The 57671-nt window shown below is 28.8% G+C and carries 65 protein-coding genes (1 of these 65 running past the window's edge); 16 read left to right on the plus strand and 49 right to left on the minus strand.

The features are described 5' to 3' along the window. Positions 1-669 (minus strand): YhfC family glutamic-type intramembrane protease (locus tag WAO56_RS05460; protein WP_422143589.1); only part of this gene is annotated, 669 nt, incomplete at its 3' end. 159 nt (positions 670-828) lie between these two features. On the opposite strand from WAO56_RS05460, the gene WAO56_RS05465 reads away from it, so the two are divergent. The 3 genes from WAO56_RS05465 to WAO56_RS05475 are packed head-to-tail and all read left to right on the plus strand — an operon-like array spanning position 829 to position 2595. Next, the gene (locus tag WAO56_RS05465; protein WP_422143590.1) at positions 829-1164 is read left to right on the plus strand and encodes a PadR family transcriptional regulator; all 336 of its coding nucleotides are present in this window, start codon (positions 829-831) and stop codon (positions 1162-1164) included. Further along, positions 1164-1889 carry a permease prefix domain 1-containing protein gene (locus tag WAO56_RS05470; RefSeq protein ID WP_422143591.1) on the plus strand — a complete coding sequence of 242 codons (726 nt, stop codon included), beginning with the start codon at positions 1164-1166 and terminating at the stop codon, positions 1887-1889. The genes WAO56_RS05465 and WAO56_RS05470 overlap by 1 nt, the downstream gene beginning before the upstream one ends. Positions 1890-1947: 58 nt before the next feature. Further along, a complete protein-coding gene (locus tag WAO56_RS05475) occupies positions 1948-2595 on the plus strand; it encodes an HAD family hydrolase (protein ID WP_422143592.1) in 648 nt (215 codons plus the stop codon). 190 nt (positions 2596-2785) lie between these two features. On the opposite strand, the gene WAO56_RS05480 is transcribed toward WAO56_RS05475, so the two are convergent. The 8 genes from WAO56_RS05480 to WAO56_RS05515 form a co-directional block, all read right to left on the minus strand. Beyond that, positions 2786-3094 (minus strand): DUF4357 domain-containing protein, encoded by a 309-nt coding sequence (locus WAO56_RS05480; protein WP_422143593.1) that lies wholly within the window; start codon positions 3092-3094, stop codon positions 2786-2788. A gap of 131 nt (positions 3095-3225) precedes the next feature. Continuing rightward, the gene (locus tag WAO56_RS05485; RefSeq protein ID WP_422143594.1) at positions 3226-3678 is read right to left on the minus strand and encodes a flavodoxin domain-containing protein; all 453 of its coding nucleotides are present in this window, start codon (positions 3676-3678) and stop codon (positions 3226-3228) included. Positions 3679-3710: 32 nt separating this feature from the next. Further along, positions 3711-3854 (minus strand): hypothetical protein, encoded by a 144-nt coding sequence (locus tag WAO56_RS05490; RefSeq protein ID WP_422143595.1) that lies wholly within the window; start codon positions 3852-3854, stop codon positions 3711-3713. Positions 3855-3965: 111 nt separating this feature from the next. Continuing rightward, positions 3966-4703 (minus strand): sugar isomerase domain-containing protein, encoded by a 738-nt coding sequence (locus tag WAO56_RS05495; RefSeq protein ID WP_422143596.1) that lies wholly within the window; start codon positions 4701-4703, stop codon positions 3966-3968. A 9-nt stretch (positions 4704-4712) separates the two neighbouring features. After that, on the minus strand, positions 4713-5957 hold the full coding sequence (locus WAO56_RS05500; protein ID WP_422143597.1) for a PTS ascorbate transporter subunit IIC: 1245 nt from the start codon (positions 5955-5957) through the stop codon (positions 4713-4715). Between the two features lies 1 nt (position 5958). Next, positions 5959-6243, minus strand: a complete 285-nt coding sequence (locus tag WAO56_RS05505; protein WP_422143598.1) for a PTS sugar transporter subunit IIB — start codon at positions 6241-6243, stop codon at positions 5959-5961. A 12-nt stretch (positions 6244-6255) separates the two neighbouring features. Beyond that, complete coding sequence (locus tag WAO56_RS05510) at positions 6256-6696, minus strand: PTS sugar transporter subunit IIA (protein ID WP_422143599.1); 441 nt, start codon at positions 6694-6696, stop codon at positions 6256-6258. Next, positions 6689-8584 carry a BglG family transcription antiterminator gene (locus WAO56_RS05515; RefSeq protein WP_422143600.1) on the minus strand — a complete coding sequence of 632 codons (1896 nt, stop codon included), beginning with the start codon at positions 8582-8584 and terminating at the stop codon, positions 6689-6691. Before WAO56_RS05515 ends, WAO56_RS05510 begins: the two co-directional genes overlap by 8 nt. Before the next feature lie 245 nt (positions 8585-8829). On the opposite strand from WAO56_RS05515, the gene WAO56_RS05520 reads away from it, so the two are divergent. After that, positions 8830-10437 carry a DUF975 family protein gene (locus WAO56_RS05520; protein ID WP_422143601.1) on the plus strand — a complete coding sequence of 536 codons (1608 nt, stop codon included), beginning with the start codon at positions 8830-8832 and terminating at the stop codon, positions 10435-10437. 3 nt (positions 10438-10440) lie between these two features. Here WAO56_RS05520 and WAO56_RS05525 read toward each other — a convergent pair whose 3' ends face one another. Then, entirely contained in the window at positions 10441-11292 is an 852-nt protein-coding gene (locus WAO56_RS05525; RefSeq protein WP_422143602.1) for an SIR2 family NAD-dependent protein deacylase, read from the minus strand. A gap of 16 nt (positions 11293-11308) precedes the next feature. After that, positions 11309-12115 (minus strand): MerR family transcriptional regulator, encoded by an 807-nt coding sequence (locus WAO56_RS05530; protein WP_422143603.1) that lies wholly within the window; start codon positions 12113-12115, stop codon positions 11309-11311. Between the two features lie 60 nt (positions 12116-12175). Between WAO56_RS05530 and WAO56_RS05535 the strand changes: the two genes are divergently transcribed. Further along, positions 12176-12823 carry a YitT family protein gene (locus WAO56_RS05535; protein WP_422143604.1) on the plus strand — a complete coding sequence of 216 codons (648 nt, stop codon included), beginning with the start codon at positions 12176-12178 and terminating at the stop codon, positions 12821-12823. A gap of 114 nt (positions 12824-12937) precedes the next feature. Here WAO56_RS05535 and WAO56_RS05540 read toward each other — a convergent pair whose 3' ends face one another. Both WAO56_RS05540 and WAO56_RS05545 read right to left on the minus strand, forming a co-directional pair. Beyond that, entirely contained in the window at positions 12938-13714 is a 777-nt protein-coding gene (locus WAO56_RS05540; protein ID WP_422143605.1) for a ZIP family metal transporter, read from the minus strand. A gap of 244 nt (positions 13715-13958) precedes the next feature. After that, positions 13959-15080: a hypothetical protein gene (locus WAO56_RS05545; protein ID WP_422143606.1), complete on the minus strand. Its 1122-nt coding sequence runs from the start codon at positions 15078-15080 to the stop codon at positions 13959-13961. 208 nt (positions 15081-15288) lie between these two features. On the opposite strand from WAO56_RS05545, the gene WAO56_RS05550 reads away from it, so the two are divergent. Together WAO56_RS05550 and WAO56_RS05555 are read left to right on the plus strand one after the other, a co-directional pair. Further along, complete coding sequence (locus WAO56_RS05550) at positions 15289-16758, plus strand: LTA synthase family protein (RefSeq protein WP_422143607.1); 1470 nt, start codon at positions 15289-15291, stop codon at positions 16756-16758. 92 nt (positions 16759-16850) lie between these two features. Then, a complete protein-coding gene (locus tag WAO56_RS05555; RefSeq protein ID WP_422143608.1) occupies positions 16851-17603 on the plus strand; it encodes a hypothetical protein in 753 nt (250 codons plus the stop codon). A 69-nt stretch (positions 17604-17672) separates the two neighbouring features. Here WAO56_RS05555 and WAO56_RS05560 read toward each other — a convergent pair whose 3' ends face one another. The 8 genes from WAO56_RS05560 to WAO56_RS05595 form a co-directional block, all read right to left on the minus strand. Then, positions 17673-19370 (minus strand): M3 family oligoendopeptidase, encoded by a 1698-nt coding sequence (locus tag WAO56_RS05560; RefSeq protein ID WP_422143609.1) that lies wholly within the window; start codon positions 19368-19370, stop codon positions 17673-17675. Positions 19371-19559: 189 nt separating this feature from the next. After that, positions 19560-20153: an AAA family ATPase gene (locus WAO56_RS05565; protein WP_422143610.1), complete on the minus strand. Its 594-nt coding sequence runs from the start codon at positions 20151-20153 to the stop codon at positions 19560-19562. Between the two features lie 26 nt (positions 20154-20179). Next, entirely contained in the window at positions 20180-21079 is a 900-nt protein-coding gene (locus WAO56_RS05570; RefSeq protein ID WP_422143611.1) for an acetamidase/formamidase family protein, read from the minus strand. A 99-nt stretch (positions 21080-21178) separates the two neighbouring features. Continuing rightward, a complete protein-coding gene (locus tag WAO56_RS05575) occupies positions 21179-21334 on the minus strand; it encodes a GNAT family N-acetyltransferase (protein WP_422146298.1) in 156 nt (51 codons plus the stop codon). 5 nt (positions 21335-21339) lie between these two features. Continuing rightward, a complete protein-coding gene (locus WAO56_RS05580; RefSeq protein WP_422143613.1) occupies positions 21340-21612 on the minus strand; it encodes a hypothetical protein in 273 nt (90 codons plus the stop codon). 21 nt (positions 21613-21633) lie between these two features. Continuing rightward, positions 21634-22071, minus strand: coding sequence for a GNAT family N-acetyltransferase (locus WAO56_RS05585; protein ID WP_422143614.1), 438 nt, complete (start codon positions 22069-22071; stop codon positions 21634-21636). A gap of 149 nt (positions 22072-22220) precedes the next feature. After that, entirely contained in the window at positions 22221-24314 is a 2094-nt protein-coding gene (locus WAO56_RS05590) for an FtsX-like permease family protein (RefSeq protein WP_422143615.1), read from the minus strand. Between the two features lies 1 nt (position 24315). Then, entirely contained in the window at positions 24316-25062 is a 747-nt protein-coding gene (locus WAO56_RS05595) for an ABC transporter ATP-binding protein (protein WP_422143616.1), read from the minus strand. 192 nt (positions 25063-25254) lie between these two features. On the opposite strand from WAO56_RS05595, the gene WAO56_RS05600 reads away from it, so the two are divergent. Beyond that, positions 25255-25962, plus strand: coding sequence for a LytR/AlgR family response regulator transcription factor (locus WAO56_RS05600; protein ID WP_422143617.1), 708 nt, complete (start codon positions 25255-25257; stop codon positions 25960-25962). 8 nt (positions 25963-25970) lie between these two features. Continuing rightward, positions 25971-27311, plus strand: a complete 1341-nt coding sequence (locus tag WAO56_RS05605; RefSeq protein ID WP_422143618.1) for a sensor histidine kinase — start codon at positions 25971-25973, stop codon at positions 27309-27311. A gap of 18 nt (positions 27312-27329) precedes the next feature. Here WAO56_RS05605 and WAO56_RS05610 read toward each other — a convergent pair whose 3' ends face one another. The 6 genes from WAO56_RS05610 to WAO56_RS05635 all read right to left on the minus strand — a co-directional run bounded on the left by WAO56_RS05610 (position 27330) and on the right by WAO56_RS05635 (position 33415). After that, the gene (locus WAO56_RS05610) at positions 27330-27929 is read right to left on the minus strand and encodes a hypothetical protein (protein ID WP_422143619.1); all 600 of its coding nucleotides are present in this window, start codon (positions 27927-27929) and stop codon (positions 27330-27332) included. Next, entirely contained in the window at positions 27916-29106 is a 1191-nt protein-coding gene (locus WAO56_RS05615; protein WP_422143620.1) for a glycosyltransferase, read from the minus strand. The genes WAO56_RS05610 and WAO56_RS05615 overlap by 14 nt, the downstream gene beginning before the upstream one ends. Positions 29107-29116: 10 nt before the next feature. Then, entirely contained in the window at positions 29117-29632 is a 516-nt protein-coding gene (locus WAO56_RS05620; protein ID WP_422143621.1) for a DedA family protein, read from the minus strand. 340 nt (positions 29633-29972) lie between these two features. After that, the gene (locus tag WAO56_RS05625) at positions 29973-30446 is read right to left on the minus strand and encodes a thioredoxin family protein (RefSeq protein WP_422143622.1); all 474 of its coding nucleotides are present in this window, start codon (positions 30444-30446) and stop codon (positions 29973-29975) included. A gap of 81 nt (positions 30447-30527) precedes the next feature. Next, a complete protein-coding gene (locus WAO56_RS05630; RefSeq protein ID WP_422143623.1) occupies positions 30528-32651 on the minus strand; it encodes an ABC transporter permease in 2124 nt (707 codons plus the stop codon). 2 nt (positions 32652-32653) lie between these two features. Next, complete coding sequence (locus WAO56_RS05635) at positions 32654-33415, minus strand: ABC transporter ATP-binding protein (protein WP_422143624.1); 762 nt, start codon at positions 33413-33415, stop codon at positions 32654-32656. 189 nt (positions 33416-33604) lie between these two features. Between WAO56_RS05635 and WAO56_RS05640 the strand changes: the two genes are divergently transcribed. The 3 genes from WAO56_RS05640 (at position 33605) to WAO56_RS05650 (ending at position 35731) form a co-directional block, all read left to right on the plus strand. Beyond that, the gene (locus tag WAO56_RS05640; RefSeq protein WP_422143625.1) at positions 33605-34396 is read left to right on the plus strand and encodes a LytR/AlgR family response regulator transcription factor; all 792 of its coding nucleotides are present in this window, start codon (positions 33605-33607) and stop codon (positions 34394-34396) included. 7 nt (positions 34397-34403) lie between these two features. Beyond that, a complete protein-coding gene (locus WAO56_RS05645) occupies positions 34404-35264 on the plus strand; it encodes a hypothetical protein (protein WP_422143626.1) in 861 nt (286 codons plus the stop codon). 92 nt (positions 35265-35356) lie between these two features. After that, positions 35357-35731: an ATP-binding protein gene (locus WAO56_RS05650; RefSeq protein WP_422143627.1), complete on the plus strand. Its 375-nt coding sequence runs from the start codon at positions 35357-35359 to the stop codon at positions 35729-35731. 73 nt (positions 35732-35804) lie between these two features. On the opposite strand, the gene WAO56_RS05655 is transcribed toward WAO56_RS05650, so the two are convergent. The 16 genes from WAO56_RS05655 to WAO56_RS05730 all read right to left on the minus strand — a co-directional run bounded on the left by WAO56_RS05655 (position 35805) and on the right by WAO56_RS05730 (position 47691). Beyond that, complete coding sequence (locus tag WAO56_RS05655; RefSeq protein ID WP_422143628.1) at positions 35805-36155, minus strand: GNAT family N-acetyltransferase; 351 nt, start codon at positions 36153-36155, stop codon at positions 35805-35807. 74 nt (positions 36156-36229) lie between these two features. Further along, positions 36230-36589, minus strand: a complete 360-nt coding sequence (locus WAO56_RS05660) for an acylphosphatase (protein WP_422143629.1) — start codon at positions 36587-36589, stop codon at positions 36230-36232. Between the two features lie 159 nt (positions 36590-36748). Then, the gene (locus WAO56_RS05665; protein ID WP_422143630.1) at positions 36749-37537 is read right to left on the minus strand and encodes a sensor histidine kinase; all 789 of its coding nucleotides are present in this window, start codon (positions 37535-37537) and stop codon (positions 36749-36751) included. A 203-nt stretch (positions 37538-37740) separates the two neighbouring features. Beyond that, positions 37741-38268: a GNAT family N-acetyltransferase gene (locus WAO56_RS05670; RefSeq protein ID WP_422143631.1), complete on the minus strand. Its 528-nt coding sequence runs from the start codon at positions 38266-38268 to the stop codon at positions 37741-37743. Between the two features lie 39 nt (positions 38269-38307). Beyond that, positions 38308-38712: a GNAT family N-acetyltransferase gene (locus WAO56_RS05675; RefSeq protein ID WP_422143632.1), complete on the minus strand. Its 405-nt coding sequence runs from the start codon at positions 38710-38712 to the stop codon at positions 38308-38310. A 25-nt stretch (positions 38713-38737) separates the two neighbouring features. Further along, positions 38738-39487 (minus strand): hypothetical protein, encoded by a 750-nt coding sequence (locus tag WAO56_RS05680; RefSeq protein ID WP_422143633.1) that lies wholly within the window; start codon positions 39485-39487, stop codon positions 38738-38740. Between the two features lie 9 nt (positions 39488-39496). Then, on the minus strand, positions 39497-40240 hold the full coding sequence (locus tag WAO56_RS05685) for a hypothetical protein (RefSeq protein ID WP_422143634.1): 744 nt from the start codon (positions 40238-40240) through the stop codon (positions 39497-39499). Continuing rightward, positions 40233-40808 (minus strand): ATP-binding cassette domain-containing protein, encoded by a 576-nt coding sequence (locus WAO56_RS05690; protein ID WP_422143635.1) that lies wholly within the window; start codon positions 40806-40808, stop codon positions 40233-40235. Before WAO56_RS05690 ends, WAO56_RS05685 begins: the two co-directional genes overlap by 8 nt. 8 nt (positions 40809-40816) lie before the next feature. Beyond that, positions 40817-41152 (minus strand): ATP-binding cassette domain-containing protein, encoded by a 336-nt coding sequence (locus WAO56_RS05695; protein ID WP_422143636.1) that lies wholly within the window; start codon positions 41150-41152, stop codon positions 40817-40819. Between the two features lie 92 nt (positions 41153-41244). Then, on the minus strand, positions 41245-41925 hold the full coding sequence (locus WAO56_RS05700; protein ID WP_422143637.1) for a response regulator transcription factor: 681 nt from the start codon (positions 41923-41925) through the stop codon (positions 41245-41247). Between the two features lie 101 nt (positions 41926-42026). Further along, positions 42027-43022: an ornithine carbamoyltransferase gene (argF, locus tag WAO56_RS05705; RefSeq protein WP_422143638.1), complete on the minus strand. Its 996-nt coding sequence runs from the start codon at positions 43020-43022 to the stop codon at positions 42027-42029. 9 nt (positions 43023-43031) lie between these two features. Continuing rightward, positions 43032-44246, minus strand: coding sequence for an arginine deiminase (arcA, locus tag WAO56_RS05710; protein WP_422143639.1), 1215 nt, complete (start codon positions 44244-44246; stop codon positions 43032-43034). A 126-nt stretch (positions 44247-44372) separates the two neighbouring features. Beyond that, entirely contained in the window at positions 44373-45278 is a 906-nt protein-coding gene (locus WAO56_RS05715) for a glycine betaine ABC transporter substrate-binding protein (protein ID WP_422143640.1), read from the minus strand. Positions 45279-45318: 40 nt separating this feature from the next. Then, on the minus strand, positions 45319-45924 hold the full coding sequence (locus WAO56_RS05720; RefSeq protein WP_422143642.1) for an ABC transporter permease: 606 nt from the start codon (positions 45922-45924) through the stop codon (positions 45319-45321). Next, positions 45921-46574 (minus strand): ABC transporter permease, encoded by a 654-nt coding sequence (locus WAO56_RS05725; protein ID WP_422143643.1) that lies wholly within the window; start codon positions 46572-46574, stop codon positions 45921-45923. Before WAO56_RS05725 ends, WAO56_RS05720 begins: the two co-directional genes overlap by 4 nt. Then, entirely contained in the window at positions 46567-47691 is a 1125-nt protein-coding gene (locus WAO56_RS05730; RefSeq protein WP_422143644.1) for a betaine/proline/choline family ABC transporter ATP-binding protein, read from the minus strand. The genes WAO56_RS05725 and WAO56_RS05730 overlap by 8 nt, the downstream gene beginning before the upstream one ends. 348 nt (positions 47692-48039) lie before the next feature. Here WAO56_RS05730 and WAO56_RS05735 point away from each other — a divergent pair, with 348 nt between their 5' ends. The 4 genes from WAO56_RS05735 to WAO56_RS05750 all read left to right on the plus strand — a co-directional run bounded on the left by WAO56_RS05735 (position 48040) and on the right by WAO56_RS05750 (position 53858). Next, positions 48040-49425: a CCA tRNA nucleotidyltransferase gene (locus WAO56_RS05735; protein WP_422143645.1), complete on the plus strand. Its 1386-nt coding sequence runs from the start codon at positions 48040-48042 to the stop codon at positions 49423-49425. A gap of 227 nt (positions 49426-49652) precedes the next feature. Beyond that, complete coding sequence (gene licT / locus WAO56_RS05740; protein ID WP_422143646.1) at positions 49653-50486, plus strand: BglG family transcription antiterminator LicT; 834 nt, start codon at positions 49653-49655, stop codon at positions 50484-50486. A gap of 9 nt (positions 50487-50495) precedes the next feature. Then, on the plus strand, positions 50496-52415 hold the full coding sequence (locus WAO56_RS05745; protein WP_422143647.1) for a beta-glucoside-specific PTS transporter subunit IIABC: 1920 nt from the start codon (positions 50496-50498) through the stop codon (positions 52413-52415). A gap of 12 nt (positions 52416-52427) precedes the next feature. Continuing rightward, the gene (locus WAO56_RS05750; protein ID WP_422143648.1) at positions 52428-53858 is read left to right on the plus strand and encodes a glycoside hydrolase family 1 protein; all 1431 of its coding nucleotides are present in this window, start codon (positions 52428-52430) and stop codon (positions 53856-53858) included. A 120-nt stretch (positions 53859-53978) separates the two neighbouring features. Here WAO56_RS05750 and WAO56_RS05755 read toward each other — a convergent pair whose 3' ends face one another. The 6 genes in view from WAO56_RS05755 to WAO56_RS05780 are tightly spaced (at most 16 nt apart) and all read right to left on the minus strand, a layout consistent with a single transcriptional unit that may run on beyond the window. Next, the gene (locus WAO56_RS05755) at positions 53979-54998 is read right to left on the minus strand and encodes an SIS domain-containing protein (protein ID WP_422143649.1); all 1020 of its coding nucleotides are present in this window, start codon (positions 54996-54998) and stop codon (positions 53979-53981) included. A gap of 9 nt (positions 54999-55007) precedes the next feature. After that, complete coding sequence (locus WAO56_RS05760) at positions 55008-55859, minus strand: PTS system mannose/fructose/sorbose family transporter subunit IID (RefSeq protein ID WP_422143650.1); 852 nt, start codon at positions 55857-55859, stop codon at positions 55008-55010. Further along, complete coding sequence (locus WAO56_RS05765) at positions 55846-56631, minus strand: PTS mannose/fructose/sorbose/N-acetylgalactosamine transporter subunit IIC (RefSeq protein ID WP_422143651.1); 786 nt, start codon at positions 56629-56631, stop codon at positions 55846-55848. Before WAO56_RS05765 ends, WAO56_RS05760 begins: the two co-directional genes overlap by 14 nt. A 16-nt stretch (positions 56632-56647) precedes the next feature. Further along, complete coding sequence (locus WAO56_RS05770) at positions 56648-57118, minus strand: PTS sugar transporter subunit IIB (RefSeq protein ID WP_422143652.1); 471 nt, start codon at positions 57116-57118, stop codon at positions 56648-56650. 9 nt (positions 57119-57127) lie between these two features. Further along, positions 57128-57535, minus strand: a complete 408-nt coding sequence (locus WAO56_RS05775) for a PTS sugar transporter subunit IIA (protein ID WP_422143653.1) — start codon at positions 57533-57535, stop codon at positions 57128-57130. Then, positions 57532-57671, minus strand: partial view of a sugar phosphate isomerase/epimerase family protein gene (locus WAO56_RS05780; RefSeq protein ID WP_422143654.1) — the end only. 718 nt of this gene lie beyond the right edge of the window; only the last 140 of its 858 coding nucleotides appear in the window; the start codon falls outside the window, past its right edge; it ends in the stop codon at positions 57532-57534. Before WAO56_RS05780 ends, WAO56_RS05775 begins: the two co-directional genes overlap by 4 nt.

Here is a 57671-nt window from a genome sequence, read left to right on the forward strand (position 1 = left end):
TAATTTCCCTAATAAATATATTCCAAATAGTAATAGTATTATTGATAAAATAAAAATCACTATTTCTGAAAGTACAATTTTGTTTAGAACATTTGCCAAATAAGTGAAAATAAGATTATACATTCCATGAATTACTATGGAGATTAACCACCAGATTTTTTTGTTTTTTCTAATTCCATAAAAAATTAAAATTGTAGCTGAAATATGAAATATAATAGCCGATATTCTTTCAAAAATTCCTAAATACACCAACGGGGTATTTAAAGACGAAAAATTATACATGTAAGTTAAAATCGGTAGCAAGGTATAAAGCATAGCTTCAATTCCCCCATGCCCTAAACCAAATGAAATAGGCGAATAAATATTTTCTTCTTTTTTCAATATTGTTTTATATGCAATAAACCTTGCAGTTTCCTCAAAAATTCCTGCTGTAAAAGAAAAAAATACAAGGTAAGGTATTAGGTTTGAAAACAAACCTAATTTAAAAATAGTTGTTTTCGTCTGTAAAAAATTTAAAATAGGTAGCCTTGTAAATGTTTGAGATATTAGAAAGGCAAAAATTCCTACAATAAAATTTTTAAATTTTACTTTCTTTTTACGATTTAAAACAATAATTAAAATCATGGGAACTATAAATATTATTAGCAAAGATAAAATTAATGGAATCATATAAATCCTCCTTTGTATTATTATCACTAGTACAATATTTTTATTATATTATATCGAGTAATACAAACTATTGCAAATCATTTTAATTTTACTTGACCTGTCGTAGTAAAAATGCTATATTAGAATTACTACGACAGACATAGTAGTTTGGAGGTAGAAATGATATCAAGTGATGTTATGCGTGGTTTTAATGATTTATTAATTCTTTCCCTTCTCAAAAAAAATGATTCTTATGGTTATGAAATATCAAAAAACATTGCCCATATAGCTAAAAATAATTACTCTTTAAAGGAGACAACTTTATATTCCGCCTTTTCTCGATTGGAAAAAAACGGCTATATCGCAGGGTATGAATCAGACAAAACCTTTGGAAGAAAAAGAACCTATTACACCTTAACAAATGAAGGAAAAAAATATTTGGCTTTCAAAATCGAGGAATGGAAAGAAATAAAGGAAGTAATGGAATTGTTTATTAATTATTTGGAGGAAGTATAATGGAAGTACTAAAAACTTATATTGAAAATATTTTTTCTTCATATAAGGAAAATGAAAAATCTATAAGAATAAAAAATGATATTTTAACTCATATGGAAGACGAATATGAGGATTTAATTTTAAATGGTAAATCTTCAGAAGAAGCTGTTGGAATCATTATTACAAAATTCGGCTCCTTTGATGAGTTATTATCTGAATTAGAATTAAAAAATAGCAATGAAAATATATCCTTATCTCAGGAGGATTTAGAAACAGTAGAAGAATATAAGAAATTTTCTACTACTTTCCCTATTTTCATTTCAACTGGTATTATTTTTTACATATTGGCAGTTGGAGTAACAGGAGGCTTATCCTTTATGTTGCCTAAATCCTATTTACCTTTTATTTTCTTTTCTTTTATAGCTATTGGTACAGGTCTTCTTGCTTTTGCCGGCATAAAGAAAAATTATTTTATTGACTATTTTAAATCTAAAGGACTAACACAATATTATGATGTTGAAGAATATGGACCACCTGTTGATTCTAAAAACAAAAAATATTACAGAAGAAAAAAATCCTTAGACTTATTTGAAAATATAATGTGGATTATAATAGTAATAATATACCTATACCTTGGCTTTTATAAGGGACTTTGGCATCCAGGATGGATAGTTTTTCTAATTGGTGCCATATTGTCAATTATTATTAAAATTATTATTGAATATTCTACTAATAACGATATATAATCCCTATTAAATGCAAATAAAATATAAATAGTATATAATATTATAGTAGGAGGGATTTATGAGAAAAGTAGCAATTTTTGATATGGACGGAACAATTATAGACTCAATGAAAAAATGGTCAACGGTTTTAGATGATTATTTAACTGATATTGGCTTAAAACTAGATCCTGATTATAGAAAATCATTAAACAGTAAACCTATGAAAGAAATTTTAGATAAGGTTCATAAAGATTTTAATATACAAGGAACTCCTACAGATTCTTTTAACAATATTATGGAAATTATGAGATACAATTATTTAAATACATTTTCTTTAAAACCTGGTGTAAAAAACGCCCTAGATGAATTAATGAATAAGAATATTAAAATGGCCGTTGCTACAGCTACTCCTGAACGAGTTGCTATAGATGCTATTAATAAACAGGGTTTAGAAAAATATTTTGAATTTATTCAAACTTGTGACAATGTTAATTTAATGAAATTTCAACCGGAATACTGGCATACAGCAGCAAAAAATCTTAATTCTTCAATAGAGAATTCTATTGTTTTTGAAGATGCACTATATTGTATAGAAACCGTTAAGAAAATTAATGGTGGAATAGTTGCTATTGCAGATGAGTCAGCTAATTCTGACAAAGACAAAATAATAGCTCTTTCAGACCATTATATTGAGCATTATGATGAGTTAAATTATAATATTTTTTAAAATTGAAAATATTTACAATAATTTCAAAAGGGGCTGTTACAAAACTAACTATATAGTTTTATAACAGCCCCTTTTTTTGATATAGGTGTTAACTTCACTCTAGATTATAATACTTAGTTTCACTATAACTTTTTTCAATGATAAGCATACTTTTACTCCTTATAGCCTATTATGCATTAAAAATAACCTATCATTCGTTTCTTTCAAACTCTTTTAAAGTTTTGCCATCTATGGTTTTCCATTCAACTAATCCATTAGCATATCCTCCAATAACAAAAGCAGCTGCATAGGAAGGACTATTAAATAGTTTGTTTTCTAGAAGAATATATTTTTCTATTTTTGCTTTTTTACGTTCTTCTTTTATTCTTTCTGGTATAGATTCGGAATCTATTATTTCAATTTTACTACCAGATAAAACAACGAATCCTTCCTTTGTTCTTTTACACTTCGCTTCTATTTGTATATTACTTTTTTTACTTCTTCTTTTTAGAAATAACAATAACTCATCATCTTGATACTCAATATCATTTTCTTCTTTTCTTTTATCTTTTATTATATCAAAAATATTTATCTAAATTATTGATATTTCCTATATTGCTTTGCTATAAAAAAGACAATTTCTCCTATCTTTTAAACCATACTTATAATTTCCTCTATAAAAGCTTTACCTTTTTCCATATCCTTTTCATTTGGATGGCCTTTTGCTATTCCTCCTATGTATTTAAATGGACCAAAGGTATCGTAACCTTTACACTTATAGGCTCCTAATACTTCAAAGTCCTTTTCTTTAAGATAGCCTATAAATTTATCTCCCGGTTTTTTTCCTCCTCCTCCACTTGTGTAAACTAGAAAGGATTTTTTAGGAATATCTTCATTTTCTTCTATGTAATTATATATTGATTTATGTAGTTTTGAATAATATATTCCAGAAGCAAAGCCAACTACTTTATATTTAGACAGGTCTATGTTTTTTTCATGTAATAAATCAATTAGGTCTACCGGTTTATCTTTAACAATTTCTTTTAATAGTTTTTCCGTGTTCTTGTGGTGAATTGATGCATAGAGTATTACAATGTTATTCATTACACTCTCCTTATTTTCTAACAACTTGTTATTTATTCATTAGTACTAAAATTTTCACTACTATTTTCATATTGGACTTTTCTTTCTACTTCTTCAAATGTTTCGGTTTTATAATAGGCTTTATACTTTACTGTGCTTAATAAAAATTTTTCTATTATATTCTTTTTCTTATACATTATTATATCCTATAGACTAAAAAAATTTATTTGATAGTCTATCATATAAATTAAAATCTCCTAGAGTTATGAAAATTCTAACTCTAGGAGATTTTTTGGATTTCTTATTTTTTAATACTTATAATGTATCAATTCCTTAAATTCATCTTTAAGTTTCTTATTTAATTCATCACCACCATCTAAGTTTGCACTATAGAATATAGGCGGATGTACTTTTCCATTTTCTATAAGTTTTTTACATACTTCCGATACTATTGTATTGAGAATTGTAGCACCTACTACCGTTGATGATGGACCAACCTTTTGTTCTAAGCCTTCAATTTCGCACATCGCATCACCTATATCACCATGATTATCTATGGTTATATCTGCTAATTCATATAATTTTTTCTTTGAACTGTGGCGGGATTCTACAGATTTAGAATATTCCAAATTTGTTAAAGCAATAATTTTTACCCCTTTTTTCTTTGCATACAGTCCTAAGTCTAATATTACAGAGTTTCTTCCAGATACTGAATGAAGTATTAATATATCATTTTCTTTAAAATCAACTGTTTTTCCTAAATTTTCACCATAACCTTCTAAACGTTCCATTTGACTAGTTAATGTTATAGGTTCTGTATCTAACATTATTTCTCGTCCAAAAATAGGATTTATAACCATCAATCCACCAGCTCTATAATACATTTCCTGTGTTAATATTCCAGCATGACTTGCTCCAAATATATATATGGATTGTTTTTTTTCTATTGTTTCTACTAGTAAGTCGATAGTTTCTTCTATTTTTTGCTTTTCTTCTTTTTCTACAATCTTTAACTTTTCTATTATTTTATCGAAATATTGATACATATTTACTCCTTACCCAAATATACTAGCAATAAATTTAGCTATTATTCCGAATAATGAAAAATCATTACCGCCAAATATTAAAATCCAGCTTTGAATTGTATTACTATATATAACTGCTGAAAATCCAACTAAAGCAACCATTACTACAGATGCTACAATAGTTCCTATAATTGAACCTCTTAAGCCTCCTTGACCTTCGCCAATAACTGCAGCAGCTCCACATTCAAAAAATGATGTAATTACTAAAGGTACCAACATAATTCCAAAAACATTAAATGTATTTGCAATTACAATTAGTATTGTTGAAGTAATCATTGCTACTAAAAAGCCAATTATTACCGCATTTGGCTTATAATTAAAGAGTATTGGACAATCAAATGCAGGTTTAGCATTTGGAATAAGTTTTTCAGATATTCCTTGAAATGCCGGCACTATTTGATTGATTAAAAGCCTTACACCATAAAGCATAACCAATAGTCCTGCCCCAAATGTAAGTCCACTGTTTATTGATGTCATTACAGTACTGGCTCCATCTTCTATTAATGCAGGAATTATAAATCCAACTACTAAATACATTATAAAAATTACTAAAGCTCCTGTTACTGAAATTTCTCTAAAAAAAGATAGTTTTTCAGGTACTTTTAAATCCTCTGTAGATTTTTTCTTATTCCCAACTCTTTTTGCAACAAAGCCTGAAACCAAGCTTAGCATCCCTGTAGGGTGTCCTATTAAAAACGAGTCATCTTCTGTTGCATCCCAAACATATTTTCTCATTATCCATGGCATAAAAGACCAATAAAGAGCAGAGCAAATTGCACCAAATGCTATTAGTATTCCTCCAGTTAGTCCTCCTTCAACTCCTGCTGCAACGAATATAAATGGAAACCACCATATCATATGACCTGTTAGGAAAACTGTTTTAACAGGAGTAAATCTTGCAATTAGTAAATGGATTATTAACCCTATGAACATTGCCATTCCTACAGTTCCACCAAATGATTTAGTAAATGTTACATCATTTAAGCCCTCGGCTGTTGTTATTCCTAATGTAGTTTGAAATGCTGTATTAATTGGTGCTATTACACCTGAAAGCATTCCAACTCCTTCGTTTAAAACAACCATCCCAAATGCCGCCATCAAAGTTCCCTTTATTATCTCTGCAAATGATTTTCTTTGAATTATTAAACCTATCATTGCAATTAAACCTAATAATACTGGCGGATTTCTTAAAATGTTATTTGTAATAAATTGCATACTACTCCTCCTTTAATGTAGCTAAATATTTTTCGAATTGTTCTTTTACCTCTTTTTTATCCATAAATTTATGTATAGGATAAACAGGATTTTTTACTGAGTTTTCTAATTCAGAAACCAATTCTGCACTTGTAAAGTATGCATCTGCTTCTGTTGCTTTTGCTGTAGATAAATCAGTATTTTCAACTTCAACTTCCACACCTAAATCTTTTGCCACTTTATCCAATGCCATTTTTAATACCATTGAACTTCCAACTCCAAATCCGCAAACTGCTAAAATTTTCATCTAATCCCCCCTTTAATTATTTTTAAATATTTGTAGTATTTTCTCTTTTTTTCCATTAAGAATAGTATTGAAATTATCTTCATCTAATAATATTTCAGATATTTTTTGTAAATATTCTAAATGACTTGATTTATCAACAGATGCTAAAACCATAAATATACGTACCGGTTTTCCCTCTAAGTCTATGTTTTTATTATTTACTAACAAACTCATAGAAACTTCATTAACGCCCTCCCCCGCTTTTGCGTGCATTAATGCAAAATAATCTGTTAAAACCATATAGGGTCCATTAACTTCAACATTTTTTATCATGTTTTCTACATAAACATCGGTAATTTTCCCTTCCTTTAACAATGGTTCACTTGCTATTTTTACAGCTTCTTGCCATGTCATATTTCTATTTTCTATGATTACATTTTTTTCATTAAAGATTTCATATAATTTGTTATCCATTTATTTCCTCCAACTTACTTACTAGTACTTTTTTATCGTCAATATTATCTATAATAAACTCTAAAATTTTTTCAGTTTTATCTATATCTTTATCTGATATTCCTAAAAGAATAAGCATATCTACTTGTTCACTGTCCCAATTTATATAATTTTCCATTTTTAAAATATAAATAAAGCTATTTATAATTTTTTTAGGATCACCATGAGGTAACGCAATTTTATTTTTTAAATAAGTAGTTCCTAGTTTTTCTCTATTTAATACAGTGCCGGTATATTCATTATTTACTAACAGATTATCCTTGGCTTTATTACACAAATATGAAATTGCTTTTTCTTTATTATCAAATTGATTTTCGAAAACTTTAATTGGTAAATTAGATAAATATAATTTATTCTCATTTGTTTCAGATTTAGAGTCATAAATAATGTCTATATAGCAATTTGTTATTTTTTTTAATTCTTCTTTTGAAATTACTGGAGATACGATTATAGTTGGTATATTTTCAAATTTTATATTTACTGTACTTACTATAAAATCTATTGAATTTAAATGATAATCTTCCACTTCTTCAAGGGAAATAATTTCGTAAATATTAATAGATGGAAGAATCCTTTTTATTTGAGAACTTATTAATGAACTAGTACCTACTCCATTTGGACAAATAAACAAAACTTTTATAGACTCTTTTTTACGCTCAATGGCTGCTTGAAAATGGAGCATTATAAATGATATTTCATCTTCTGAAATTTCAACATTATAGCCTGATATAAAATCATTTAATGATAACCATACAATTGCATAAATGATAGAATACTTTTCCTTTAATTCATCAAGTAATGGATTATCAACTCTAATATTTGACTGAAGTCTATATAGCATTTGGTGAAGATGATTTTTTAAATCATTAATTAATTTTAGGTCATTACTTAAAATTATTCCCAAACTTCTTTCAACACTAATAACTAAGTTTTTTATATTTTTTTCAAAATCTTCATTAAAAAACTCTAGGCTGTTTAGTCCATTTATTCCTAATCCCATAAAAATATTATTTATAAAATAAATTTCATCTGTTGTAAAATCATGATTTAATTTATCTTTTAATCTGAAAAGTATTTCATAGGTAAAGGGATATATTTCCATACCTTCAACTTTATTAGATATTAAAGTCTTATTTTTTAAGTTTTTTATTTTTTCCCCTTGTTCACTTCGTTTAATTAATGTATATAATGATATTGCTACAATACCTATGTAAAAATTTGAAACTATTAAGTTTTTCTTTTTAAGAATATTCTTTAAGCCATACCTTATTTCATTAATCCAACTAATATTAATCCAATCTAAAAATCTATTATTTGATGTAGAAAATTTAAATTTATCTCTATCAGTTAATTGTTCTATTATGATTTCTCTTATTAATTGTTGCTTATCCATTTCATTTCCAACAATAAAAGTACCTCTGTTGTCTGAAAGTAGTTTCAATTTAGCTTTTATTAAAATTTTTTTAATTTCTGATAAATCATTAAAAATAGAACTTTTTGATACATAATACTTTTCGGACAATTTATTATAACTAACAGTATTTTCTTCAATTAATAATTCATATAATATATCTAGTTTTCTACTATCAGGATCATATTTTGATATAGATCTATTATCAAAAATATATAAAATTCTATTATCGTTTAAGTATTTTTTATTTAGAAATATTTCACTATTTTTTAAGACAATTAAATTATGATAATCTTTTCTTTCAAAAAAATTATTTAAATCAACAATATCATTTCTAATTGTTCTATCTGAAATTTTTAGTTTTCCCGATATTTCTACTAAATTAATAGTTTTGCCATTTAAAATTTCAAGTAAAATATACCGTTGCCTATTTTTCATTTGTTTCCCCTTTCTATTTTGAGTATATAAAATACAATAACTTTAGAAAATTACATTTCTTTTACTAAAAATCCCGAAAAAAATTGAACACCTACCTAATAAGCCTTTAATTTAACTATTTTTTCTTTCTTACAACCTCCTAAATTCTAAATCTATTAAAAGCTAAATCTTACATTTCAATATTTCCATCTATGATATAATAACTATAATTTAGAAAACTCTAACAACTTTTTATAGGAGAACATATGAACTGGAATAGAAAAGAATTAAAGTTAAGGGCAAAGAAAACCATAAAAAGAAACTATATTCAATATATTATTGTATGTTTGGTTATCGCTATTGTTGCTGGTGGTTATACTACTTCTCATTTAAATACGGACTTATTACGAGATTCAGATAAAATTAAACCTCCTGCTGTTGTAGATAGTGTCGTGAAGATATTAGATGGTTTTGGTATTACAAATCTATATTCTGAACAAGAGGAAGTTATTAATAGAGTTGAAGATAAGTTTAATTTAAGAAATGCTACTGAAGGTTTTTTTGCTACTATTATTAATAATTCAGGTGCCTCGAGATCCTTTGTTATAGGGCTCTTAAACACTATTAATCAGTTGATTTTCAACAACCGTTTTTTACAAAGTACAATTATGATTATTTCTACTATTTTAATAATTTGCTTTTGGCTTTTTATCCAGAATATTTTAATAGTAGGGCAAAGCAGATTTTTTATTGAAAACAAGAGTTATAGTAATACTAAAATAGACCGTATTCTTTTCATTTATCGTATTGGGAGAATAAGACACACTGCCTATATTATGTTTTGTAAGTATATTTTTAATTTCCTATGGTTTTTTACAATTATTGGTGGATTTATTAAATATTACGATTACAAGATGATTCCTTTTATTGTTGCAGAAAATCCTGAAATTTCAAGAAAAGATGCTTGGAAACTATCTCATGAAATGATGCTTGGAAATAAATGGAAGGCCTTTAAGTTGGATTTATCCTTTTTGATTTGGCATATTCTTTCTCTTTTAACTTTTGGAATTATAAGATATCTTTATTTAAACCCGTTAATTGGAGCTAGTTATTCAGAGCTTTACTTTGTTCTTAGAGAGGAAGCAATTAAAAACAAATTACCCTTAAGTGTTTATTTTAACGATAAATACCTAACTAATCCAATAGATAAAACTGCAGAAGTTTATCCTGTTGAATTATATACAATACCGGAAAAACATAAAAAGGATTGGCTACAATTAGATTATGACAGAAAGTATAGCCTTACTTCCTATATTTTAATATTTTTCTCCATTGCCTTTGTTGGATGGATTTGGGAAATTGTTTTACATCTTTTAAAACAGGGAGTTTTTGTTAATAGGGGAACTATGCTTGGACCATGGTTACCGATTTATGGTACTGGAACTTTGTTAATGTTGATTTTACTTAAGCCTTTTGTAGAAAAACCATTGGTGCTTTTCCCTTCTGCTATGGTTATTTGTGGAGTTTTAGAGTATTTCACCTCTTGGGCACTGGAAAAACTATTTAATACTACTTGGTGGAATTATAAAAATGTATTTTTTAATATTAATGGCCGTGTTTGTTTTGAAGGTTTGTTATTTTTTGCCATTGGAGGTTTTTTAATAATTTACTTTATTGCACCTTTAATTGATGAATTTTTGCAATATATTCCTATTAAAATAAAAAGAATCACTTGTTTGATTTTAATCCTTCTCTTTACTTTAGATTTATCTCAAAGTGTAACTAACCCTAATACAGGAAAGGGAATTTCCCGTACTATTTCCTATAATCAACTATATGAAAATAAAGAAAGCCTTAGTTTAAATGAAAACTAAGGCTTATATATTGTTTAAATCCTCTAGAACCTTTCCAATGTCCTCTTCTATAGAAATTGTTCTATTTTTTATTTCTTTAGGAGTAAAATAATTATCCATATTTAGAGTTGCATAAACAGAGTTAGGGTTTTTAGCAGTCATTATTCTAAAGGGATATTTTATTATTCCAGGAGTATTGTATCCTACTCCTATTTCCAAGTATACTATTTTTGAATTAATATTATCTTCTCTAAATTTCAAGTATCTTTTAGAAGCTTCCTGCCATTTTCCATCTTCTACAAATTTATCGTCTACTCTTAAATTCATAGTTAAGGGCGCATTACAGTAAGGGCAATAGGGTATTAATTCTTTTGGAATTTTCATATTTTTTTGTTCTTTTACCATAAGTCTAACCCTTTCTTCATTGTTAAAGGTTTCCATTTTACAAGGTATTGAACATTGCCAAAGACCATAATCACCTTGGGTACAAAACAATCTGTCCTTGTTAAAACCGGATTTTTGAAACATATGATCTACATTTGTAGTTATTACAAAATAGTTTTTATTTTCCACTAATTTTAATAAATCCCTGTATGGCTTTCCAACTTCTGCATCATACCTATTTAAAAGAATGTGCCTACTCCAATAGGCCCAGTATTCTTCTAAACTTTTAAAGGGATAAAACCCAGCTGAATACATATCTGTTAATTTATACTTTTTAATAAAATCAGAAAAATTATTGGTAAATCTTTCTCCACTATACTTTAAACCGGCAGCAGTGGATAAACCGGAGCCTGCTCCAATTAATATAGCATCTGCCCTATTAATTTTATTTTTTAATTCCTTTAGTCTTTCTACATATTCAATATTATCCATAAAAATGTCCTTTATCCTATTCTTTTATTAAAACTTGAATTTCCGTTAAATACTCTTCTTCTATTTCCGTATACCTTGTGTCTATATAGTAAAGTTCATAAATCCTATTATCTAATTTAAGATTTTTATTTTTTGCAAATTCAAAAATTTTCTCTAAGTTATTTTTAAGTTTTTTATAACTTCCCTTATATCTATAACAAAGGTAAGGTCCCTTTGGTAAAAATTCTCCAGTATTTCCATTGTTATTTTCCTGTAACATAAAAACCGTCTTATATTTTCCTACTATACCGTCCTTTATATCTTCTTTAAGCATACTGGCACCAATTTCATAATTTTCAAACTGATGTAGTTTAAAACCATGTTGTTTTTGAAGAAATCTTATTGAAAAATCCACTTCTTCATCTAGGGAAACATCTGTTTCTAATTGAATTATTTTTCTACTTTCCAAGTCCTTAATTTCAAATTCCCCTATGGGCATTTTTCTATATAGGTTTAAATTTTCTATTTGAATTTGTAATAATTTTCTTTGTTGTTCTAGTTCTTCTATTTCCTCTTCTACTATTTTATTCTGCTTGTTAAGTAGATTGTATGTATTTGATATGGACAAATCCTCTAGATATTCTTTTATTTCCGACAATGAAAAATGCAGTTTTCTTAAATCTGCTATTATGTTTAATTTGTAAATATCTTTAGCACTATATAATCTATAATTATTTTCGCCACGTTTAGGTTTTATTAAGCCGATTTTTTCATAATATCTTAAAGAATCTATTCCAATATTAAATAATGTTGAAATTTCCTTAATTTTAAAATATTTTTCCATAGCCCCCCCTTGACCCTAGTACTATACTATAGTTTATCATAAGATTCGAGGTGATTTTTAATGATTTTAAAAGATTGGAAAAATGAACTAAAAAAAGTATTTCCAATTAGTTTAGTAATAAAAATATTTTTAGGAGCTATTATTTTATCCTTTGGCATATATAATATTCATGAACAATCTTCTGTTACAGAAGGAGGCGTTATTGGCTTAAATTTATTGGTACATCATTGGTTTGGAATTTCTGTTGCATATATAACACCTGTTTTAGATATAACCTGTTACTTGTTAGGTTTAAAATACCTTGGCAAAAGATTTTTAGTAGTATCTCTTTTTTCTACTATGCTATTTTCAGGATTTTATAAGTTCTGGGAATTATTTCCACCAATTTTCCCTAACTTGGAAAATCATATGTTAGTTGCCGCAATTTTAGGTGGTTTATTCGTAGGTGTTGGTGCAGGACTTATTGTAAGCTCCGGAGGTAGCAGTGGCGGAGACGACGCTTTAGCTTTAGTTATTAGTAAAAAGTTTAATTTTAAAATATCCTCTGCCTATCTCTTTACAGATATTTCCGTTTTACTACTTAGCCTATCCTATATACCATTAGGAAAAATTTTCTTTTCATTAATTACCGTTACTATATCCTCCTATACTATTGATTATATAAATAGCTTAAGTAAACAAACTGAAGTTTCATCTATAGAGGCATAATAATTTTTATAAATTTTCATAAAAATATAGACATAAATTAATATGTCTATATTTTTTATTTATTCTATTTTCTTTTTACCTAATAATCTAAATTTTTTACAAAATAATATTAGATTATCCTAAGGCTACATCAAGAACCATCATTATAGCAAATCCTACGGAAAAACCTATAACTCCTATATTACTGTGCTCCCCTCTTGATGCTTCTGGAATTAACTCCTCTACTACAACATATATCATTGCACCTGCTGCAAAGGACAGTAAATAAGGTAAAACTGGCTCTACTAATGATGCTGCTAATATTGTTAAAGCTGCACCAATAGGTTCAACTACTCCACTTAATACCCCGTAAACAAATGATTTGTTTTTAGAAAATCCTTCATTTCTTAAGGGCATTGAAATAATTGCACCTTCCGGGAAATTTTGTATAGCTATTCCAATTGCAAGTGTTAAGGCTGCTGAAAATGTAATAGCTGTATTTCCTGCAGTGTAACCTGCAAATAAAACTCCAACTGCCATACCTTCCGGTATATTGTGTAATGTTACTGCAAGCATTAACATTGCACTTTTCTTTAATGTTGTCTCTGGTCCTTCTGGTTCATCATCATTAACATGAAGATGAGGTATAATGTTGTCTAATAATAACAAGAATAAAACTCCTAAAAGTAAACCTGTTACTGCCGGAATAAAAGATAATTTCCCCATTCCTTCTGACATATCCATTGCTGGTATTAAAAGGGACCAAACTGACGCTGCTACCATTACTCCACCGGCAAATCCAAGTAAAGCCTTTTGAAGATTTTCGTTCATTTTATCCTTCATAAAATAAACACAACCAGCTCCTAAAGATGTACCTAAGAATGGTATAAATAAAACTGCTAACAATTCCATAAAACTACCTCCAAAAAAATATATATAAATACTTTTTATATCTATCCCATATTCTAGTATTCAAACAAAGTCTAAATACATAGTGTTTTATTATACTCCTAATTTTTTCTTATTTCAATCCAATAATTAATTGTATTTTACTCTTAAGCAATAACTATTTTCTAACTCCGTTTTTTCTTTCCCAATAAAAAAGGATGGAAACTTTACTTTCCACCCTTGAAAATTTAATTTTAAAAATATATTTTTAGTACCTATAAATTGCTGCTACACCTGTATCATCAGGCATTTTTTCTTTAGGTAAAATAACCACTTCACCTTTAGCCTTTAAAACCAATTCTGCAATGTCATCTAAAACATCATCGGTTTCAACATCTTCTAAAGGCATTTCCTTAATTTCTTTTGTTTCCATATCAACAATTCCAGGTAAAATCTTGTCAGATTCTATTAAAATAGTATCTATCCTACCTTCAACAGCCTTTTTAACAACATCGTTTAGGTTGGCACTGGCATTTCCTTTAGACTTGCCATTGTTAAACATGTTAACCAGTTTTTCTGTTCTGTCTAAATATATTTTTTCTATTATCTTCCAAGCTTCTTCCTTAATTGCATCTAGGTCCATTGCCTCAAAGTCCTTGTCTATTCCCTTATCAACAAGTAATTTATTGTTTGTTAATTTTCTAAACTCACCTTGATATTGAGGCAGTGCTACTAAAACCAAAGGTGCTCCTGTTGGCTTTATGTAATTTTCCCAAATATATCTATCAACATTTCTAAGGTATTTTTCTGTTTCTTTTTTTACCTCATCTCTATTACTACCGGTTGAATACATGGCTTTTCCATCTTTACTCATATCAATAGTAGTTAAACGATACTCTTCTGTAATTTCATCAGGCATATTTTTTGGTGATTCTATTTCTGTTAAACCATATCTATCACCATAAAATAATTTGAAATTATGTCTATTAATGCCAAGTACATAATATTTATCAACAGATTGATAAACCCTTATTAGTGGCTTAATGTGAAAACTATTAGATACTACAGTTAATTCTTTAATATCTCTAAATAGATTGTAGATTATACAATGCTCCCTATTTAAAAATATAGCTACAGCATCTCTTGTCCTATTCCAAAAAACCATATCTTGTTCCAGGTCATAAAGGGGTGATAAAATTTCCTCTACTTCTTTTTTAGAAAACTTTTGTAATAAACTTCTTTCTGCCTTTTGAATTTGGTTCTTAAACATTATTCTGTCTTTTTGTATATCCATTTTGTATCTATGAGATGGCATATATATGGATATACAAACATCTCCTCTTTCATACAAAACATCATTAGGAAAATCTTGAACTATTTTATATTTCATGTCATCACCTCTTATATATTAGTTCCTATATTATATCTACCTGTTTTTATAGGTCCTAAAACATATTTTTTGTTTTTTATTTAAAAAATATCTTAAAAAACAATATAAACCTTAACAATTTTCTCTTTATAATATAAACTATGTTATATATTTGCCTTTGATTATTATTGAATTTGGTAATAATCATTAGGTAATTTTTTATAGGTGTGTGATTATTATTAAGAAAAATATTAAAAACTTTATTATAAATATTTTAATTCTAATATTTTCAATTATTATAATAGCTTGTCTTTATATTAAATTGAATTTTAAGGAACAGACAATTGAAGAAATTATTTATTATCTTGTTAATGATGCCGGACAAGCTTCTACAGATGTTTTTATTACTGCAATTATTAAATCTATAATTCCCTTTATTATATTGATTTTTGGATTATTGTTTTTAAAAAATAAATTATTTAAAAATAAGGAAATAATTTTTACTACTATATTATTTTTATTAACTCTAGTTGTTTTTATAGTTAGCTTAAGAGTCGATGTCTTTATAAAAAACAATCTACAATCTTCAAGTTTTATAGAAGAAAACTATGTTGATGGTAGAGAGGTTAATATTAAGTTTCCTGAAAAGAAACGAAATCTAATAATAATATTTGCTGAAAGCTTTGAAAATTCATTAATTAATAAGGAATTAGGCGGAGGCTGGGACTATTCTATTATGCCTGAAATGGAAGAATTAGCTTTGAATAATTTGAACTTTTCCAATAATGATAAAATTGGTGGCTTTTACCATACTAATGGCTCTACTTGGACAGTTTCTGGCTTAGTTGCAATAACCTCCGGTATTAATATGAAGATAAACATGGCAAATGCGTATTTTTCAAATAATTTTATGTCCGGAGCCTGCTCCCTTGGGGATATTTTAAAAGAAAACGGCTATAATTTAAAAATTTGCATGGGCTCTGCTGCAGAATTTGGTGGAAAGGATAATTATTTTCTAAGTCATGGTGGCTATGATATTTTCGACTATAACTATGCCGTAGAAAATGGTTATATGAAAGCCGAGGACAAGGTTTGGTGGGGCTTTGATGATTCCGACCTTTTTAAATGGTCAAAGGAAGAAACCCTAAAACTATCAGAAGAAAATAAACCCTTTAATTTAATAATTGAAACTGCAAACACCCATTTTGAAAATGGCTATTTAGAGGAAAATGCTCCAAATAATTTTAATAGTCAATATGAAAATGTTCATTCCTACTCATCTACACAAATTAATGATTATATTAACTGGGTAAAAGAACAGGATTTCTACGAAGATACAACAATAGTAGTTCTAGGTGATCATTTAGGAATGCAAACGGATTTTTATGAAAGTAATATGACTCCCGGCTATGACAGAACAGTATACAATGTTTTTATAAACCCTGCTGTTAACACTAGTAATAATAAAAATAGAACTATAACTTCCTTCGATATGTATCCTACTATTTTAGCAAGTATTGGAGCTGAAATTGAAGGAGACCAATTAGGCTTAGGAGTTAATTTGTTTTCAAAGAAAAAAACCCTATCAGAAAAACACGGTTATGACTATGTTAATAATGAAGTAGGAAAAAACTCCAATTTTTTCAATCATTATATACTTGGTGAAGATTATTTAGATGTAATAAGAATTGGAAAATAGATTTTTAGCCTATTTTTTAAAATAGGGTATAATAATAGTTATGGCAATTATTCAATATTAATTTTACTAAGGTTACTATGTAAGGAGATTTAATGAGCAAAAAAAAATTTGATGAAAACAAAACCAATAAAGAAGAAAGAATTGATAAACGTAAAACCCTCATTTTTAAAATAGTCTTTACCTTATTGGCAGTTTCTGTTGTTTTTTCCATTTATAATTTAATAAATGCACCATCTGGTGTTTCCAATAAAGAATATGAACTTGTAAAAAGTGACTATGTTTTAATGATTTTACAATGTATAGTAGGTATGATAGTAATTTTTCTACCTTCCCAGGTTGAAAGAAAATTCGGTATTGATATACCTGACACAATGGAAATAATTTATTTTATTTTTCTATTTTGTGCTATTTATTTAGGTGAGGTAAAAAACTTTTACTATAAAATACCCTACTGGGATACAATTTTACATGCCTTTAGTGCAATGATGCTTGGTGCTTTAGGATTTATACTAGTTGATTTCTTTAATAAAAAAGCCATTAAAGGTACCCATTTAAGTCCATTTTTTGTTTCTTTATTTGCATTTTGTTTTGCAATGACCTGTGGTACTGTATGGGAAATTTACGAATACTTAGCAGATAGTATACTAGGTACTAATATGCAAAAGTTTATTACTGCCGAAGGTGTCATTTTAACAGGACATGCTGCTTTAGGGGACACAATGAAGGACATAATCGTTGATTTTATTGGTGCTTTTATAATAGTCACTTTAGGATATGTCCATTTAAGAAGAGCAGAGAAAAAAGAGTCTTTAAAAGAAGATAAAAACTTAGAGAGAATTGTTTAAAAAAACCTTTAAATCCGATGGATTTAAAGGTTTTTTCTCTTAATTGCCAATTAATATAATAAATTTCCTTTAAAATTTACTATCATCTATGCTATTAAGTCTTTCCCTTAATGGTTTTATTGTTTCTTCAATTACCCCATCATTAAAAGGATTTTTTAAATTTGCTAATTCCAGTAACTCTAAAAATGATTTACTACCACCGGCATCACAAAGTCTTAAATAATCCTCCCAAGCTTTTTCCCTATTTTCGTTGAATTTATTAAAGAATTGGAAAGCACAAACTTGAGCTAGCGTATAGTCTATATAATAGAAAGGTCTTTCAAATATATGACCTTGTCTATACCAGAAGCCTCCTCTTTCCAAAAATTCACTTTCTGAATAATCCTTAAAAGGCATATATTTCTTTTCTATTTCCCTCCATTTAGCCTTTCTTTCAGCAGGACTAGCTTCAGGGTTTCCATAAACAAAATGTTGGAATTCATCTACTGCTACACCATATGGTAAAAATTCCAAGGTTCCTGCTAAATGACTAAATTTATATTTTTCTGTATCTTCTTTGAAGAATAATTCCATCCATGGATAGGTTATAAACTCCATACTCATAGAATGAATTTCAGCTGCCTCATATGTTGGAAAACTATAAGCCGGAATACCTAAGTCCCTACTTCTATAAGTTTGAAAAGCATGACCTGCCTCATGAGTTAGTACATCAACATCTCCACTTGTTCCGTTAAAGTTGGAAAATATGAAAGGTGATTTATAATCATTTATAAACGTACAATAGCCTCCACTCATTTTCCCTTCTTTACTTACTAGGTCTAACAATTCCCTGTCTAACATAAAATTAAAAAACTCTTTAGTTTCAGGTGATAACTCGGAGTACATCTTCCTTCCGTTTTCTATAATCCAGTCCGGATCTCCTTGTGGTTTAGGATTTCCTGAAAGGAATTTAAAACCCTCATCATAATTTTTTAAAGAATAAAGACCAAGTCTTTTTCTTTGTCTTTCCTTAATGTCCACTACAAGTGAAACTACAGTTTCATATATTTGCTTTCTGTAATTTTTCACTTCCTCTGGTCCATAGTCAGAACGGTTCATTCTTTTATAACCAAGTTCAATATAATTATTATAGCCTAGTTTTTTAGCCATTTTAGTTCTAATTTTCACTAGTCTATCATAAATATCGTCAAATTTATCTTCATTTTCTTCAAAGAAATTCAAAAATGCATTTTCTGCACTCTTTCTCATTTCCCTGTCCTTAGAAGTTCTAAAAGGTAACATTTGAGCTAAATTCCTTTTTTCACCTTCAAATTCAATTTCTGCTGAAGCAATTAATTTAGAATACTCGTTTACGGTTTTATTCTCTTCTATTAAATCCTCTATTATTTCTTCTGAAAATACTTCTAAACTCATATCCGTTAAGGTAAATAATTGCTTACCCCATTTTTCTTCAAGTTCAGGTCTAAATTTAGACTTAACTACAGCCTTATCGAATTTATTTATAACCTTATCAAATTTAGGGCTATTTTCATCGAAGAATTCCCTTTCTTTTTCATAGAATTCATCTTTAGTATTAATACTATAACGTATATGCATTAAAGTTCCCATAGTACTAACATTAGACATAATCTTCATAATATTTTCAAAATACTCTGACTGTTCTTCAAAAGTAGAAGCGTTTTCAAACTTATCAATTAAAATATTCATTTCCTCTTCTAATTTTTCAAAATCCGGTCTTATATATTCATAATCTTTAAATTTTAGCATAAGTACCTCCATTAATATTTATTATCACAAAATATATTTTACTACACTTTAGCTATTATATAAAGATTAATTTATATTTATCATAATTATATCAATTTAGTTTAGCGATTTTATTAGTTCAAGTAATTTTCTTTAATTTTTTCCACAGAAAAACCACCTAATTTTTAATTAGATGGTTTTATTTTTTGCTTATAGATTAACAGCTTCTTCAATTAATTTTACACAATTGTCAATTCCTAATTCTCCACTATTTAATGTCATAGTAAAGTTTTCAACATCGCCCCATTCTCTATCGGTATAAAATTTATAGTAGACCCTTCTTCTTTTGTCCTTGTCCTTAAGTCTTTTTTCTAAACTTACTTCCCTATCTCCATATTTTTCCCTTACTCTTCTTTTCCGTTTTTTAAGATCAGCGTGAACAAAAACATGAATAGTGTCTTCCCTATCCCTTAGAATATAATCTGAGCAACGTCCAACTATTACAGCATTTTCTCCTGAGTCTGCTATTTCTTTAATTATTTTTGTTTGTGCTTCCCAAATATAATCATCTACAGACATTCCTCTATGGTCCCTTGCTAAAAGACCTATATTAAATAATCCTCTGTATGTATCTTTTTCCTCTGTTTCTTCAATAAATTCTTGACTAAATCCCGATTCTTCTGCAATTTTTTCTATGATTTCCCTATCATAGTATTTATAATTTAACTTTTCAGCTAACTCTTTTCCTACAGTTCTTCCACCACTACCAAACTGTCTACTAATAGTTATAATTCTCTTAGTCATTTTCCCACCTCATCTTAATAAAATATTTATAATAATTCCTTCATTGTTACAATATTTTTCGGTATTGCAGCCCTTGCTGTTTTCTTTGGATTAACTATTTGAGATATTTTTAAATCCATTACAAGACTTGCCAATACATAACTTTCTGCCCAGGAAATCTTCAAAGCATCTTTCATTAAATCAACTGCAGTACTAGCAGCCTCCTTTGTAGCCTCATCTAAACTTTCTCCGGAAGCAATTATTTCTATTCTGTCATTTAATTCTACAATAGGCCATTTTAATTTTCTCTTTGTCTTTATTACTTCGACTTCCAGTTCAATTTCACCGGAAATTTCAAGTCCTGTAAAACAAAGTTCACCATCCCCCATAACAGCATGTAAGTCCCCTAAGGCTAACATTGCTCCTTCTTGCTGCACTTGGAAATATAAGGAGCTACCCTTCCTTATAACAGTACTGTCCATATTTCCGCCATGTTTCCAAGGAGTATGGGTTCCCCATTTTCCATCTTCAACAGCTGGAGCAAGACCTATAACACCAATCATTGGACTAATTGGAATTTTCTTACCTAAATAATTTGCATAGCCATCTTTAACTTCAATTACCCTTACAATTGCTTCCTTAGATTCTTCTGCCAGACCACCGGCATTTGGAATTGCTGCTGCAACACCCTTGTCCTTTATTTCTATATTAATAATATTAACCTTTAAAATATCTCCCGGCATTGCATTTTCAATATAAATAGGACCTGTAGCAGGATTTACAATGTCCATGTCTATTTCCATTAAAACCTGCTCCTCCGATTTTATTTGTTCATGAAAGCAATCACATGTTTCTACAATAAATTTTTCCTTTGGTTTAACCCTATATTCTTCCTTCATACCATATTCGAAATTGTAGATAACATTTTCCTTACTAAACCTATTCATAGTTTAAAAGTCCCCTTTCATCCTTAAAATTTATACTATACTAATTCAATACCCTAATTTTACTATTTATAAAAGATTATTGGTTTTCATCTTCAATATTTAAAAATATTTTTTAAAATTCTTTTGTAGCTTTATTTCCTTAAATCCTTTTTTCATATAAAAATTATGAGCTTGCTCTCTTTTTTCTCTAGTAACAAGTCTTAGTCCCTTTGATGATTCATCCCTAGCCCATTTTTCTATACTGTCTATTAACATTCCACCTATTCCCATATTTTGAAATCTTTTGCTACAACTAAAGCCATTATGTCTTTTAAGGAATCCTGGTATAGACTTTCATAATCATGGGCTTCTATATAGCCAACTACTTCATCTTTATAAACTGCAACTAAAACTCTATAGTTATTATTACTTAATATTTTTTCTAATTTTTTCTTTGTTTTCTCTAAAGGATAATCATAACCTAGACTGTATTTATTTAATTTATATATGAAATCTGCATCATCTATATGACCTTGCCTTATAGTAATCTCCATAACCTCTCCAAAACCCCTCTATTAATCTCCCAACTCTTTTCTAAAATTCTCTTGTTTTTTTATTTTTTTATAGCCACATTTTCTATAAAACTTATGGGCATCTTCCCGTTCTTCGCCTGAAGCTAATCTAATATAGGAAACCTTTTCATCCCTTGCCCATTTTTCCACTGCTTCCATTAAATCTCTACCTATTCCTATTTTTTGGTATTTCTTTGAAACAGCAATTCCTAAAATATTTTTCATAGGTTTAGAATATATACACTGATAATTACTAGCATGTACATAGCCAATAACATTTCCGTCAATTTCTGCAACAAAAATCTTGTCTGACTTACTTTTATTAATCTTCTTTAAATTTTCTACCGTTTCTTCCAAAGGATAATCATATTTCATTTCACTTTTGTTTAGCTGGTAAATAGCTTCACTATCACCAATTTTAAATTCTCTTATAATTAACATAAGCACTCCTTTAAAATAACTGATTTTTATTACCTTATCCGACCTGTTTATTTAATTATTACATATCATATTATCATATAAGTACCCTATTAAATTAATTTGTTTCAAAAAAAGGAAATCCATATTTCTTAATAGGGATTTCCTTTATCTTATAAAATATTTAATATTTTACATATTTTTTTAAAGCTTAGCTTATACAAAACATAAATTATAGCAGACATTACTATAACTACTCCCATACTAATTCCAAATCCAATAAATTCCTGTTCTGTAAATTGTCCATCATTTGAGTATAGAATCATAGTATAAAAAGCTACTATTACAATAGTTCCAATTAAAGTTGGAGATAAGAATATTTTAGATATTTGGGACTTCATAGATTTCTGAAGGTAGTTATTATTTGCCCCAATACGTTTTAAATCCTCATAGACCCTTTTGCTATTTAAGCCGGTGGTTAAGCTTCTTACATATAAAATTACTATTACTGCAGAAAAACAAATTATAGCAATAAATACAAATAAGAGTAAAAAAACTGCATATTGTTTTAGAAAATCCATCTTGTTCATTATTCCAAAATTTGGCATATATTTCCAACTACTTCTAAAATCAGATGAATCCTTTAACCTATAATCAACCTTATATGAATCCGTATCATATTCTTTCCCTTCTTTTTCGGCAACTATTTTTGAAACAGGGTCCCAATATAAAAATTGTTCCACTTTAGAATCGGAATGTTCTACTATTTCATCAAATAGTAAATTCGCAAAGTCATAGCTTGCCTCTGGATTTTTTACATTGAAAAAAACTATTTTTTCCAGCCATTCCGGTGTTAAACCCCTTGTGATTTTTCCATAGTCTTCCTTTGATAAGATTCTATATCCAAATAAGGAATTATTTCTAAGTTTTAGTTTTGATGGTCTAACCTTCATTTCATCACCTGTAACAATATTTGTTATTAGGGAAAGATCCTCACTGCTTCTAAAATCACTGCTTCCATCATTACTTAAGATAGTTATAACTTCACCAGGTTTAATAGTAATATTTTCTCCTGTTAGTCTATTATAGGCCTCTTCCGATAAAAACCTACCACTTGTTAATAGGGTTTTATATTCAAAGGTTATTTTCCTATTGTCCTCTAGTCTTTCTAACTCACCATCTACACCTAATATAGCCATAGGCTCTGTCCTATACTCTGTAATTTCTACATCCTCTTCTTGGGCTAAAGCAAAAATATCATCTTTACCTATCATTTTTTGGTCTTGTCTATAATTAAAGGAATAATCCACCTTACTTTCCTTAAATACATTTTCTGATGCTGAAAACATTAAGGGAGTATAGAAGGATGCAAAATAACCTCCTGCTATTAGTAGGCTTATAACTATCATATTTCTTACAGTTTGACGACCTTCAAATTTCATCATACTGGTACTTATTATATTTTTATATTTATTTTTTCTACCTCCCCATCCCTTAACAACAGTATGAAGCATTATCATGTACAGTCCTATTAAGGCCGGTAAATAAAAAATACCTGAAAGCCAATCCGGTGGAAAATAAGAAAACTTTTCTATAATAAACCCCGAGGAGGAGTATCCTAAAAAACCTCCTATAAGCATTAAAAGTATTCCAACAAAACCATACCAACTTGGAACATCTTTAATAGGTTCAGATTTTTTAGATTCCTGAACTATATCTATTATATTTGTTCTATTTATAAACTGTTTCATTCGAATAAATGACAGTACTGTAATTACTAGTATAAATAAAGCCGATAAGGCTATTGCCTTATATGAAATATTTAATACCATGTCAGGTGTGTCTACAATGAAAATTCTAAATAATTTCCAAATTCCAAGGGCAAATACCACTCCTAATCCTATGCCTATAAAAGAAACTATTAAGACAAGTGTTAAAATATCCCTAATTAAAAAATATTCAATCTTTTTCTTAGAAGTACCTAAGGCCATAAGGACTCCCACTTCCCTGGATTTATAGCGTAAAAATAAACCTATAGCATAATTTACAAATACAATACATCCAATTACAGCAATTGTAAAAATCATCATCATCTGTTTTCTTGAATCTCCACCTGGTGGAAGAATTCTTTGTACCGTTCTTGAGTTCATAATAGTTAAGTAGGAAGTTATTAAAAGTACAGATAATAAAATACTTCCTAACATAAAATAATATTTATTTTTGTTCTTACTTCTTAATTTTTTATTTATCCTTTTAAAATCCATCATTTTAATTCTCCTCACTTAGAAGTTGGATTGAATCTAAAAGTTCTTTTTGGAAAATTCTTCTTTCTTCATTTTTTCTTTCCTTTATATCCCAAACTAAACCGTCCTTTAAAATTACAACCTTATCACAATGGGAAGCAGCTAAGGAATCGTGGGTTACCATTAAAATCGTTGCACCTAGAGAATTTTTAGCCTCTATAAAGGACTTTATTACTGCCCTTGAACTTTTAGAGTCCAAATTTCCTGTTGGCTCATCGGCTAAAATAATCTTAGGATTATTAATTAAGGCTCTGGCAACTGCTGTTCTTTGTTTTTCACCACCGGATATTTCTGCAGGGTATTTATTTTTTATATGGGAAATACCAAATATTTCACATAGATTATCTGCCATTTCCTCCATACTGGAATCTACTCTTTCGCCTATAATTCGTGGAAGCATAATATTCTCCCTTATTGTTAGTCCATCAAGTAGCATAAAGTCCTGAAATACAAACCCTAAATCCCTATTTCTTATTTCTGCTAGATCTTCATTCCTTAATTTTGAAATATCCCTTTCCCCTAGTAATATTTCTCCACTATCAATAGGAATATAGGCTGAAATACAATTTAAAAGTGTCGTTTTTCCCGAACCGGATGCACCCATTACACCAACAAATTCTCCCTCGTCAACCTCCATGGTAATTCCCTTTAGTACCTCATATCTTTCATTTCCTACTTGAAATGATTTATGTAAATTATTAATTTTTAACATAATAGTCCTCCTCTTTATGAGAAGTCTAACATTTTTATATTATATTTTTTTATCCCTATGTAAGTTTTAACCTAATTTTAGTTATTTATTAGTTATATATAATTAATAGTGTAAAATTGACAGTTTTTATGTAATATTTGGTTTTGAAAGAAAATACCTCCATGATACAATAAAACAATAAAGGAGGTAGTTATGCTTCGTATAGCTATTTGTGATGATGAAAAAAAAGCAAGGTTTTCTTTATACACCGGACTTGAAAGAGTTTTAGAAAATATGGAAATAGAATATGTAATTTACGAATTTCCCAGTGGGGGAAAATTAATAAATTGGTATGAAAAACATAGTGATGAAGTGGATTTAGTATTTTTAGATATTGAAATGCCGGGGCCGGATGGTATGGAAGTAGCTAAGAAACTCCGTAAGAAAAGTAGTATTCTTCAAATAGTCTTTATTACCAGCTACCCCGACTATGTTTTTGACGGCTACCTAGTAGATGCAAGGGGGTATTTATTAAAACCCGTTAGGGAAAAAGATTTAATCAATATTATAAATAGGACTTTGGCTAAAATACTCCAAAATGAAAATGATGTTTTTACCTTTAAAAATATGAAGGGTATATTTAGAATTCCTAAAATTGATATCTTATATTTTCAGTCTGAAGGAAGAAAAATAAATTGTATTACAAGGGACAAGACTTATATATTTTATGAAAAATTAAACAATATTGAAAAATCAATTGGACCTGTATTTTTAAGAATACATCAAAGTTATTTAATAAATTCAAAATACGTTGACCAAGCCAGGGCTGAATCTCTTGTAGTAAATGGCAAGGAACTTCCTATTAGTAGGCAATACAGAAAGACCGCCTTGTTAGAACTTGGCCGTAATTTACTTAATTGAGGTATTATATGAAATTATTCTTAAATCTTCTTCTACCAATTATTAACTATACTGTACTGGGACTAGCTACCTATTTTCTTGTACAAAGCTCCCTTAAAATTTTAAAACCTGTAAAGAATAAAATATTAAAAATAATACCCTATGTACTTTTCTTCAACTCCTTAGGAATACAATCATGGATAGGAGATGAAAACCCCTTTATAATTTTACCCTTTTATATACTGGTATTTTTAATTTGCTACAAGGGGGATTTTCTTCCTAAACTGGTTACAGCCTTGCTTTTCTATATTTTAATCACCCCTATTAATATGCTTATAGACACTATTTTCTCCCGCTACCTTAATGATTATTTTATTGGAGCTTTTTTATATAGTCAATTTATTTTATCTATCAAGGCTACGGTTTTTATAATAATTAGCTTGGTCTTATATAGATTTATTAAAGATAAAAATATTAAATTACCAAAAAATTTATGGTACCTACTTTTTGGCCTATTAATTGGACCATTTTTTGTTATAGTCGGTTTTACAAGATTTGGGGTTGGTGATTTGTTATACCCTTCATCATCTTTAAAATCCCATTTATTTAATGAAGAAAGCTATAGTATTATAGAATTTATTACTTTAAGATTATCCTTTATTATAATCCCCTTTGTAATAATTTCTGCTATTTCAATTTTCATTGCCATGATAATTCTTTCAAAACAGGAGGAATTAAAGGAAATGGAAAACATAAATAATATGAAGGAACTCTACTACGAAGGAATCAAAAACGAACAAAAATCAATTAGACTTATAAAACACGACATGAACAATTATTTACTTACTATGGAAAATATGTTGGAAAATAACAAGGTTGAAGAAACTAAAGAATTTTTAAAGAGTCTAACTTCTTCCAGTAGTTTTAATAAAACAAGACAAATTACAAGAAATGAAGTAATTAACGCTATTCTTGACATTAAAATCAATACAATGGAAGATTATAATATAGAGTTCGATTATGAAATTTCAACATCGGAAAGTATAGAAATTTCTGACATAGATTTATCTGCCTTGCTAGGTAACGCTTTAGATAATGCCATAGAAGCTACTGTAAAAGCCCTGGATAAAAAAATAGTATTTCGTTTAAAAGTTGAAAAAGGACTTTTTATGTTAAAAATAGAAAATCCCATAGGTGAAAAACCAATAGTAAAGGAAAATTCCTTCCTATCTACAAAAAGAAATAGTTCTAACCATGGCTTCGGTCTTACAAGCATAAGGGAAATTGTTTCAAAATATAAGGGAAATATGGATATTAATATGGAAAACAACAAGTTCATACTAGTTATAATAATTCCTTTAAACAGTTAAGGTAGCTATAGTGCTACCTTAATTTACTTTATTCTTATATTTTTCAAAAACCACTTCTATCCTACTAAAAGGTAGTGGAATAGAATAATTATCCCAACGCTTTTTAAGGTTTATTGATGGTGAATTTGTAAAGCTTACAAAATAAATATCAGAATTAGCCTTTTTAGCTAGGTAAGGCAATAATTCTTTTGGCTTATGCCTTGGTCCTAAAGGCCCATCCATTGCTAAGGCAAAAATCCGGTCCTTTTGACTGGAGGTCTTAATTAAGAGCCTTAAATTCTTTCTTGCTCCTAAGCCATCTTCTGTCCGTATGGAATTAGCCCGGCATTTATCTAATATATAGGAAATAATATCCCCCCTCCAGTCAGCAGTTATTACTACATCTACCGGTGGTAGCTGCTGATTTAAATGCATAAGTAAAATCATCATCAGGGAGCTGTCCCCATGCCAATAACCAAGCATTTCAAGTTCTTTAAGTAAATGTATATTTCTAATTTCATATTTTATTGTTTTGTTAACCAGCCACAAATATCCATAAAATATTCTACTAAGTATATAACCTACTAACTTTTCTTTTTTACTCCTATTTGTTTCTTTAACATTATTATGGCACAACATATTTTACTTTCCCTTGTATTAACTGTAAATAGTTTTCTTCTGTTAATTTAGCAATTGACTCTGCTGTATATTCTTTAGCAGTATTATATGCACCGATTTTTAAGCTCTTAAATAAATAGGAATTTTCCATAATTTCTTCAATAGGCTTAATCCATAATTCTTCATTTAATTCTGTTTTAAAGCCATTTTCCCCATTAACAACTACATCATTAACACCACTACCGGAAACTGCAACTACTGGTAACCCTGCAGCCATAGCTTCTAAAAGTACTATACCTTGAGTTTCCGATTGGGAACTAAAGAGAAACAAATCACAAGCATTATAATAATGAACCAGTTTTTCGTGTTCTATATTTCCTAAAAAATGTACATTTTCTTCCAGTCCCAGTTTTTTACTTAATAAGCTAAGGGATTTTCTTTCTGCACCATCTCCAATAATTATCATTTTAAATGATTTTCCCCATCTTTCTTTTAAAGTTTTTAAGGCTTTTAACATAAAGGGAAAATTCTTTTCCCTTCCTAATCTACTAACGCAACAAAATAAATTTGGACTATTGAATTTTTTTCTTATTTCTTCTGTTTTTTCCTTATCCCTTATAAAATCATTTTCCGATAAACCTGTAGGAACAACAGTTATAGGTGTGTTTATTCTATTTTGAATCATTATTTTTTTAATTTCCGGTGTTGGAGCAAAAATCAAATTACATTTATTTGAAAATGACCTTGTATATTTAGAAACAATTTGTTCAGCGACTTTATATATTTTAGTTTCATCTTTATTTTTATTTAATAGACTAGGCATTACATAATGCATATATTCTTCATACCTTGTATGATAGGTGTAAATTAATGGAATTTCATATTTTTTAGAATAGGACAGGGCAATATTTCCCATTAGCATTGGATGATGACTGTGTATAATGTCATAATTTCTTTTTTGGAATTGTTTTCTAATATCCCTATCGAACATATTAGGAACTACAATATCGCCATCAAGTTTTTTATTTAGACTTTTAAATCTATATACCCCTTCTTCATTTTTTTGTTCCTCATAGGTCGGTGCAAAAACATCTACAATATGCCCTCTCTTTCTAAGTCCATTTACTAGTCTTTCAATAGAAACAGGTACTCCACCAATATATGGTTTATAGTTATTTGTAAACATTGCAATTTTCATTTAACTCCCCCTAAAACTTTGCAAGCCAATTTAAAGCTGCTGAGCCAAAAATGTAGCCTGCTCCAACAAATACTAAATTCCAAATTGTAATACCAATAGTTGAATAAAAACTATATTTATAAAAGTCCATTTTTATAACACCGGCCGGAATAGAAATAATAGTACGTACAACCGGAAGTAATTTTGCAATAAATAGTCCTAAATACCCTTTATTAGTTAATTGGTCAATGGCTTTGTCCAAGGCAACACCTTGTTTAGTAAATTTATTTCTAAACCAATTTAATAAAGGGGTGCCAATATAAAACCCTAAAAAATAAAGTATCCAACTGCCTATTAGTCCGGCAATTACAGATATGACCATAACAAGTAAAAAGGATTTATTAAATTGATAGGCCCATATTCCGGATAAGGGCATTATTATTCCTGCAGGAAATCCGGGTAAATTCATATATTCCAACAAGACAACTACAAACAAGGCCAATAAACCGTAATTTTCTAAATAAAATTCTATTGTTTCAAAGTTCATAAGCTACTTCCCCTTATATTTTCAATTCCATTTAACTATCTTCTTATATCTACAATATCAATATATTTTTACAATTCTCTTAAAAATATATTAAAAATCTCTTAAGATATTTTAAATATACAATTAAAATTACAAGAATTTATCAGTTTTACTACTTCCTACTCTACTAAAAGGCTTGGCCTAATCTTCTATTTGTATCTTATCCCAATTTAAAAACCTTAGCTTAAGCCTATGTAATATTTAACAATATTTCTGTAATATTTAGATTAAATACTTTATTTATGTAAAATTAAAACAATATTTTGTATAAATCGGCTTTACTAAAATTAAAAGACTACACCTATTGGTTTAGGGTATAGTCTTTGTTTTCCAATTGCATTAAAAAGTTTGCAATACTTTTTTTAGAGCTACTATCTTCCTCTAGTTTAAATATTTTACCTTCTTTAATATAGGCTAGAGTAGGAGTCTTATAAATTTCATATTCATCTATTATTTTATTTGTTAATTTGGAATTTCTTTCCATTTCCTTGTTTAAATCAATATAGATTACTTCTAAATTATTATTCTTTACAAAATCTATCGTTTCAGAAATGTTTTTCCTACAATTATTACAATCCTCCATTCCAAAGTAAATAAATTTATTATTATACTCTAAAAGATTACTCTCAATTACATCCATATTTACTTTTTCAAAGGATTTTATATTATTTTCGTAAGTATATTTAGAACTATCGTATTGAAATACAATATACATAATTACAAAAGTTATTAGTAAAATTCCAATTGTTTTTATTAATTTAAAACCTTTATTCATTACAAGCTCCTTTAATATTTATTTCTTATCTCTTTTCTATTTTAAGTATATATTTAAAATTTCAATTATTTATCAACTTTCCTATAGTTCTTCTACTACTGCTTTTTCTATATTGTTTAAGGCTTTTTGCTTTACTGCAATTACTATTAAATAGGAAATTAGTAGAAGTATTAAATCTGCTATAACCTCTATTCCTAATGAAACCTGAGAAAGTATTATTATAACTACAATAGTAAAGGCCAGTATTCCTCCACCAATAACAGGATAGACTATAGTTCTTCTATTAATGGTTTTAAGGTCCCTTAATATATTCTTATTTGTTGCTCCTAGTTTTTTCATACTCTTAAAAAGATTAATATTGTTGAAAAATATTGAACTTGTCCTATTGTAGGTTATAAAAACAGTTGCCGTTAAGGCTATTATTACTATAAAACCAGACAATAAGACCTTTACCAAATTTAGTACAAAGGAAGCTGTGTTTTCATAATAATTCATTCTCGGATAGTACTTCCAATTTCCTTGTAATTCAGAATTATCCTTGTTCAAGCTTACAAGATAGGCCCCTTCTGTTTCATATTCTTCAAGCTCTCCTGTATACCATTGCCTACCGGAGTTTTTTACCAGCTTGTGAAGATTTTTATCATAATCTGTTTGTACCGCCATTTCTTTTGGGGTGTTTTCTAAAATATAGTCAAAAATATCTTCAGAAAATTCAAACTTTTTCTCCCCTTCTATGTTAAATACTATGTTCTTAATCTTTTGTCCTTCTGAAATACCCCTTGTTAGTTTTTCATAGTCCCCATCGTCTAAAATATACCTTTTATTCCATGACAATCCTCTGTCTACTAAAACGTCATCTTCCAAAGTCCCTTGGTAGTTCACCTTCATCTGTTTCCCATCTACTGACTTAATATTTTCTAAATCATCGTCTGACTCCCATGAATCATATTTATTATTTTTTCTAACAAGATTTATATATTGGCCTTCTCCTACATCTATCTTCTTATTAGATAGACTATTGTATTCAGACTCAGAAATAAATTCATAATATTTGTATTCCTCAACTACTTTTTCTATAATATTTTCAGCATTGTCATCCCAATTTCTAACATTGCTTCCAGACAATAGTTCACTAAATTCGTATTCCTTGTAAGTTCCAATTCCTATCTTATGTTCTTTAGCTATTTCTTGTATTATATTTTTATCTAAGATATTATTTTCCAATCTTAAAGGTATGGAAAAATCATATTCCATTTTTTCTTCCCTTAGTCCTCCACTTTGGTTTACAAGGTTAAAGAAGGAAAAGGTAAATACACCAAATATTAAAATCATTGAAAACATAGAGCCAATTATCTGTTTTCCTTGAAGCCTTGTAATATTATAGTAAGCAATATTGTTATAGTATTTTCCCAATCTTTTACTTGATTTTTTTGGATTGGAAATAAAATAATAGAGGACCATATATATTCCTATAAATGAAAATATATAGGCTAGGGAAAAAAGGGATGGTGAAGCTTTGTCAAAATTAATCGTATACCATTGTGGTAGAAAATAACCTATTGAAACTCCTGCAACACTTAGGATTAATCCTAAATATAAATATGGTTTCTTCATCCTTTTCAACTTGTCCGTCCTTGACCTTGAATGCATTAATTCCATTACATCATATCGTCTAATATAAATAGATAATCTTATATAGACTATTACAAATATAAATATTGAAAATATAATTCCTATTAAGATACCCTTAGTATTTAAAGATAGATTTTCTATTTCATATTTTGAATAGATTATTTGGAAAAACTTCCAAATTCCAAAGGAAAAGACCAGGGACAAGATTCCTGCAATTACTGTAAGTTTTGCAACTATAACTAGTATTTCCTTTGCTATGATTTTTACAAACTCTTTTTTTGTTAGACCAAAGGATATAAAAACACCTATTTCCCTACTTTTATATTTTAAGAATACCTCTGCCGAATAAATTACAAGCATGGTGCAACCTACCATACATAAAATGAAAATCGACATTATCATCTGGTTAGAGTCTGTTCCATACTCCATAGTCTTCTGTAAGGTATTACTCATGTAGAGATTTGCAAATGTAAATATTAAGGTAAAAGCAATTAATATGCTGGTATTAAACTGAAAATATTCCTTTTTATTATATTTTTTTAATTTTCCACTTATTGATTTATAATTTAACATACTTAACTCCTGTCCATATTTGCAAAGGCTTCTACAATTTCATCTTGTAATTCTTTCCTATTGCCCTTATTAACTAAAACCTTGCTTATTTCACCCTTGTTTAAAATAAACACCTTGTCACTATAACTTGCATAGTACATGTCATGGGTAACCATTAATATACTGGTGTTTAAATCCTTCTTTATTCTTATAAAGGAATCTATTACTTCATTTGCAGACTTACTATCTAAATTTCCTGTTGGCTCATCGGCTAAGATAATGTCCGGACTGTTAATTAATGACCTGGCTATTGAAACCCTTTGTCTTTGGCCACCTGACAACTCTGCCGGAAAGGAGTCCATTTTTCCTGCTAAACCAAATAGATTCAAGAGATTCTTTGCCTTTTCCTCCATACTTTCATACATGGTATTTATTTTTTTCATTTTGGAAATTACCGATGGGACACAGGTATTTTCTATTAAATTCAAACCATCTAGTAACATATAGTCTTGAAATATAAAGCCAATATTTGTATTTCTCATAGTTGCTAAATCCTCTTCTGTGAATTTTCCAATATCATTACCCTTTAAATTAATAAGACCTGACTCATAGTCTATATAACGACAAATACAATTTAATAAGGTAGACTTTCCGCTTCCGCTGGAACCCATTATAGAAACAAATTCCCCTTCTTCTACCTTTAAGGATAAATTCCTTAACACCTGTAAATTTAAATTACCGGATTTATAACTTTTGTTTAAATTACTAATTTCTAATATTGCCATTTTTTACCTCCTAATATTTAAGAACTAAAAATAATTTCAATTTATAAGCCTATACTTGTATAAAATTTCCTGTATTTTCTGTCCTTTATTGATTAATTGAATAATACCATTTAAAAAAATATTTGTTTTTCCCCTTGAAAAGTTTTACATAAACCATGTAATCTTTTTGAAAATAAAATAAAAAATGTAATGAATTACACTTCCAATGTAATATTCGGTTTTGAAAGAAACTGCCATCATGGTACAATTATTAAACATAAGGAAGGTGATTATATGCTTCGTATAGGAATTTGCGACGACTCTAAGGAAGCAAGTTTTACTACTTATTTTGGTCTTGAAAAAATTTTAGAAAATAGAAACATAGAATATGTCATTTATGAATTTTCCAGCGGGGAAAAATTTATAGAGTGGCATAAGAAAAACAAAAATGAAATTGATTTATTGTTTTTAGATATTGAAATGCCGGGGCTGAACGGAATGGAAACAGCCAAGCTAATTAGAGAAGAAAACGACTATTTACAAATAGTATTTCTTACAAGTCATCCTGACTTTGTTTTTGACGGCTACTCAGTTAATGCCTTAGGCTATTTATTAAAACCTGCTAAGGAAGAGGATTTAAATAAGATTATTACAAGAACACTCTTGAACTTAGATAAAAATGAAGAAGAGGTCTTTACCTGTAAGAATATTGACGGAATATACAGAATTCCTAAAAAGGATATCCTATATTTTTATTCAAAGGCTAGGAAGGTAATTTGTGTTACTAGGGAAAATAATTATGAATTTTATGAAAAATTAAATAATATAGAAGAGAGTATTAAGGGAAATTTTGTTAGAATACACCAAAGATACCTGGTTAATTCAAAGGCAGTAAGGCAAATAAAGTCCGATACAGTTCTTGTTGACAATATTGAACTACCAGTTAGTAGAACCTACCAAGACAAGGCTGTAATTGAATTAAGTAGAAATCTTTTAAATTGAGGTGTATATGTTAGTACTCGATAATATTATTTTAGACCCTATTGTAATTGTTCTTACACTGTTAGCATCATATTTTTTAGTAAAGCTGGTTTCAAAAATAATTCCTTTTAAAAATAATAAAGCCTTAAAAATATTAGCCTTACTACCTTTTTCCCTATCTATTGGAAGTGTTGATTATCTAGGGGACACAAACATTTTAATTGTATTAATTTTTTATATAGTTATTTTCCAGCTGTCCTTTATGGGAAAGGCTACAAACAAATTTATAATATCCTTAATGTTCTACCTACTATTAAGCTCCTTTAATTTAATTGTAAGTACTATTTTTGTTACTAATGACTTTAAGTTCTTTCCAAATGAAGAATACTTGTATCTTGTAAAGGCTCTTTCTTGGATTATTATTTCAAATATTTTACTTAAATATATGGGAAATATAGAAGTAAAACTATCTAAAAAATTATGGTTACTGTTAGGTGGATTATCTGCCGGACTATTTTTTATAATTATAGGTTTTAGTAATATAGGTTTTGGAGCATTACTGGATATATTTACTGACATTACAAAACCTGAGTATGTAGCCAGTAACTACTATTATGAAGTTCTTGATATGCTAAATAAAATTGGATATATTATATTTCCCTCGGTGTTTTTATCAACCCTAGCCTTATTCGCAGCCATAAAGGTTTTAATAAAACACGAGGAACTTTTAGAAAAAGATGCCTTAGAAAATATAAAGGAAAATTATTATAAGGCTTTACAAAGGGAGCAAAAAACAGTTCGTACTATTAGACATGATATGAAAAACCATTTACTTACAGTACAGGCTATGATTGAAAAAAAGACTATAATAAGGCAAATGACTACCTAATAAACCTGACCTCATCTTCCGCCTTTGAAAAGGGAAGGCAAATTTCTAAAAACAATACTATAAATGCAATTTTAGACAATAAATTGGATTTAATGGAAGAATATAAGATAGAATTTGACTATAGAATATCCGTACCGGAAAAGTTGGAAATTTCAGATATTGACCTGTCCTCTTTACTGGGCAATGCTTTAGATAATGCCATAGAAGCAAATTTAAAAGCCGATAATAGAAAAATAATCTTTAGACTTAGGGTCGACAAGGGACTTTTTATGCTACAGATTAAAAATCCCCTTGGTGAAAATCCTCTTGAAAAAAACGGTACATTTTTAACAACTAAAAAAGATAAAAAACACCATGGTATAGGCCTTTCCAGTATAAGGGAAACTGTTTTAAAATATGGTGGAAATATAAGTACAATAGTAGAAAATGGAATATTTGAATTAGTTATTGGCATACCTGTAAATTAAAAAACCTCCGTTCTGGAGGTTTTTTTCACTAAATATTATATTTTACAAAACAGGTTCCCCTAGTTTCTTCAATTTACATCATTCCTACAGGCAAGTAAAATTTCTTAGTTCTTTCTTCATCGTCGGTTATTAGGACATTTTGTCTAATATTTTCAAATTTCTTTAATGCTCTTTCTATTAAATTAGTTCCTATTCCTAGTCTTTGATATTTTGGATTTACTAAAATATCCTGAATATACATAATTGAATAACCATCACCTATTAGTTTATTTTCATAATAAGCTGACATATACCAATAAGAATTTTCCAAAATATTTTCCATTACTTCCATGTTTTGCCTATAAGCTATCCAACTGACAGAATTATATAATTCAACTAATTCCTCTATTCCTATTTTGTTATTTTCTAAAAATTTTATTTTCATTTTCCCTCCTAAGTTAATAAATATAAATTTATAACTTAGTTCTTAATTTATCCATAGAAACTCCTTATTTTCACTTAATATACTACTTTAAATTCTTCTAGTCTATTATTTATTGACTGTTCTTTTTCTTCTATATTATCAATTCTAATTCTCTGTTTATTTTTCATGTCATCAATTAGAAATTCAATTTTTTCCCTTGGTCCTTGTACCTCAGCCTCTACTCTACCATCACTTAGATTTTTAACCCAACCGACTAGTTCTAATTCCTGGGCCAGCAACATAAATTGAAATCTAAATCCTACTCCTTGTACATTTCCGGAAAATTTAAAGTTTTTATTCACTATTTCCGAATCTGAAAATTTTGGTATTTCAGTATTATCTACTTGGTTTTCTATATATTTTTTCTTTAATCTTTTTATAAAATCCTTAACCATATTGTCCTCCTTAGTGAATAATAACTTCTTTTCCTCTATTTTAATTTAATATAGACTTACTGTCTAGTTCTTAGCAATATTCTATACTGAGTTAATTATTAAAAAAGAGCAGAAATAATATTCTACTCTTATAAAACCTAATTTTATAGACATTTATATTTATTTTTTAAAATATATTTCTATTGTAAATTCATTATTTTCATAATTTGCATCTATTTTCCCATTTTGTAAAATTACTAGTTCCTTTACTATATAAAGTCCTAAGCCAAACCTACCGGCTTCCCTAAAATCACGTCCCATAAAGGTACGGTCAAATATTTTGTCGATAGTTTTTTCATTAATATTGTTGCTATTGTTTTTAGCAATTATTTTTAAGTACTCCTCTTCTTCTACTATTTCCAATTTAAAATAGGTATTAGCATAGGTAAGGGCATTTTGTACTAAATTTATAAAAATCCTGCTTATTGCTCTTCTATCTAGTAAAATCTTGGGAATATTTTCTTCTATTTTAATTTCAACATCTATATTCTTATTAGTAAAGTCTTCATAAAATGGAATTATATTCTCCACTGCAACTTCATATAGGGAAAGTGGCTCTAATTCTATTTTATAATCCTCTGACTCATACTTAGATATTTCATAAAAGGCTTCAACTGTATCGGTTAATATATTAATTTTATTATTTATTATATGAATATACTCTTCTTTTTCCTCTTCTGAAATGTTACCATCTTGAATTAATTCAACAAAGCCCTTAATTGAAGTAACAGGAGTTCTAAAGTCATGGGAAAGATTTGTTACTTCTTCTTTAAATTTAAGATTTTGTTTTTTTATCTCTTTCCGATTTTTTATATTTCCTTCTATTAGCTTATTTAATTCTTCTATTAATTCTGTAGATGAGTCCGATAAATCTAGAGAAGTTAATAATTTATTAGAATCTTCTAACAATCTAATTTCTTTAATCTGCCTTGTTATGTTTTTTATATTTTTCTTATTAATATATAGCTTAAAAAACAAATAGACTATTATTATAAGTAAAACTATATATGTTATTATATGGTAATTTATTTTTACCACCTCTTAGTAGTTATTTAATATACTATAAAAGACTTATTTTTTTAATATCTTTTTGTAATTTAAACTCTAATTATTTATAGAAGTTTTTCATATAGTTTAAACCATTTTAAACCATAACTTTCCAGTCCTAAGTCAACTGTTGATATATATGTATATCCACAACGTTCATATAATTTAATTGCTGGTATATTTTTTTCGTAAACATCCAATCTAATAGACTTTATATTATTTCTACGTCCATAATTTTCAGCAAATTCCATTAATTTATATCCAATGCCTTTTTTAAAAAAAGAAGGATGAACTACTAATGTATGCACAACAAGTATAGAAGTATAATCATTATCATATTTCCATTTTCCATAAGAATATCCTTTTTCTGGATTATGGTTTAATATAATTGAACCAATTATCTTGTTATTAATTCTAGCTATAAATAAATTATTATTTTTTATTCCTTCCTTTGCATTGTTTCGTGTTGGATATACACCTTTTTTCCATCCAGGATAATTTACACCTACTTCAAGGCTATCATTTAAATCGTTATATAGATTTTCTATTTCATTTAAATCTGAATAAACACCATGTTCTATTTTTATATCCATTTTTTTCTCCAATTACCACCTCTTAATAGTTATTTCAATTTATAATACTTTTTCCATAATAATTTCATAGGGCTCATCTAACAAAGTAAATCCACCAATAGCCATATAGCCTAGTTTATTAAAAAAATGTTGAGAATATTCCCTTGATACAGTAGATGTCATAACTAGTTTATGCCCTAGTTCTTTCATGTTTTCTTCCCAATATAAAACCATTTTTCTACCATATCCTTTTTTACGATATTTTTCTAAAATATACAACATATTCATAAATGGTATTTTATCCCAAAAAAGATTATATCGTAACCAGCCGATTAATTCTTTATTTTCTTCTATTATATATACTCTGGAAAGATTAATTAAATTCTCTAATTCGCTTTTAACAATATATTTATCATTTTCCAGTAATATTTCAATATCACTAATAACTGCTTTACTTATTTTCATATTTTCCCCTGTAGTCTACATAAAATTAAAAATCTTTTTTCTTGAATTTCCTATAACCTATTATTAATACTACTGTTGTTATTATTATACCTGTTATCCAGACTTGTGACATAAATACAACATTTTTGTTTCCTAAATACTCTAAATTATTTAAAAATATTGTATAGGGCAAATATCCAAGAATTTTAGTTAACGGTTTAAAAATATCTGTAAATAAATTTAGTATAGGCTCTAATACTCCATATACAAATAATAAGAATATTATAGTAGATGAATTTTTTATTTGAGATATTCCAAAAGTATATGATATTGCAAAGGCCGATATTAAAATTGGTAACATATTCAATAAAGCCATTATATAATTTTTTATTCCTGGATCTTCTGTTCCTTTAAAAAATACCTGTCCTAAAATAATAGTTAGACCTACTAGAATTATTCCCAATAGGATGTAGTATCCTGTTCCTATGAGAAATTTTGACCAAAAGATTATACTTCTACTTACTCCACCATGTATTGATGATTTTATAATATTTAAATCCTTTCCTAAAAGTATATTGGAAACAATAAAACCAAGCATTATTATTAATGGTCCTTCACCAACTACATTTCTATATAAAAACATAATATTGTTATATTCAAAGGTAGTGCTACCCTTACCAGCTATATTTAATACTATTACAAAGGATATTATTAAAATAGATGTTATTGCCAATAATATTCCATAGGTTTTCTTTCTATTAAATCTATAAATTTCACTTTTCATGTAATTAATCATTTTATTTACCTAAAAATCTTTCTTTTTATATTTGCTATATCCTATAAAAAATACAATTGAAAATATTCCTATTCCAACTAACCAAGCCCGTGGCATGAAAATAATTTCTTCTTTTACAAAATTAGCCTTTATTGTATCTGATATGCCCTTAGGACTTATATTGTATATTTTCTCTATAATAATATTTAGTGAAGATGCGGCACTTAAAATAGCACCTAGAAATTCGTATATTACCAATATAAAGAGTAGGGCAAATCTATTTCCAAATATTCCTAATACATGGGCTATAGCTAATACAGATATTTTTATTGGAAACATGTTTACTAGGGAGACAAGATATAGTTTAAAATCATTAATATTGAAATTACCTATAAGAACAACTCCTATTATAAAGCTAACTATTATTATTAATATTTCTAGTATTGTAAAGGATATTAAGGATATCTTAAATTTGTCTTTAAAAATTCTTTCCCTTGTAATTCCTGAATTAATTGAAGCCTTAACTACTCCTATGTCCTTGCCAAGTAAAATATCGGCAATAATTACAGCAGCTACATACATAAATGTATCCTGTGACATTACTATTCCAAAAAAGACCAAGCTTGTTAAGGGCTCTTTTACTGTATACTTTATATTGGAAAATACAATCCCCATTGCTACTAGGACTACTAAAGAAAGAAGAACTATTGCTGTATTCCTATAGGTTTTCTTATTATTAAAACGGTATATTTCACTTTTTATATAATTATTCATAACTTTTCCCACCTATTAAGTCTAGAAAATACTCTTCTAAATTTTCCCCCTCAATTGTAAAGTTATATATTAAAATTCCATTACTTGCTAATTTAGCATTAATTTCAGGCGATTTTTCTAGTAAGTTATAGATAATTATTTCTGAATCTGCTAAAACCTTATATTCAATTCCTGTAAATTCACATTCTAACACCTGAGTGGCTTTAGCTGTATTGTCTACCTTAAATTTTATAGCCTTACGACTTGTAGAATATAACACTTCCTTACTTAAATCCTTAACTATTTCCCCATCTTTTACAAAAACAAACCTAGTTCCTATAGCTTCTATTTCTGTAAGAATATGGCTTGAAATCATAATTGTAACATTATTTTCCCTATTGAGTTTAAGTAATAATCTTTTAATATCATTTCTTCCTTCAGGGTCCAGTCCATTTGTTGGTTCATCTAATATTAAACAATCCGGCTTGTTCATTAAACTTAAAGCCAGCCCCAACCTTTGTTTCATTCCCATAGAATATTCTTTAAATTTTTTCTTACTTCCATGTTCTAACTCTACTATACTAAGCATTTTACTAACTATATTTTTTCCGGAATTCCCTTTTGTATTCTAAAATACTCTAAATTTTGCTCAGCTGTAAAGTCTCCAAAAAACTCCGGTGCCTCTATCATAAATCCTATTCGTTTTCTTGCTTCTAATATTTCCTTACCTGTTTTATTAAATATTTCCATTTCTCCAGATGAAGGAAAGATTTGGCCTGATAAAGATTTGAAAAAAGTAGATTTTCCAGCTCCGTTTTTCCCAATTATGCCACAGATTTCCCCTTGTTTTAATTCAAAAGAAAAATCCTTTATGGCATAAAATTCATTATATTTTTTGCTTAATTTTCTTGTTTTTATTATAATATTTTGCATTTTATATCTCCCTTTTTTATCTTAATTTCATTATAGGGAAATATTGTTTAAAAAGCTTTAAGTAAATCTTAAAGAATTCATAAGGATTAATATTAATCTAAAATAAATCCTATTCCCCAAACGGTTTTAATATATTCATCTTTTGTTACTTTTAAAAACTTCTTTCTTATATTGGATATATGTACACTAATTGTATTGTCATCTCCTAAATACAAGCCCTTACCAATTTTTTCGAAAATATCCCTTTTAGAAAAAACCCTTTTAGGATTTTCCATTAAAAGTTGTAAAATATCGAATTCAGAAATAGTTAAGTCCATAGAATTTTCTTTTAATTTTACAATTCTTTGTTTTTTGTCTAATTTTAAATCTTTCCAAATTAAAATATTCTCTTCTTTGTTAATTGTAGTTTCCCCTCTTCTAAGTTGTACTTCTACTCTTGCCTTTACCTCTTCTTTAGCAAAAGGCTTAGTGATATAATCATCTGCACCTAAACGAAGTAGTCCTACCTTATCATCTAAAGTGGATTTTGCAGAAATTATTATAACAGGAACTGATGAAATTTCCCTTAGTTCTCTTAAAAATTCCTCTCCGTTTATTCCCGGCAACATTAAGTCCAGTAAGATTAAATCAAATTTACCAGTCTGAAATTGTAAAAGCCCCTCTGTTCCAGAATAGGCTGAAGTAGAAACTACTCCTAAGTCCTCTAATATTTTACTTAGTAAGATATTTATTTCAACATCGTCTTCTATTATTAAAACTCTTTTATTTTCCATAATAATCGCTCCTAACTAATATATAAATATTAGCATAAAAAAAGAGCATTTTAGAAAAATGCTCTCTTTTATTGTAAGCTATTTTACAACAGCCCCTTTACTTATTTTCCAATTGTCGCTACCATTATAGCTTTTATTGTATGCATTCTATTTTCTGCTTCATCAAAAACTTTAGAATACTTACTTCTAAAGACCTCATCTGTTACTTCCATTTCCTCTACTTCAAAATTCTCATAAACATCCTGAGCTACTGTAGTATTTAAATCATGAAAACTAGGTAGGCAGTGTAAAAATATTACATCTTCATTTTTAGTTCTTTTAATCATATCCATATTTACTTGATATGGTTTTAACTGATTTATTCTCTCCTCGAATTTATCTTCTTCTCCCATGGAAACCCAAACATCTGTATATATTACATCTGCATTTTCAACATCATCTAAATTTTCAGTTAAGGTAATTTTACCACCTGTTGTTTTGTTTTCTTCTTCCATTTCCCTTACTAATTTTTCAGATGGCCATAACTCTTTTGGCGCCAATGCAACAAAGTCCATTCCCATTTTAGATGCTCCTACTAATAATGAATTACCCATATTATTTCTTGCATCTCCAACATAAACGAATTTCACCTTGTTTAATGGTTTATTTACATATTCTTTAACAGTTAAAAAGTCTGCTAATATTTGTGTTGGATGATAAAGGTCAGTAAGTCCATTCCAAACCGGTACAGAAGAATACTTTGCTAAGTCCTCTACTGTTTTATGGTTAAATCCCCTAAATTCAATACCGTCATAAAAGCGAGAAAGGACCTTTGCAGTATCCTCTACAGATTCCTTTTTACCAAACTGGCTATCGGACATACCTAAAAATGTAGAATAACCACCTTCATCGGCACAAGCAACCTCAAAAGCACATCTAGTTCTAGTTGAAGTTTTCTCAAAGAGTAAAACTATATTTTTCCCTTCTAGTAGGTCACCTTTTATTCCTGCTCTTTTCTTGCTTTTTAAATCTTTTGAAAGGTTTAGTAAATATTCAATTTCTTCTGATGTAAAATCCTTTAAGGTTAAAAAATCTCTTCCTTTTAAATTTATTGGCATAATTTCCTCCTATATTTCATCTCTATTTATTGGCATGGACATACACCTTGGCCCTCCACGTCCTCTTGATAGTTCACCTGATTTAATTATATGTAATTTTACTCCATTTTCCTCTAAGATTCTATTAGTTGCAATATTCCTATCAAAAACAATAACCTCCCTTGGTGCAATTGCCAATGTATTTGACCCATCACTCCATTGTTCTCTTGCTGCATCAACCTTGCTATTACCACCACAAGGAATTAATTTTATATTATCTCTTTTTAAATATTTCCCTAATATATCTTCTAAAAATCCTTTTTCTGTATTTACTTTTAATTCACCATTGTAGCTAGAAATTGAATAAACTGTAATATTTTTTTCTATTGCTGAGTGAATAGTAAAAAGGTCTTTGTCTATCATTGTAAAAACAGTATCTAAATGCATAAATTCCCTTTTTTTAGGCAACATAAAGGCTAAAACCCTTTTAAATGATGAGTTTTTATTAAATAAATTCTTACAAAATTCTTCAATGGCTTTTGGATTGGTTCTTTGTGATATTCCAATACAAATTAAGTCCTTAGACAATACTAATATATCGCCACCTTCTATAGAATACCTGTAGTTTCTATTATACAGTAGGTCTACATCCTTAAAATCCCTATGATACTTAAGTATATATTTTCCAAATAGAGTTTCTCTATTTCTTGTTTTACTCCACATTTTATTTAAACTTACATGGTTACCTACAAATGTAAAAGGATCTCTAATAAAGTATAAATTAGGCATAGGTTTAGTTATAAATTTCAAATTGGAAGAAACTAATTCACAAAGACTATTCTTACTTACATTCTTTATTTCTTCCCTTCTAGTTCCTTCCATTAATTTTAAGACAAGTTCTTTTTCATCTTCAAAAGAAGCCAGATACTCCCTTAATAAACTTTTTTCCCTTTCTATGTCTATACTATTTTCAAGAATATATTCCTCTATTAACTCTTCTTTTATATTTTTGTCTTTAATAATTTCAGCAACTAAGTCCTCTAAATAAACAACTTCTATCTTATTCTTTTTTAACACTTCCGAGAAATAATCATGTTCCTTCTGCGCTTCCTTTAAATAGGGTATTTCATCAAATAATAATTCATCCATTAACTCCGGAATTAAATTATTTAACTCCCTACCTGGCCTATGGAGCATAACTTTTTTTAATTTACCTATTTCCGAGTAAATATTTACATTATTCATATTAACCTCTTTTCATTATTATAATTATAATGAAATAGCTATACTATGTCTATAAAAAATATAGAGCAGAAAAAAATCAAATATTCTGCTCTATGGTAATTAACTTATTTTATATTTATCTACTGATTATTTATTAAGACCCTCTTCCTTTATAAATTCCCTTGCCACTTCTTCTGGCGTTCTTCCCTCTACATCTATTTCATAGTCAAGTTCTTGCATTCTAGTATCGGTAATACGGTTTTCTAATAGGTCTAAAACTTCTACTAATTCTTTATTTTCTTCTAACAAATCATTTCTACATATTGGTGCTCCATAATATGGCGGAAATAATTCTTTGTCATCTTCCAATATGACCATATCATATTTTTTTAATAGTGAATCTGTAGCATAAACTATAATAACATCTAGTTTATTTTGATCTATTGCATCATATAATAAAGAAGTATCCATTTTTAATGCTTCCTTAAAATCCAGTTCATATAAGTCAACCATTGCATCATATCCATCTGATAATCTTGTATAGAAAACATGATTTGCTCCAAATCTTAAATCTGAAGATATATCCTTTAATTCACTTGTTTTCCTTATATTGTATTCTTCTGCTTTACTACGTAACATACCTAGGGCAAAGGTATTATTTATTCCTATAGGTTTAAACATAGTAATATTATGTTCATCATTTAATTTTTCTTTAGAAATATTATAAATTTCCTCAACACTTAGTCCTGTACTATCGGGAAGTTTAAATATTTCATTATAAGCCGTTCCTGAATATTCAACATAAATATCTATTTCTTTTTTTTCTAAGGCAGGAAAACAAATGGAAGTCCCTCCTAGATTTTGTTTCCTTATTACTTTCAAGTCCGTATGTTCTTCTATTAATTGGGAGTAAATTTCACTAAGTAATATATTTTCAGTAAACTGTTTAGACGCTACTGTTATTTCTTTTTTACTTCCATTACAGCCAACAATTGTTACTGTAATAAGTAAGATACAAATAACCAATAGAATCTGCTTTTTAAATTTTCTCATTTCTTTCTCCTCTCTAGTGCTATTTAAGTAAATTAATTACCTATTTACTTCTTCTACCAATACGCTTTTCTAGTGTTGAAAGTAAAATATCGAACATTATGGCCAATAATGAAACAGGAATAGCTCCCGATAACATCATTCTTATATTTCTCGTTTGAATCCCTCTCCAAACTAACATTCCTAAACCTCCTGCTCCTATAAGTACACCTGTTGTAGCTATACTTAAGGCTGTTATTAAGGCTAACCTAACTCCCGATAAAATTACAGGCATAGCCAATGGCAGCTCTAATTTAAAATAAATTTGCATTTCTGTCATCCCTATACCTCTACCTGCACGAATTACCCCCTTATCTACTTCTTTTATTCCCGTATATGTATTTCTAACAATTGGAAATAAGGAGTAAAGAAATATTGAAAATATAACTGTTGAATTGTTAAGACCAAATATTAACATTAGAAAAGTAAACATCGCCAAGGTTGGAACTGTTTGGATTATATCGACAATAGTAAAAATTATTTGAGATATGGTTTTATGTTCTCTTAAAAGAGATCCTACAGGAATACCAATTAAACACCCAAATAAAATACCTGTAAAGACTATTTGTAAATGTACTAAAAGTGCACTACCAATATCTGAAAAATTCATTTTCTATTCCTCCTTTTCCCATGGCTGAATTCTCTTGCACGTTTTTCAGCTAAAGTAAGAAGTAAATTAGCAATTAATGCCAATATAGTTGCTGGTAAAGCACCTGCGAAAATCATATTGTAATTATAGGCTTGTAAGCCGGACCAAATTAAATCCCCTAGTCCACCAGCACCAATAAAAGCTGACAGCGTTGCCCAGCTTATTATATAAATAATTGAAATACGTATACCTGTAATAATTGATGGTAGGGCCAAAGGAATTTGAATATTAAATAACATTTCATTACGGCTCATTCCCATTCCTCTAGCAGCTTTAATATATTTAGGTTCTATTGTATTTATACCCGTATAGGTATTTCTCATTATTGGAAGTAGTGAATATAAAAAAAGCACAGCAACAGCTGGTACAAAACCCAACCCTAGTATAATCATAGCAAAGCCTAATAATACTAAACTTGGAATTGTATTAATTACATTAAAAATATTAAGAACAATATTTGCAACTTTTTTATTTCTTGTAAGCAATACTCCCACTGGTAAAGCCACAAATATTCCAAGACTTAGTGCTACAATACTAATTAGTAAGTGCTGTCCTATAGCCTTACCAATCATACCCTTATTAGCCACTATAAAAGATAGAAAATCACTCATTACTATCCTCCCTCCAAACTACATGAGCTAATGACTTAACCATACTGGTTTTTGTTACAATTCCCAGTACATGATTTTCTTCGTCAACAACTGTTAATATATCTAAGTTTTGTTCTTCAAATAAATCAAAAGCTTTTTTAGCTGGCTCTTCTGGACCAATAGTAGGCATTATATTAAGTTTTAAATCACTAACCTTTAACCCCGGTTGGGCTTGTTTCATAATCTCTTCAATTCCTAGAAAACCCAACAGTCGATTTTTTTCATCTACAACTATTAAGGAGGACACACCTCTTTTTTCCATAAGGGAAATACTACGCTCTAAGCCTGTATTAACCGAAACTTTAAAAACTTTTTTACGCATAATATCCTTAACTTTGTCTATTTGGCTTTCATAGATTCGATGTTTTCCTATAAATTGCTCTACAAATTTATTTTTCGGATTAGATAATAATTCATCAGGAGATGCTGATTGAACTATTTCTCCATCCTTAATAACCACTATAATATCTGCAATTTTTATAGCTTCATCCATATCATGAGTGACAAAAATAATAGTCTTTTTTAAGTTCCTTTGAAGTTTTTTTATTTCATCCTGTAAACTTTCCCTTATAATAGGGTCCAATGCACCAAAGGGCTCGTCCATTAAAATCAAAGGAGGTTCAGCTGCTAATGCTCGTAAAACTCCTACTCTTTGTTGTTGTCCCCCTGACAAATCTGCCGGATATCGATTTAAATATGTATTTGGATCCATACCTACCATTTCTAATAATTCTATAGTTCGTTTTTTTCTTTTTTCTGAAGGCCACTTTAATAGTTTAGGTACTATTTCAATATTCTGCTCTATAGTCATATGTGGAAACAATCCAATTTCTTGAATAACATATCCTATTTTTTTTCGTAATTCCACCGGATTCATTGTTTGTATATCTACACCTTCTAGGTAAATCTTACCTGACACCGGATTAATTAACCTGTTAACAAGTTGTAATATAGTGGTTTTCCCACAACCAGAAGGACCTACTAAGGCAACTAATTGGCCTTCTTCTATTTCGAAATTCAAATTTTTAATTACTACATTATCACCATAAGCCATGGTAACGTTTTCAAATCTTATCACTTATTTCACCTCCGCTTTTACCTAAATTGTAGGATTAATATATGTTTTTCAAATATACTAGTTAAATACTTATATTAAGTATAGCAAATAAATGTTTTCATACTCAAGTAAATCTTTAAAAATACACATTTTTAATATGAAAATATAAAAAAATATATATATTTACTCCCTTAATATAACCAAATTAAATATAATTAGTCTTTATATTTTCCCTAATATTTCTTATTTATAAAAACTTATCTTTAAATAAAAATTAAATATATGCTAATTAATCTTGTTCATAAAGGCTTCTTTAATCTCCTTATTAAAATGGGTATATATGCTATATAGAATAACAAGGAGCTTACTATGATTAAAATATCTCGTTTAGCTAAAATTGTAGTCAATGAATTAACTGAAAACGGCTTTAAGGCTTATCCTGTTGGTGGATGTATAAGAGATTCCCTTCTTGGTAAAATACCTCATGATTGGGATATTACTACTAATGCCAAGCCTGATGAGATACTTGAAGTTTTTAAAAATTATAAAACTTTAGACATTGGTAGAAAATTTGGAACTATTTCTGTTGAAGTAGATGATCATTTTGTAGAAGTTACAACTATGCGAAAAGAATCGGACTATGCCGATGGTCGTCATCCAAGTTCTGTCATATTTTTTGATGATATTTATGAGGATTTAAATCGTAGGGATTTAACTATTAACGCCATGGCCTATGATATTTATTCCAATACTTTAATTGATCCCTTTCGTGGACAGTTAGACCTAAAGAAAAAAATAATTAGAACTGTTGGTGAGCCGGAGGTTCGTTTTAGTGAAGATGCTTTAAGAATCCTAAGAGCCATCCGCTTTTCTGCCCAACTTGATTTTAGAATAGACTATAAAACACTTTACAATATAGCGAAATATTCCTATCTTTTAAAAAATGTAGCCACTGAAAGAATTAAGGTAGAGCTTGATAAAATATTAATGGCCGATAATTACCCTGCCTTACGTAATTTGTACAATACCGGAATATTTAAAGTTCTTTTCCCTCCAATACATAAAATGTTTAAAACTACACAGAATAGTACTTTCCATGTTTATAATGTTGGTGACCACTCTTTAATGTCTGTCTTAAATATTTCTGGAGATATAGATTTAAAATATACTATGCTCTTACATGACATTGGTAAAATTGTAACTAAAACTACAGTTAAAGGACATGACCATTTCTATGATCACGCTAAATATTCTATTGCTATTGCAAATAGTATATTAAAAAAATTAAAATTTCCAACAAAAAGTATTAATCGCATTTTGAAGTTAATAGAATGTCATGACACTATTCTTTCTACTCGTTTTAGAAGTATGAATAAATTTATAGTCGATAAAGAATTCTCATATGAGGACATGGAGGATTTAATAAAGGTCCAGCTAGCTGATAATTTAGCACAAAATCCTATGAGATTAGGTTCTTTCTATATATTTGATGAAATCTTAGAAAAATATAAAGAAGTCTTTAAGGGACCTCACAAAATTAAAGATTTAGCTGTTAACGGAAACCATATGAAAATATTAGGTTACGAAGGCGAAAATATAAAAAAGATACTAGCCTATCTATTAAAACAAGTTATTGCCAACAATGAATTAAACCAAGAAGAGAAGTTAATGTCTATTGCTGCAAAATCATATAAACAATTTCAGAAACAACAAAATCGACAACTAAAGAAAAAACATGAGAATAATCCTGTTTAAAATATAATATATTTTTTCATTCCTTAAGATAATCCCTTCTTAAATAAGAATTTTTAAGATTTCTCCTATTTAAGAGGAATACATTTTATTGACAATTATTTTATTCTATGCTATTGTTTAATTAAATCAATATTGAGGATAGTTATTGCATAGCAAGCTAAACCTATTTACAGGAGTATTCTATAGTCCTGTGGATAGGTTTTTTTGTTTTTTTAGGAGTGCACACCATGAAAATAAGTAAAATATTAAACAATAACGCCGTTATTTCAAAAGATAAAAATGACAATGAAATAGTTGTTATGGGTAAAGGCATAGCTTTTAAGAAAAGAGTTGATGATTTTCTTGATGATAATCAAATAGAAAAGACTTATATATTTTCACCAGAAAATACAAAGGAAATTATAAAATTATTCTCCAGTATTCCTGATGTTTACATTGAAATAACATCAAATATTATAAGTTTAGCAGAAACAACCTTAAATAAAAGCCTAAGTAAGAATTTATATATTTCTTTAACAGACCATATTTTTAGTGCTGTAACTCGTCTTGAAGAGGGAATTTCTTTCACAAATCCCCTACTTTGGGACATAAAAAGATTTTATATAAACGAATATGAAGTAGCATTAGAAGCCTTAAAAATAATTAATGAAAAAATAGGTACACAACTTCCTGAAGATGAAGCCGGATTTATTGCATTACATATTGTAAATGCTCAACTTGAACAAAATGAAAACACAGTCTATGAAATAACCAATATTATGCAAGAAATTCTAAAAATTGTAAGACTTCACTTTAGAATTGAATTTGATGAAGACTCTATAAATTATTATAGGTTTATAACCCATTTAAAATTTTTTGCTCAAAGGATTTTAAATAAAAACGCCTATGAAGATGATAAAGTCGACGAATTATATATTATTATAAAAAATAATTATCCAGAATCTTATTCTGCTGTTGAAAAAATTAGAGAATTTATTAAAAGCAAATATAAATATACTCTTAATAATGAAGAAGAGTTATATTTAACTATTCATATTGAAAAAGTAGTAAATAAAAAATAGGAGGAAGATATGAAAGATTATTCAGAATTAGCCAAGTTTATAATTGAAAATGTCGGCGGTAAAGACAATATTTCAAGTGTAAGTCATTGTATAACAAGACTTAGGTTTAAGCTAAAAGATGAAGGCAAAGCAAATACCGATGCTTTATCCGACAAGGAAGGCATAGTAAAGGTAATGCAAAGTGGTGGTCAATACCAAGTTGTTATTGGTAACGAAGTAGCAGATGTTTACAAAGAGGTAAGTAAAATTGGTGGATTTACAGAGGACCATAAGGTAGAAGATGATAATTCCAAAGGACCTTTTGCAAAATTAATAGATATAATATCCGGCGTAATAGCTCCAACCTTAGGAGTTTTAGCAGCCACCGGTCTTTTAAAGGGTTTACTAACCTTAGCGGTATTTTTCAAACTTCTTTCTGATACATCCGGTACTTACTTAATACTATATTCAATTGCAGATTCAGTATTTTATTTCCTACCGGCATTTTTAGGATACCTATCCTTTAAAAAATTTGGTGGAAATCCATTAATTGGACTTACCATAGGACTTGTCTTCTGTTATCCTAATATTGTTGGAATGGATCCTTCAAAATTAGCGAAATCAACTCCTTTACTAACACTTTTTAAGGGAACGTTCTTTGAGTCAAATGTATACCATAAGTTTTTAGGCATACCGGTAATTATGATGAATTATACTTCAAGTGTTGTTCCTATTATTGTAACTTCATATTTTGGAGCAAAGCTTGAGAATTTCTTCCAAAAAACAATACCTGCAGTACTTAAAATGTTTTTAGTTCCACTATTAACTTTAATAATAATAGTTCCTTTAACATTTTTAGTAATTGGACCTGTAACTACTTGGTTAGCACAATTAATAGGAGCTGCTATAGGATTTGTTTATAATTTAAGTCCTATTATTGCTGGAATATTAATTGGAGGTTTATGGCAAGTACTTGTAATATTTGGTTTACACTGGAGTATAATTCCAATTGCTTTATACAATTTAACAGCCCAAGGTTTTGACCAATTTATGTCACCTTATTTTGCTGGTACCTTTGCTCAAATAGCAGTAGTTTTAGCAATAGTATTAAAAACTAAGGATAAAAAACTTAAACAACTTGGAGTTCCTGCCTTTGTAACAGGAATCTTCGGAATAACAGAGCCTGCTATTTACGGGATAACCCTACCTAAGAAAAAACCATTTATTATATCCTGTATAGGTGCTGCAATAGGTGGAGGAATAATTGGATTTTTCAGAGTTACTTCCTATACCTTTGGAGCAATTGGTATTTTTGGATTTACAACCTATATAAACACTACTACAGGAGATATGATTTCTCTTGTTCACGCTGCTATAGGGGTAGTAGTAGCAATGGTAGTTTCCTTTGTACTAACCTTTATAACCTATAAAGATGATGAGGAAGTAAAGGCAGACGGTAAAGATGGAGTCTTAAAAAAGGACAACAATCTAGTAGAGGATATAAAATTATATTCTCCTTTAAATGGTGAAGTTATAGCTATTGAAAATGTTGAAGACGAAGCTTTTTCCAGCAAAGCCTTAGGTAATGGAGTAGCTGTAATTCCTACAGAAGGAAAATTATACGCACCTTGTGATGGTACAATAGCGACCCTATTCCCAACTGGACATGCTTTAGGTATTTTATCTGATGATGGTGCTGAAATTCTAATTCATATTGGAATGGATACAGTTCAACTTGAAGGAAAATACTTTACAATAAAAACTAAAAATGAAAAATATGTAAAAAAAGGTGAATTATTAATTGAATTTGATATAGAAAAAATAAAAGAAGCCGGTTATGATATTACAACTCCTATAGTTATAACAAACTCTACAGACTATTTAGATGTTGTACAAATGAAAGACCGTTATGTTAAACATGGTGAAGAAATAATAAAAATTATTAGATAAAAAGGAGGACTTATGTTTAGAGATGATTTTTTATGGGGTGGAGCTACTGCTGCAAACCAATTTGAAGGCGCTTGGGATATTGGTGGAAAAGGTCCAAATATTTCCGACCATTTAACAAGAGGTAGTAAAGAAACTCCAAGAGTTATTACCCCTATTCTAAAAGAAGATGGGGATTATCCAAATCATTACGGAATAGATTTCTATCATAGATATAAGGAAGATATTAAACTGTTTGCTGAAATGGGATTTAAGACCTTTAGACTTTCAATTGCTTGGTCTAGAATTTTTCCTAAGGGAGATGAAGAGGAACCTAGCGAAGAAGGACTAGAGTTTTACGATAGGGTATTTGATGAATTAAAAAAATACAACATTGAGCCAATAGTTACAATATCCCATTATGAAACTCCTTTTCATATAGCTAAAGAACATAAAGGTTGGACTTCTAGAAAATTTATAGACTATTTTGTAAAATACTGTGAAGTAATTTTTAAAAGATACAAAAATAAAGTTAAATATTGGCTAACCTTTAATGAAATAAATATGACTATGGCTGGTATAGGCTCCTACTTAAGCCTGGCAATAGTACCTGATGAAGATACTGTTTTAGTTAAACAAAAAACAGAATTAAAGGACAGATTACAGGCTTTACACCATCAATTTATAGCAAGTGCAAAAGCCACAAAAATAGCCCATGAAATAAATCCAGATTTTCAAATTGGTTGTATGAATATATTTGCACCACTTTATCCTTTAACTTGTAAACCTGAAGACGTAGTTTTAGCACAATACTATAATAATATAAATAATTATTATTGCTCAGATGTTCAAGTTAGAGGCGAATATCCTTCCTTTGCAAAAAAATATTGGAAAGATAATAATATTGAAATTAAAATGGAAGATGGAGATCTTGAAATATTAAAAGAAGGAAAGGTTGATTTCTATACTTTAAGTTATTATATGAGTTCCTGTGTTTCAAATGACCCTGATGCTGAACAAACTACAGGAAACTTCCTTTTCGGAGTTAAAAACCCATATTTAGAAGCAAGTGAATGGGGATGGCAAATAGACCCTGACGGCTTAAAGTATCTTCTAATAGAAGTATATAACAGATACGAAGTACCTATTATGGTTGTTGAAAATGGACTAGGTGCTATTGATAAATTAGAAGATGATAAAACCATTCATGATGACTATAGAATAGATTATCTTAGAAAACATATAAAGGCTATGTCCGAAGCTGTTGATGAAGGTGTTGACTTAAGAGGATATACACCTTGGGGCTGTATAGATTTAATATCTGCTTCAACTGGAGAAATGGCAAAAAGATATGGATTTATATATGTTGACAAACAAGATGATGGTAGTGGAGATTTAGAAAGATATAAAAAGGATTCTTTTTACTGGTATAAAAAAGTAATAGCTAGTAATGGAGAAGAATTATAAATTAACTAAATTGCCCTTCAATAATAATTAAAATAAATAAAAAAGGCTGTTGAATATAAAATTTATTTTTCAACAGCCTTTTACTATTCTTTTAAATCTTAGTCTATATCTTTCAGCCTTTTAATAATCAAATTGACGATAATATCTTCTATAGTCTAAATTATGATGTGAATATTTTTCAAAATAAAATCCTAAACGATCCACTAGCATCGTAGAAACCATAAGTGGTGAAACCATCCATCTATATTTTTCATCAATTTCCGTTAAGGCGTATTCATCAGGATCGATTACTACAAATTTTCCAGCTCTTTCCTTGCAGAATTTCTCTACTCTTTCATCTAATACTCTGGTTTTTCCACTTCCTTTTATAAGGAAAACAGTACTTGTTTCATCTACTAGTTCAAGAGTTCCATGGAAGAATTCACTGGATCTTACACTTTTAGTTTTAAACCATTGCATTTCCTCTAATATACACATTGAAAACAAGTAGGTTTCACCCCACATTTCATTTCCGCCTATCCAAATCATGTAATCACTATCGTAAGTATTTTTGGCTATTATATCAGCTTTTTCTTCAAAAGCCTCCTTAACTCTCTCTAAATCCTTTGGTAGGTTTTTAAGTTGATTTCCAAATTCCTCATAATCTTCAAAATCTCCCTTAAGATTCAATATTTTAAAGAAGAACCAGTATAATACAATATACTCATATTCAACTCCATTGGCATGTTTCATAGGAATGTAGTATTTAGAATTTTTTGCTAATGGGGAATCCTCACTTTTTGTAAAACAAACAACTCTGATATTTTTACTATTACAATATTCAGCAATAGCAACTGTCTCCTTAGTATCTCCTGATTTGGATAAAGTTATAACTAAGGATTTTTCATTTAAATTCTTATTTCCTCTATATAATAATTCATTAGCTTGTTCTATAAAAATTGGCATTGTAGTAAATTGTTTTGCCATGTCTACTATAGACATCATAGGAGCCAAGCTTCCTCCCACTCCTACAAAAAATATATTTTTAAAGCCATCTTCAAATATTTCTTCAGCTGTCTTTTCAGCTATTTCTTTTGATTCAACTATTACCCTTGCATTCTCCCTATATTCTTCTCTGTTAAATTTTAAAAGTTCTTTCATTATTACCTCCTAAGCAACAAATATTCCAAAATATGCTCCAACTATCCCTACTAATACTGTACAAACTATCAATATCATTGGACTAATTCTCTTTTTAAGTAACCAATAATATAACCAAGTTACTCCCAAGGCAACTATTCCTGGCATTATTCCATCTAATAATTCCTGTAATGTTTGAACGCTTTCTCCTGATCCTATTTCAAGTCCTAATGTTGTATAAACCATTCCTGAAGACATAGCACCAATAACTATCATAGAAAGTACTCCAGCAGCTTCCATTAATTTATTCATTAAGCCGGTTTTCTGTATTTTATCTAAATATGAAAAACCTAGCTCATATCCCTTTTGAGCTCCATAAACCCTTAAGCCAAAAGCTGGTATATTATAAATTAGCCAATATAAAATAGCCCCTAAAATATTACCATCTAAAGCAAAAGATAATCCTATTCCAACAGCAATAATTCTTATACATCCTAAAAATATGGAATCTCCTATGCCTGACAAAGGTCCCATCAATGCAGTTTTGATTTGAGATACTGATTCTGGTTCCATCTCTTTTTTGGCTATAGCCTCTTCCATAGATATTGCTATACCTCCTACAAAAGGAGCCAATTGAACTGTAATATTGAAAAATTCTACATGCCTTATTAAAGCTTGACTATACCCTTCCTTATCATCTTTATAAATTTTCTTTAAATATGGGTCTATCATAATACAAAAAGGAAGGTGCATCTGTCTTTCATAATTCCATGAATACTCCATACCTAAGGAACCCTCATTTAAGGCCATTTTAGTCATATCTCTTTTTGTAAACAAAGCTTTTTTCCCATTATCATCTATATATTCATTAGAAGTCATCATCTTCACCTCCATCAAAATCATCTGCGTTTTCAGTTATAACTGCTGATTCCGGTTGTTTTTTTAGAAATCCATAATTAACTAAAACATAACTTACACCTAAGATTGCCACTCCAAAAATCGGCATATTCAAATATGCTACTAAAACAAATCCTATGAAATAAAATGGAATAATTTCCTTTTTCAAAATCATTGTCATAAGCATGGCAAAACCCATTGCAGGAAGTAGTCCTGCTGCAGCTCCTAAGCCTGTAATAATAAATTCCGGAATTCCTTCAAGTACTCCCTGAACAACATCAACACCTAACCAAAATGCTAAAAAAGTTAATAGAAAGGTAGAAAGTACAGTAATAAAACCTATTAATCTATGATCCCATAGTATAGCTTTACTATTTCCTTCTCTTGCTCCTTTATCTGCAATTCTTAATAAAATCGAATATACTATATTTAACAAATTCTCCATTCCTACAGAAATTAATCCTATAGGCATTGCAAGGGCTATGGCTACTTCTACACCTTCACCTAATGTAATTGCAAAAGCTGTTGCCAATACCCCTCCTACTACCACATCAGGAGGTAAATAAGCTCCTATTGATATCGCTCCCATAAATAATAGTTCCAAATTCGCTCCAATTATAATTCCCGTTTTAAAATCTCCTAAAACTAATCCTACTATCGGACTTAGTGTAATGGGTCTAAATAAATAAGAAGTACCCATTTGATAATCAAATCTTCCTAGAACCGCTACTAATCCAATAAGAATTGCTTCTAACATATTTCACCTCTTCCTTTTATATTAAATTTGCTAAGTTTTTTTTGTTATCATCTGCTAACTGTCTCATTTCAACTTCATAACCATCTTCAATTAATTTTCTTATTATCCTTTTATTCTCTTCGGTTAAATAAACACTCTTTCCAATTTGTTCAGCACCTTCTACATGCTTTACCCCTCCTAAATTTATACTTTTAATTACAGGACAATTACTAGCAATTTTCTCTGCATCTTCAATAGTTTGTACTACTATTAGCAATTTATATTTATCGGTCTTGCCACTGTTAATAGAATCTATTGAATCCTGAATACCTTTAATAACTAGTTTAACTCCTGCCGGCTTTCCTAGTCTTAAAGTAGTTTTCCATATTTCATCTTTAACTACTTTGTCACTAGCAACTAATATGCAATCTGCTCCTATGGAGTTGGTCCATGAAAAAGCCACTTGCCCATGAAGTAGACGATGATCTACTCTTAATAACTTAATCATAATTACCTCCTAAAAATCTTCTTCCTCTTCTTTTGAAATATTATTACATAAACAAAAGCCCTTATTACCTATATCTAAAATATAGTTCTTTAGCGATTCCCAAGGCACTTCCTTATTACTAAAAGTTTCAAGTAATATGGGCAAAGAACTTCCTGTAAATATATAGATATTTGAACGATCAATATATTTCATAAATATATTGTTTACACTTCCTCCTAAAATATCTGTAAAGCATATTAATTCCGTACCTTCAGTTACACTATTAAATATTTTATCTATATCTTCTTCTACATTCTGTTTTGGATCAATGTAGCAATCTAAAACTAAAACATCATCCTGTTTTCCAATAATCAATTCTATAGCACTCATTAAACCACTCGAAAATCTACCATGACCTGCAATGATGAATTTCCTCATATTTCCTTCCTCTCTAAGCTATTTATTTTTTCTATATTTTCTATAAATTTACTATGTGATTGCTCATCTGCAAGAAATGGTTTTTTATGATATCTACTATTTGCAATCTCCATACTTAAATATCCTTCATATTTAT

The organism is Miniphocaeibacter sp. (assembly GCF_049276255.1).
Classification (GTDB): domain Bacteria; phylum Bacillota; class Clostridia; order Tissierellales; family Peptoniphilaceae; genus Miniphocaeibacter.

Excerpts from the sequence above, each read along its gene's own strand:
- WAO56_RS05765 (WP_422143651.1), bottom strand. The coding sequence starts at position 56,631 with ATGTTAGAAGCAATTCTTATTGGATTAGTAGCGGTTCTAGGAAGATTT.
- WAO56_RS05715 (WP_422143640.1), bottom strand. The coding sequence starts at position 45,278 with ATGAGAAAATTTAAAAAGCAGATTCTATTGGTTATTTGTATCTTACTT.
- WAO56_RS05610 (WP_422143619.1), bottom strand. The coding sequence starts at position 27,929 with ATGTTGTGCCATAATAATGTTAAAGAAACAAATAGGAGTAAAAAAGAA.
- WAO56_RS05570 (WP_422143611.1), bottom strand. The coding sequence starts at position 21,079 with ATGAATAGGTTTAGTAAGGAAAATGTTATCTACAATTTCGAATATGGT.
- WAO56_RS05555 (WP_422143608.1), top strand. The coding sequence starts at position 16,851 with ATGAGCAAAAAAAAATTTGATGAAAACAAAACCAATAAAGAAGAAAGA.
- WAO56_RS05525 (WP_422143602.1), bottom strand. The coding sequence starts at position 11,292 with ATGGATAATATTGAATATGTAGAAAGACTAAAGGAATTAAAAAATAAA.
- WAO56_RS05505 (WP_422143598.1), bottom strand. The coding sequence starts at position 6,243 with ATGAAAATTTTAGCAGTTTGCGGATTTGGAGTTGGAAGTTCAATGGTA.
- WAO56_RS05630 (WP_422143623.1), bottom strand. The coding sequence starts at position 32,651 with ATGTTAAATTATAAATCAATAAGTGGAAAATTAAAAAAATATAATAAA.
- WAO56_RS05565 (WP_422143610.1), bottom strand. The coding sequence starts at position 20,153 with ATGACTAAGAGAATTATAACTATTAGTAGACAGTTTGGTAGTGGTGGA.
- WAO56_RS05735 (WP_422143645.1), top strand. The coding sequence starts at position 48,040 with ATGATTAAAATATCTCGTTTAGCTAAAATTGTAGTCAATGAATTAACT.
- WAO56_RS05655 (WP_422143628.1), bottom strand. The coding sequence starts at position 36,155 with ATGAAAATAAAATTTTTAGAAAATAACAAAATAGGAATAGAGGAATTA.
- argF (WP_422143638.1), bottom strand. The coding sequence starts at position 43,022 with ATGCCAATAAATTTAAAAGGAAGAGATTTTTTAACCTTAAAGGATTTT.
- WAO56_RS05585 (WP_422143614.1), bottom strand. The coding sequence starts at position 22,071 with ATGTTAATTATAAGAGAATTTAAAATTGGTGATAGTGAAGCTATTTAC.
- WAO56_RS05760 (WP_422143650.1), bottom strand. The coding sequence starts at position 55,859 with ATGATGACTTCTAATGAATATATAGATGATAATGGGAAAAAAGCTTTG.
- arcA (WP_422143639.1), bottom strand. The coding sequence starts at position 44,246 with ATGAATAATGTAAATATTTACTCGGAAATAGGTAAATTAAAAAAAGTT.
- WAO56_RS05475 (WP_422143592.1), top strand. The coding sequence starts at position 1,948 with ATGAGAAAAGTAGCAATTTTTGATATGGACGGAACAATTATAGACTCA.
- WAO56_RS05645 (WP_422143626.1), top strand. The coding sequence starts at position 34,404 with ATGTTAGTACTCGATAATATTATTTTAGACCCTATTGTAATTGTTCTT.
- WAO56_RS05540 (WP_422143605.1), bottom strand. The coding sequence starts at position 13,714 with ATGGAATTGTTAGCAGTTTTATTTATACCATTCTTAGGTACATCTTTA.
- WAO56_RS05635 (WP_422143624.1), bottom strand. The coding sequence starts at position 33,415 with ATGGCAATATTAGAAATTAGTAATTTAAACAAAAGTTATAAATCCGGT.
- WAO56_RS05670 (WP_422143631.1), bottom strand. The coding sequence starts at position 38,268 with ATGGATATAAAAATAGAACATGGTGTTTATTCAGATTTAAATGAAATA.
- WAO56_RS05470 (WP_422143591.1), top strand. The coding sequence starts at position 1,164 with ATGGAAGTACTAAAAACTTATATTGAAAATATTTTTTCTTCATATAAG.
- WAO56_RS05510 (WP_422143599.1), bottom strand. The coding sequence starts at position 6,696 with ATGGATAACAAATTATATGAAATCTTTAATGAAAAAAATGTAATCATA.
- WAO56_RS05575 (WP_422146298.1), bottom strand. The coding sequence starts at position 21,334 with ATGTTAATAGACAGTATAGAAAAATGGGCTAGGGATGAATCATCAAAG.
- WAO56_RS05745 (WP_422143647.1), top strand. The coding sequence starts at position 50,496 with ATGAAAGATTATTCAGAATTAGCCAAGTTTATAATTGAAAATGTCGGC.
- WAO56_RS05485 (WP_422143594.1), bottom strand. The coding sequence starts at position 3,678 with ATGAATAACATTGTAATACTCTATGCATCAATTCACCACAAGAACACG.
- WAO56_RS05495 (WP_422143596.1), bottom strand. The coding sequence starts at position 4,703 with ATGTATCAATATTTCGATAAAATAATAGAAAAGTTAAAGATTGTAGAA.
- WAO56_RS05755 (WP_422143649.1), bottom strand. The coding sequence starts at position 54,998 with ATGAAAGAACTTTTAAAATTTAACAGAGAAGAATATAGGGAGAATGCA.
- WAO56_RS05535 (WP_422143604.1), top strand. The coding sequence starts at position 12,176 with ATGATTTTAAAAGATTGGAAAAATGAACTAAAAAAAGTATTTCCAATT.
- WAO56_RS05520 (WP_422143601.1), top strand. The coding sequence starts at position 8,830 with ATGAACTGGAATAGAAAAGAATTAAAGTTAAGGGCAAAGAAAACCATA.
- WAO56_RS05770 (WP_422143652.1), bottom strand. The coding sequence starts at position 57,118 with ATGATTAAGTTATTAAGAGTAGATCATCGTCTACTTCATGGGCAAGTG.
- WAO56_RS05580 (WP_422143613.1), bottom strand. The coding sequence starts at position 21,612 with ATGGAGATTACTATAAGGCAAGGTCATATAGATGATGCAGATTTCATA.
- WAO56_RS05560 (WP_422143609.1), bottom strand. The coding sequence starts at position 19,370 with ATGCTAAAATTTAAAGATTATGAATATATAAGACCGGATTTTGAAAAA.
- WAO56_RS05545 (WP_422143606.1), bottom strand. The coding sequence starts at position 15,080 with ATGAAATATAAAATAGTTCAAGATTTTCCTAATGATGTTTTGTATGAA.
- WAO56_RS05725 (WP_422143643.1), bottom strand. The coding sequence starts at position 46,574 with ATGAGTGATTTTCTATCTTTTATAGTGGCTAATAAGGGTATGATTGGT.
- WAO56_RS05680 (WP_422143633.1), bottom strand. The coding sequence starts at position 39,487 with ATGATTAATTACATGAAAAGTGAAATTTATAGATTTAATAGAAAGAAA.
- WAO56_RS05600 (WP_422143617.1), top strand. The coding sequence starts at position 25,255 with ATGCTTCGTATAGCTATTTGTGATGATGAAAAAAAAGCAAGGTTTTCT.
- WAO56_RS05620 (WP_422143621.1), bottom strand. The coding sequence starts at position 29,632 with ATGAACTTTGAAACAATAGAATTTTATTTAGAAAATTACGGTTTATTG.
- WAO56_RS05690 (WP_422143635.1), bottom strand. The coding sequence starts at position 40,808 with ATGCTTAGTATAGTAGAGTTAGAACATGGAAGTAAGAAAAAATTTAAA.
- WAO56_RS05750 (WP_422143648.1), top strand. The coding sequence starts at position 52,428 with ATGTTTAGAGATGATTTTTTATGGGGTGGAGCTACTGCTGCAAACCAA.
- WAO56_RS05685 (WP_422143634.1), bottom strand. The coding sequence starts at position 40,240 with ATGAATAATTATATAAAAAGTGAAATATACCGTTTTAATAATAAGAAA.
- WAO56_RS05615 (WP_422143620.1), bottom strand. The coding sequence starts at position 29,106 with ATGAAAATTGCAATGTTTACAAATAACTATAAACCATATATTGGTGGA.
- WAO56_RS05515 (WP_422143600.1), bottom strand. The coding sequence starts at position 8,584 with ATGAAAAATAGGCAACGGTATATTTTACTTGAAATTTTAAATGGCAAA.
- WAO56_RS05640 (WP_422143625.1), top strand. The coding sequence starts at position 33,605 with ATGAATTACACTTCCAATGTAATATTCGGTTTTGAAAGAAACTGCCAT.
- WAO56_RS05595 (WP_422143616.1), bottom strand. The coding sequence starts at position 25,062 with ATGTTAAAAATTAATAATTTACATAAATCATTTCAAGTAGGAAATGAA.
- WAO56_RS05465 (WP_422143590.1), top strand. The coding sequence starts at position 829 with ATGATATCAAGTGATGTTATGCGTGGTTTTAATGATTTATTAATTCTT.
- WAO56_RS05650 (WP_422143627.1), top strand. The coding sequence starts at position 35,357 with ATGGAAGAATATAAGATAGAATTTGACTATAGAATATCCGTACCGGAA.
- WAO56_RS05720 (WP_422143642.1), bottom strand. The coding sequence starts at position 45,924 with ATGAATTTTTCAGATATTGGTAGTGCACTTTTAGTACATTTACAAATA.
- WAO56_RS05605 (WP_422143618.1), top strand. The coding sequence starts at position 25,971 with ATGAAATTATTCTTAAATCTTCTTCTACCAATTATTAACTATACTGTA.
- WAO56_RS05530 (WP_422143603.1), bottom strand. The coding sequence starts at position 12,115 with ATGGAAAAATATTTTAAAATTAAGGAAATTTCAACATTATTTAATATT.
- licT (WP_422143646.1), top strand. The coding sequence starts at position 49,653 with ATGAAAATAAGTAAAATATTAAACAATAACGCCGTTATTTCAAAAGAT.
- WAO56_RS05700 (WP_422143637.1), bottom strand. The coding sequence starts at position 41,925 with ATGGAAAATAAAAGAGTTTTAATAATAGAAGACGATGTTGAAATAAAT.
- WAO56_RS05590 (WP_422143615.1), bottom strand. The coding sequence starts at position 24,314 with ATGATGGATTTTAAAAGGATAAATAAAAAATTAAGAAGTAAGAACAAA.
- WAO56_RS05625 (WP_422143622.1), bottom strand. The coding sequence starts at position 30,446 with ATGAATAAAGGTTTTAAATTAATAAAAACAATTGGAATTTTACTAATA.
- WAO56_RS05500 (WP_422143597.1), bottom strand. The coding sequence starts at position 5,957 with ATGCAATTTATTACAAATAACATTTTAAGAAATCCGCCAGTATTATTA.
- WAO56_RS05775 (WP_422143653.1), bottom strand. The coding sequence starts at position 57,535 with ATGAGGAAATTCATCATTGCAGGTCATGGTAGATTTTCGAGTGGTTTA.
- WAO56_RS05675 (WP_422143632.1), bottom strand. The coding sequence starts at position 38,712 with ATGAAAATAAGTAAAGCAGTTATTAGTGATATTGAAATATTACTGGAA.
- WAO56_RS05660 (WP_422143629.1), bottom strand. The coding sequence starts at position 36,589 with ATGGTTAAGGATTTTATAAAAAGATTAAAGAAAAAATATATAGAAAAC.
- WAO56_RS05490 (WP_422143595.1), bottom strand. The coding sequence starts at position 3,854 with ATGTATAAGAAAAAGAATATAATAGAAAAATTTTTATTAAGCACAGTA.
- WAO56_RS05695 (WP_422143636.1), bottom strand. The coding sequence starts at position 41,152 with ATGCAAAATATTATAATAAAAACAAGAAAATTAAGCAAAAAATATAAT.